This window comes from Pseudomonas rustica, assembly GCF_018336155.1.
Taxonomy (GTDB): domain Bacteria; phylum Pseudomonadota; class Gammaproteobacteria; order Pseudomonadales; family Pseudomonadaceae; genus Aquipseudomonas; species Aquipseudomonas rustica.
The window spans coordinates 1-56,325 of record NZ_JAGYHF010000012.1 but is presented as its reverse complement, the minus strand read 5'-3'; the positions used below and the strand labels follow the sequence as shown (position 1 = coordinate 56,325).

The following is a 56,325-nucleotide window of genomic DNA, read 5'->3' as shown; positions in this document are numbered from 1 at the left end:
AGGAGGCCAGGCGAACGCCATCGATGCCATGGGATTCATCCGAAGTAATCACTACCAGCGTGTCTTTCAACACGCCTTGGCGTTCGAGACCGCTGAGGAACTGCTCCAGCGCGTCATCGAGATAACCGACGGCGGCTTGTTTGGGGGTTTCATAACGCTCCAGATATTCCTCCGGGGCGGAGTAGGGCTGGTGCGTGCCAACGGTCAGTAGCGTGAGCATCCATGGCTGTTTCTGCTTCTTCAGTTCACCGACATAGTCCAGCGCACCCTCGAAGAAGGCCTTGTCATCCTTGCCCCAAGGGAATTCCAGGTAGTTACTGTTGGTGAACCATTCCAGACCATGGGTCGCATCGAAACCGATGTGCGGCATGATCTTGTCTTTGGCCATGAAGCGCAGCCCGGCGCCTTGCAGGTAATGCGTGCTGAAACCGTGCTGGCGCAGTTGCGCCGGCAGACAGGCTTGATTGCGTTCGTTAAGGGTGAGCATTTCCACGCCTTTGGGCGTGCCGTTGTTGAGCTTGTCGTAATCGCCGCAGAGCATCGCGTACAGGCCGCGAATGGTCTGGTGCGTGTGCAGCACGTAATCCGGAGTGTTCATGCCGCGCTCGGCCCAGCGGCTGAGGTTGGGCATCAGGTCTTCCTGATAATGGCTGCCGATGGCTTCGCGGTTAGCGCGGAGGTAGGCGCCGGGAATGCCTTCCAGCGCGATGATCAGTACGTTGCGCGCCTGGCCCGGCGCGGCCAGCAATTTGTGGCCATTGAGGTCGACGTCGGTGAGCCCGGCCATTGCCGGCGCGGGTTCTTCAATATCGCCGTCGAGCCATTCTTCGCCCTGAATCTGCAGATCGGCGACTTCGCTGGCGAGCAGTTGGTGCGGCAAGTTGTACAGCCGCCACGGATCAGCTTCGTTCGGCCACAGATTCTGTGCGCCCCAATGCGCGGCGAACAACACCAGTGGCACGCTCCACACCGCGCGGGGCAGGGCTGGGCGAGTGACGCCGCGCCCGAGATGCCGGGTCAGCAGCCAGACCATCAGCGCCAACAGCAAAACAGCGCCCACCGCCGGATGCGCCAAACCGCCGCCGGTAGAGTTTTCGACAAATTGCGGATCGATCAGGTAATGAATGTCGGAAGGTGTCGGCAAGCGGCCGACTGCGCTCACCAGTTCAGCAGTCGCCACCGCCAGCAGGCCCCAGAACAACAGCACCGGCAGCGCCAGCCACCAGGCGCGACGATGCAGCAAAACCACCAGCGAACTGCCAATGGCCAGATCCGACAAATACCCCAGCGGTGACGACCAGCCCAATACCGCGCGCAGGCACACCGGTACGATCAGCACCAGAATGATCAACGAGACGAGGCGGGCATGCGGATGCCGCAAACGGTGAAAAAGAGCGCTCACAAAAAAAAGACCTTAGCGTCATTAAAACGTCAAAAAAGTGTGGGCGATGATACCAAGGGTGGGCGGACTGATCGCCCTTTTAAACTATTGGGCGATCTGCTTTGGGCAGGTGCTGAATGGCTTGAAGCCCACAGCGGCTCTACAGTTGCCCAACAATCGTCGATATTTCTATCGGCGTGTTTATTGTTTCAGTCTGTTTAATAACTCCAGAACCCAATCAATTCCCCTGTGAAAGCGGGCTTGCTCGCGAAGGCGTCGGATCAGTCAATTCATACGTGGCTGATACACCGCTTTCGCGAGCAAGCCCGCTCCCACAGGTGGATTTGTATGGGAAAGGGGCAACCTTGCGCTGCCCCTTTTTTCGTTACGCTGCGACTTCTTCGCGCTTCACCACCAAGGTCAAAATGTCATAACTGGCCACCAGTTCACCAAGCTGGTTGGTGACTTCCACATCCCACGCCACCACGCCTTGCGGAATGCCTTGCGGGCTCTTCTTGCCTTGATCGATCTTGCGTTTGCAGGTCAGGCGCGCCTGAATGGTGTCGCCGATACCGACCGGGTTGATGAAACGCAAAGTGTCGAGGCCGTAGTTGGCCAGCACCGGGCCGGGCGCAGCGGAGACGAACAGGCCAGCGGCCGCGGACAGCACGAAATAGCCGTGGGCGATGCGTTTGCCGAACTGCGATTCCTTGGCGGCGATGTCGTCGAAGTGCATGTAGAAGTGGTCACCGGACAGACAGCCGAAGTTGACCAGATCCGCTTCGGTGACAGTGCGGCGGTGAGTCAGCAGCGACTCGCCGATCTGCAGATCCTGGAAGTGTCGACGGAATGGATGCACTTCGGTCTCGATGACTTTTGCGCTGCGCACGTGTTCACCGGTGACGGCAGCAAGCATGGTCGGCGAGCCCTGCACGGCGGCGCGTTGCAGGTAGTGTTTGACCGCGCGCAGGCCGCCGAGCTCTTCACCGCCACCAGCGCGACCCGGGCCGCCGTGTTTCAGTTGTGGCAGTGGCGAACCATGGCCGGTGGATTCGGCGGCGGATTCGCGATCCAGCACCAACAGACGCCCGTGCCAGGCTGCGGCGACCGGAATGGCTTTGGCGGCGATTTTCGGATCCTTGGTCACCAGGCTGGCAACCAGACTGCCCTTGCCGCGCGCGGCCAGCACCAGCGCTTCATCGAGATCGTCGTAGGCCATCAGTGTGCTGACCGGGCCGAAGGCTTCGATGTCATGCGCGCCACCTTCGGCGTGCGGATCACGGGCCAGCAACAGCGTTGGAGCGAAGAATGCGCCTTGGCTGACGTTTGCGCCGCGCGGTTCGAAACCGTCCTCAGCGCCGAACAGCTGATCGCAGCTTTGCAGCAAGCTTTGCAAGCGTTCGCCGACGTCCTTCTGCTGATCATGGGAAGCCAATGCACCCATGCGCACGCCTTCCACGGATGGATCGCCGACGACGACTTTCGCCAAACGATCGCGCAGACGTGTGGCGACGGCGTCGATATGTTGTTTGGGCACGATGGCGCGGCGAATCGCGGTGCATTTCTGCCCGGCCTTGGTGGTCATCTCGCGGGCGACTTCTTTGATGAACAGCTCGAACTCTTCGTCGTCCGGGGTTACGTCAGGGGCGAGGATCGCGCAGTTCAGTGAGTCGGCCTCGGCGTTGAACGGCACCGAGTTGCGGATCAGGTTCGGGTTGACGCGCAGCTTGGCGGCGGTGTCGGCGGAACCGGTGAACGTCACCACGTCCTGGCCTTGCATGCGGTCGAGCAGGTCGCCGGTGCTGCCGATTACCAATTGCAGGCTGCCGGTCGGCAACAGGCCCGAGGCATCCATCATGCGTACCACGGCTTCGGTCAGATAACTGGTGGCGCTGGCCGGTTTGACAATGCACGGCATGCCCGCGAGGAAGCACGGCGCGAATTTTTCCAGCATGCCCCAGATCGGGAAGTTGAACGCGTTGATGTGCACCGCGACGCCGCCGCGCGGCACCAGAATATGTGTGCCGGCAAAGGTGCCGAGTTTGCCCAAGGGCAGCGCCGGGCCTTCGTGGACGATGTTGCCCGACGGCAACTCACGCGCGCCGAGGCCGGCGTAGGTGAACAGCGTGCCGTTGCCGCCCTCGATGTCGATCCAGCTGTCGGCGCGGGCGGCGCCGCTGTGGTGCGAGAGCGCGTAAAGCTCTTCCTTGCGTTCGCTGAGGTACAGCGCCAGGGTTTTGAGGCGTTGCGCGCGTTGCTGGAAGTCGAGCTTCATCAGTTCGGTGACGCCTTGGCGGCGACCGAAGTCGATAGCTTCGGCGAAGTCCGGGCGCTCTTCATGCGTGCGCGCCAGTTCGTGGCCGTCGATGGCGCTGCGCAGGATTTGCGCGCCGTGCTGGCCAATCCAGCGGCCGGCGAGGAAGCTTTGCAGGGTAGGGGCGTGGGACATGAAATAAGCTCCTGTGCTTGAAATTAGTGTTGGCTGGCGCCGGACGCGCCGATGCCGGTCATCGAACGGATGAACTGAGCAAGCCCGCTCCCACATTGTTTTGTGTTGTTGCTTGGCTCTGTGAGCACCACCGTTCCCCTGTGGGAGCGAGCTTGCTCGCGAAAGCGGTGTGTCAGGCGAAATCAATGTTGAATCTGATGACGCCTTCGCGAGCAAGCCCGCTCCCACATTGTTTTGTGCTGATGCCTGGCTCTGTGAGCACCGCCATTCCCCTGTGGGAGTGAGCCTGCTCGCGAAAGCGGTGTGTCAGGCGACATCAATGGTGAATCTGATGACGCCTTCGCGAGCAAGCTCGCTCCCACATTGTTTTGTGTTGTTGCTTGGCGCTGTGAGAACCACCATTCCCTTGTGGGAGTGAGCCTGCTCGCGAAAGCGGTGTGTCAGGCGACATCGATGTTGAATCTGATGACGCCTTCGCGAGCAGGCTCACTCCTACAGGGGATAGGTGTGAATCCTTTAGAACTGGTCGAAATCGAGGACGACTTTGTCGCTCACCGGGTACGCTTGGCACGACAGCACATAGCCCGCCGCGACTTCGTAATCTTCCAGCGCATGGTTGCTGTCCATGTCGACTTCGCCTTCGATGACTTTGCACTTGCAGGTCGAGCACACGCCGGCCTTGCACGAGTACGGCAGCTCCAGGCCTTGCGCATTGCCGGCATCGAGCAGGCTCTGGCTGTTGCGCGGCAGTTCGAACGCCACAGCGCGGCCGTCGCTGATCACGGTGATCTGGCTGACCCCGGCGTCGAGCATCTGCGCGGCCTCGCGGGCTTCGCGTTTGTGCTGGCTGCCGGCCGCGGCGAACAGTTCGAAGTGGATGCGCTCGGCGCCCATGCCTTTGGCCTTGAGGCTGTCGCGCACGGTTTCGGTCATCTCTTGCGGGCCGCAAATGAACGCTGCGTCGAGGGCTTTGACGTCGAGCCAGCGGCTGAACAGTTGCTCGCATTTCTGCGCGTCGATGCGACCGTTGTAGAGGTCAACATCCTGTTGCTCACGGCTGAACACGAAGATCAGATTGAGACGTTGCAGGTAACGGTTTTTCAGATCCTCCAGCTGTTCACGGAACAATGCACCGGAGCTGGAACGGTTGCCGTACAGCAACGTGACGCGGCTGTGCGGTTCGTTCTCCAGCGTGGTTTTGATGATCGACAGAATCGGCGTGATACCCGAACCTGCTGCCACGGCGAGATAATTACCGTGCCGCGCCGGATCCAGATCAACATGGAAATGCCCGGCCGGCGGCATCACTTCCAGCGTGTGCCCGGGGTGCAATTGCTCATTGGCAAACGCCGAAAACCGCCCGCCGGCCACGCGTTTGATCGCAATGCGCAGTTCGCCGTCATTGACCCCGGTGCAGATCGAGTACGAGCGGCGCACTTCTTCACCGTCCATCTGCGTGCGCATCACCAGGTGCTGGCCTTGGGTGAACTGAAAACTGTCCTGCAGGTGCTGCGGAATGTCGAAGGCGATGGACACGGCGTCACGGGTTTCGCTGCGCACGTCCTTGATGGTCAGGCTGTGAAATTTGCTCATTATTATTCTCCCGACACGGCGCTGTGCCGTTCAGATGCACTTGAAATAGTCGAAGGGCTCGCGGCAATCGCAGCAGCGGTACAAGGCTTTACACGCGGTCGAACCGAACTCGCTGAGCACTTCGGTGTGGGCGCTGCCGCACTGCGGGCAGAGCACCGTCGGACTCTCGCCGAGCAGCGTGCGTTTGCTCGCGCTGCCATCGGGCGGGGCGATGCCGTAGGCGCGCAGGCGTTCGCGACCATCGGCGGTGATCCAGTCGGTCGACCACGCCGGGGTCAATTTGCGCTCCAGTTTCGGCGCATTGAATCCGGCCTGTTCCAACGCGGTGCGGATGTCATCCTCGATCACTTCGGTGGCCGGGCAACCGGAGTAGGTCGGCGTGACCACCACGTGCAGATGCCCGGCCTGCCAGTCGAGATCGCGGACGATACCCAGATCGACCACGCTGACCACCGGCACTTCCGGATCCATGACTTCGGCGAGGGTCGCCCAGGCCTTGTCCAGATCACCGAGCAGCGCCGGCCGGGCGCCGCGATCGCTGGTGATCAGCTCACCAGGTTGCATCGGGGTACGCTCGGGGCAGGAACTGCATTTCTGCGAGCAAAATGCCCAAGTGTTCGCTGTGCAGACCGCGACGGGCATTCAGATAGAAGTAACTCGGCGCCGCCGGGACGGGCAGGGTGGCGCGAGTGAACACGTCGTTGACCGTGGTTTGCCATTGCGCAGCGACGCTGGCGATGTCCGGCGAAATACCGGCCGCGCACAGACGTTGTTCGCTGTCGTCAGCGGCGATCAGTTCGACGGTAAAACGCCAGACTTCCGGAATCGCCGCGAGCATGCGCCGATGGCTTTCTTCGGTGCCGTCGCCCATGCGTTCGATCCACTCGCCGGAGCGGCGCAGGTGATAGGTGACTTCCTTGACCGCTTTGGCGGCGATCCCGGCAATGCGTTCGTCGCTCGACTGGCTCAGGCCCTGCAACACCGGCAGGTGCCAGGCGTCGTAGAGGAATTGCTTGAGCATGGTCACGGCGTAATCGCCATTCGGTTGCTCGACCAGCAGCAGATTGCGGTAGGCGCGCTCGTCGCGGCGGAAGGCCAGATCATCGGCATCGCGGCCGTCATCCAGCAACTCGGCAGCGTATTCCAGCCAGTGCCGCGCCTGCCCAACGAGGTCGAGGCCGACGTTCATCAGCGCCAGTTCTTCTTCCAGCGCTGGCGCCTTGCCGCACCATTGGCACAGACGCTGGCCCTGAATCAGGGCGCTGTCACCGAGGCGCAGCAGGTATTCGATCAGATCGGTTTTATCGTTCATGGTCGACCTCACATGTGCCCGACTTCGGCCGGCAGTTCGTAGAAACTGGCGTGGCGATAAACCTTGTCGTCAGCCGGGTCGAACAGTGGGTCTTTTTCATCTGGGGACGAGGCGGTGATCAGCGCCGAAGGCACCACCCACAGGCTCACACCCTCGCTGCGACGGGTGTAGAGCTCGCGGGCGTTTTCGATGGCCATGGTGGTGTCGGCGGCATGCACACTGCCGACGTGCTTGTGATTGAGGCCGTGCTTGCTGCGCACGAAAACTTCGAAAAGGGTCCACTGGGACATGTCATTCACTCCACATCAGTTCGGTTAGTGCGGCTGACAATCGATCGTTCCCACGCTCCTGCGTGGGAATGCAGACGGTGACGCTCCGCGTCACTGGACGCAGAGCGTCCCTTGAGGCGTTCCCACGCAGAGCGTGGGAACGATCAGCAGTCGTGCCTTGTGTCAGGCGGCGTTTTTGTTGTGTTTTTTACGGGCGTGGGCGACGGCGGCTTCGCGTACCCAGGCGCCGTCTTCAATGGCTTTGCGGCGGGTGGCGACGCGTTCCTGATTGCACGGGCCGTTGCCCTTGAGCACTTCGTAGAATTCGTTCCACTGGATTTCACCGAAGTCGTAGTGGCCGCGCTCGGCGTTCCACTTCAAGTCAGGATCGGGGCAGGTGCAGCCGAGCAGTTCGAGCTGCGGGATGGTCTGGTCGATAAAGCGCTGGCGCAGTTCGTCGTTGCTCTGGCGTTTGATCTTCCAGGCCATCGATTGCGCGCTGTTCGGCGAGTGCTCATCGCTCGGGCCGAACATCATCAGCGACGGCCACCACAGGCGATTGATCGCGTCCTGCACCATGTCTTTTTGCGCCTGAGTGCCGTGACGCATCATGGTCAGGAGGATTTCGTAGCCCTGGCGCTGGTGGAAACTCTCTTCCTTGCAGATGCGCACCATGGCCCGCGAGTAGGGGCCGTACGACGTACGCTGCAACACCACCTGATTGACGATCGCGGCGCCGTCGACCAGCCAGCCCACCGCGCCCATGTCGGCCCAGTTCAGCGTCGGGTAATTGAAGATGCTCGAATACTTGGCTTTGCCGCTGTGCAGCTTGGCGATCTCTTCATCGCGGTCGGCACCGAGGGTTTCCATCGCGCTGTAGAGGTACAGACCGTGGCCAGCCTCATCCTGAATCTTCGCCATCAATTGCAGTTTGCGTTTGAGTGAAGGTGCGCGAGTCACCCAGTTGCCTTCCGGGAGCATGCCGACGATTTCGGAGTGGGCGTGCTGGGAAATCTGCCGGATCAGCGTCTGGCGATACGCATCGGGCATCCAGTTCTTCGCTTCGATCTTGATTTCTGAATCGATTTTTTCCTGGAAGGCGCGTTCCTCTTCGGACATCTCCGAAAGGTCTTTGATGCGCTTGACGCCGGTTTCTACAAGCTGTGCGTACATTATTGTTCTCCTGCCTCAGGTTTTTCGAAGGCATGTTCGAGGGCATGGAGAACTTTATAAGTGATACGGAAATTAATATCAAACACAAAATAACGTGTCGTATGATTTTCTGTATCGCTTCAGATGAATGGTGAGCGTTGCCGCGCATTTGCAAAGCGGAAAAACGCGCACGGCGATGCTCGGCAGAGCATCGCCGTGGTTTTGCAGGGGGAGGGAGGGATTGCAGCGAGCAGCGAAGGCCTTGCACCTTCGCCGCTGTTATTGCTTTTAAGCTTTCACGCGTTTATCGATCACATGGCAGGCCTTGCCTTCCGAGCGCTTGATCGAGAATGGAGGCTGCAGCAGCACCCGCGAACTGATACCGATGTAGGTCTTGATGTGCTTGCTCAGCTCGCCGCACAAGGCCTTCTGCTGTTCATCACTCAAGCCTTGATGCTCGGCCTTGAGCTCGACGTGGACATCGACGCTGTCGAGATTGCCGTTGCGATACAGGTGAATCTCGTATGACTCCGACAGCTGTTTGACTTTCAGCACCTGCTCTTCGACCTGGGTCGGGAACACGTTGACGCCACGGATGATCAGCATGTCGTCGCTGCGGCCGGTGATCTTGTCGATACGGCGCATCGGGCGTGCGGTGCCCGGCAGCAGGCGAGTGAGGTCGCGGGTGCGGTAGCGGATCATCGGCAGGGCTTCTTTGCTCAGCGAAGTGAACACCAGTTCGCCCATCTGTCCGTCCGGCAGCACTTCGCCGGTGATCGGGTCGATGATTTCCGGGTAGAAATGGTCTTCCCAGATCGTTGGGCCATCGCGGCTTTCCGCGCATTCCATGGCCACGCCCGGGCCCATGATTTCCGATAAGCCATAGATGTCCAGAGCAGTGATGCCCAAGCGTGCCTCGATGGCGCTGCGCAGTTCGGCAGTCCACGGCTCGGCGCCGAAGATGCCCAGGCGCAGGGCCAGTTTGTGCGGGTCGATGCCCTGACGTTCGATCTCGTCAGCGATGTTGAGCATGTACGACGGCGTGACCATGATGATGTCGGGCTGGAAATCTTTGATCAATTGCACTTGTTTTTCGGTCTGGCCGCCGGACATCGGAATCACCGTGCAACCCAAGCGTTCAGCACCGTAATGCGCGCCGAGGCCGCCGGTGAACAGGCCGTAACCGTAAGAGATGTGCACCTTGTCACCGCGGCGGCCGCCGCCGGCACGAATCGAACGGGCAACGATGTTGGCCCAGGTGTCGATGTCGTTCTGCGTGTAACCGACCACGGTCGGTTTGCCGGTGGTGCCGCTGGACGCGTGCAGGCGCACGACGTCATGCATCGGTACGGCAAACATGCCGTAGGGGTAGTTGTCGCGCAGGTCGGATTTGGTGGTGAACGGAAACTTCGCCAGATCGTCCAGCGAGCGAATGTCGTCCGGGTGCACGCCCAGCGCATCGAAGCGTTGGCGGTACAGCGGCACATTGTTGTAGGCGTGGTTGAGGCTCCAGCGCAGGCGCTCGAGTTGATGCTGACGCAACTGGTCGACGCTGGCGGTTTCCAGCGGATCCAGTTCAGGGTTGAGCACGGCTTGGGCAATTGGCATGTTCATGACTTCACTCGAATTATTTTTGTGTTTCCGCCCCGGTGGCGCGGGGCTCTGAGTGCATGCCCCAAGGATACCTGTCGGCACCTCGGGAATCGCGGTTCTTTAGTCGGATAAACGCTCGATCACCAGCGCGATGCCTTGACCGACACCGATGCACATGGTGCACAGCGCATAGCGGCCCTGACGCTCTTCCAATTCCTGCAGCGCGGTGGTGACCAGTCGCGCGCCGCTCATCCCCAGCGGGTGGCCGAGGGCAATGGCGCCTCCGTTCGGGTTGACGCGTGGGTCGTCATCGCCCAGACCGAGTTCACGCAGCACCGCCAGGCCTTGCGCGGCGAACGCTTCGTTGAGTTCGATGACGTCCATGTCGGCGAGGCTGAGGTTGGACAGTTCCAGCACCTTGCGCGTCGCCGGCACCGGGCCGATGCCCATGATCCGTGGCTCGACGCCGGCAGTGGCCATCGCCACGACCCGGCCGCGAGCCTTCAAACCGTAACGCTGTGCGGTTTGCGCATTGGCCAGCAGCAAGGCGCAGGCGCCGTCATTCACGCCCGAAGCATTGCCGGCGGTGATGCTGCCGCCCTCGCGGAAGGGTGTGCCGAGTTTCTGCAGTTGCTCCAGCGTGGTGTCGGCGCGCGGGTGTTCGTCGTGCTCGACGACTTTGGCCGGGCCTTTGCGCTGGGGGATTTCCACGGCAACGATTTCTTTCGCCAAGCGTCCGCTGGCCTGCGCGGCCGAGGCGCGTTGCTGGCTGCGCAGGGCGAAGGCGTCCTGGTCGGCGCGGGAAATGTTGAACTGTGCGGCGACGTTTTCTGCGGTCTCCGGCATCGAATCAATGCCGAAGATTTTCTTCATCAGCGGATTGACGAAACGCCAGCCGATGGTGGTGTCGTACATCTCCGCCGAACGGGAAAACGCCGTCTCGGCCTTGCCCATCACCAGCGGCGCACGCGACATCGATTCGACGCCGCCGACCAGCATCAGCCCGGCCTCACCGCTGCGAATCGCCCGTGCGGCAGTGCCGATCGCATCCAGCCCTGAACCGCACAAACGGTTGAGCGTAGTGCCTGGCACGCTGACCGGCAGCCCGGCCAACAGCGCCGACATGCGCGCAACGTTGCGGTTGTCTTCGCCGGCCTGATTGGCGCAGCCGTAGATCACGTCGTCGACCTGGCTCCAGTCGACTTGCGGGTGGCGGCGCAGCAGTTCACGCAGCGGCACGGCGCCGAGGTCGTCGGCGCGCACGCTGCTCAAGCTGCCAGCGTAGCGACCAATCGGGGTGCGCACGGCGTCGATGATCAGAGCGTCATTCATGGGGAGTCTCCGGCGTCAGCACGGTGCCGCGCACTTTGTAGGATTTGCCGTGGAACAGGGCGATCAACTGGCCCTGCTGGTTTTCAATGCGCACGTCGTAATTGCCGGTGCGGCCCGAGCGTGATTGCTCGGTGCAGCGTGCGGTGAGCGTGTCGCCCAACTGCGCGGGCGCGATGTAATCGATGCTGTAACCGATCGCCACGGTGGCGTCGTTGTAACTATTGCAGGCGAAGGCGAACGCCGAGTCGGCGAGGGCGAAGAGGAAACCGCCGTGGCAGGTGCCGTGGCCTTGGATCATGTCGGCGCGCACGCCCATGCCCAAGGTGCAGCTGCCGGGCGCGGCGCTGATCAGGCGGATGCCCAAACCTTGGGTGGCGGCATCGCGGTCGAACATGGTTTGTGCGCAACGGCTGGCGAGGCTCATGGCTTCAAGGCTGGTCATGGAATGTGCTCCCTTCGGCGACTTTGCGGCGTAACAGCAGCGATGGCCGATAGCGCTCTTCGCCGTAACTGGCTTGCAGGTGATCGAGGACTTGGGTGATTGGCGCCAGGCCGATGCGCTCGGCCCAGGCCAATGGGCCTTGCGGGTAATTCACTCCAGCGCGCATGGCCAGATCAATGTCTGCTGCCGAGGCAACGTCGTGCAGCACGGTGTCGGCGGCTACGTTGGCGAGCATGGCGACGGTGCGCAGCACGGCGAGGCCCGGTGTGTCGCTGAGCAGACTGACCTGCAGGCCGGCGCTTTGCAGCAGGGCGATGCCTTGTTCGCGGGCGTCAGTGCTGATATCCGCCGAGCAACTGATGGCGATGCGTTTGGCGCTGGCGTAATCGAAAGCCAGGTCGATCAGGATCAGATTGCGTAGGCCATCTTCTTTGGCGCGTTGGCTGGCCATGCGCCCGTCGCTCAGGGCCAATACCGCGTCGCCGACCCTTAACAGGCCTTTGCCATCGCGCGTGATCACGCTGGTTTTCAGGCGTGGCAGCAAATCGTTAAGGACGCCGAGATCGCCTTCGACCACGCAGCTATCGACGCTCGCATCGCTGCTGATTTGTTGCGGCTGCGGACGTTGCGCGCCTTCGCTGTAATCGTAAAAACCACGACCGCTTTTGCGGCCGAAGCGTCCGGCGTCGACCAGTTCTTTCTGGATCAGCGACGGCTGAAAACGAGTGTCGCCGTAATAGGCGTCGAACACCGAACAGGTCACCGCGTAATTCACATCGTGGCCGATCAGATCAGTGAGTTCGAAGGCGCCCATAGCGAAGCCGCCAGCCTCACGCATCAGCGCGTCGAGCGTCGCGCAATCGGCTGCGCCTTCTTGTAGCAGGCGCAGGCTTTCGGCGTAGAACGGCCGGGCCACGCGATTGACGATGAAACCCGGCGTCGAACGGGTGTGCACCGGTTGCTTGCCCCAGGCTCTGGCGGTGTCGAACAAGGTCTGAGCGAGGGCGGGATCGCTGGCCAATCCGGAGACAATTTCCACCAATGGCATCACCGGCGCCGGGTTGAAGAAGTGCAGCCCGAGCAGACGTTCCGGGCGTTGCAGGCCTGCAGCAATGCTGGTGATCGACAGTGAAGAAGTGTTGCTGGCAAGAATGCAGTCGTCGCCGCAAAGACCTTCCAACTGTTTGAACAACCCGCGTTTGACTTCAAGGTTTTCGACAATCGCTTCGATGATCAACGTGCAGTCGGCCAGCGTTTCGATGGCTTCTACCGCGTGCAGGCGAGCGACGATGGCGCCGCGCTCATCCGCCGCGAGTTTGCCTTTCTCCACGCGTTTGCCGAGCTGGCGGTCGATGCCGTCGATGGCTTGCGCGGCGGCGCCGGGACGATTATCCAGCAGCAACACCGGATGTCCGGCTTGCGCCGCGACTTGCGCAATGCCGGCGCCCATGGCGCCGGCACCGATCACGGCGATTTTTGCGTTGCGGTCGAGTGCGCTCATGTTCAGCGACCTTTGAACGCTGGGGTGCGTTTGTCCATGAAGGCGCTGACGCCTTCGCGGTAATCCTCGCTGCGCCCGGCCAGCCGTTGCAGGTCGCGCTCCAGCTCAAGCTGTTCATCGAAGGTGTTGCTGAGGCTGGCGTTGAGGCTGCGTTTGATCAGCGCCAGACCATAAGTCGGTTGTGTGGCCAAGTGGCGGGCGAGGGTCAGCGCTTCGTCGCGCAATTGCGCGTCATCGACGCAGCGATAGATCAGCCCCCATTGCTCGGCCTGTTCGGCGCTCAAACGGTTGCCGAGCAAGGCCAGGGCTTTGGCGCGGGCCATGCCGACCAGTCGCGGCAACGTCCAGGTGCCGCCGGAATCCGGGATCAGGCCGATTTTGCAGAACGCTTGAATGAAGCTCGCCGAACGCGCCGCCAGCACCAGATCGCAGGCCAGCGGAATGTTCGCCCCGGCCCCGGCTGCAACGCCGTTGACCGCACAAATCACCGGCATCGGCAGATCGCGCAACTGGCGGATCAGCGGGTTGTAGAAGGTTTCGATCGACACGCCGAGATCAGGCGCTTCAGTGCCTGGCGCGACGTTGCGGTCGCTGAGGTCTTGCCCGGCGCAGAAACCACGACCTTCACCGGTCAGCAGCAGCACGCGCACTTCCGGGTTCTGCCGCACCTGCTTCAGCGCTTCCTTGACCTCCAGGTGCATGGAGGTGTTGAAGCTGTTCAGTTGCTCGGGCCGGTTGAGGCTGAGCAGGGCGACGCCGGCCTCAATGGAAAACAGGATGTGTTCGAAGTTCATGGGCAAGGCTCTCCGGGAGATCGTTCGATTCGATTACTGGCCGCGAAACTGCGGCGCACGCTTGTCTTGAAAGGCGCGGATGCCTTCGTCGCGGTCGGCGGTGCCGGCCAGCAAGGTGAAGGCGTGGCGCTCGAAGCGCAGGCCGCTGGCCAGGTCGGTGTCCATCGCCTTGAGCAGCGCTTCCTTGGCCAGACGCACGGCCAATGGCGCTTTCGCGGCGATGGCGTGGGCGATCTGCAGGGCGCGTTCGACGGTGAATTCCGGCTGGGTGATTTCGCTGACCAGGCCGGCGCGGAGCGCATGGCGGGCGTCGATGGCTTCGCCGGTGAGCACCATTTGCATCGCCAGGGATTTACCCACGGCACGCAGCAATCGCTGGGTGCCACCGGCGCCGGGCATGATCCCGAGGTTGATTTCCGGCTGACCGAAACGCGCGTCTTCACCGGCAATCAGGATGTCGGCGTGCATCGCCAATTCGCAGCCGCCGCCGAGGGCGAAGCCGTTGACGGCGGCGATCAGCGGCTTGCTGAAGCGGGTGATGGTTTGCCACGAGGCTTGGCGCGGGTCATTGAGGATGCCGACCAGATCGCGCTCGGCCATTTCCTTGATGTCGGCGCCGGCAGCGAAGGCTTTGCGGCTGCCGGTCAGCACCACGGCGCGGGTCTCGGGGTCGGCTTCGGCGGCGCTCAGTGCAGCGGCGAGTTCGCCGAGCAGTTCGGTGTTGAGGGCATTCAAGGCCTGCGGACGTTGCAGGGTGATCAGGCGCACAGCTTGCAGCTGTTCAACGGCCAGGGTTTGAGGCATGGCAAAGGCCCTCACGGAGCACGCTCGGCTAATGCCGGCTTGTTGTTGGTTCGACGTCAGGCGTCGGTTTTGCCGGAGTATAGGCTTAACGTGATACGTAAATGCAAGATTGAAATGTGATTAATGTGTCTCAAATGGAAGGTTGTGGAATTTGCTACAGCTCGTTGGTTCTTGGTTGGAGTTGAGTAACTAATTGAAAACAAACGAATGTTGTTTGGTTTTGTGAGGCCGAGATTGCCGATGAACGGTGTTCGACAAAAGCGATACGCTTTTCTCTCTTCACTGCATCGGAATGATGTGATACAAATCAAGCCTGTTTACGCATCGCTTTGCGTATCTCACCGCACAACGTCCACCAAAGGAGCCTGCGATGACCTGTTACAGCCTTGATGGACTGACCCCGGTGGTTGACCCTTCGGCTTATGTGCATCCGTCAGCGGTATTGATCGGCGACGTGATCATCGGCCCGCATTGTTATGTTGGGCCGCTGGCCAGTTTGCGCGGCGACTTCGGCCGCATCGTGCTGGAAGAGGGCGCTAACTTGCAGGACACCTGCGTGATGCACGGCTTTCCCGACAGCGACACGGTGGTCGAGCGCAACGGCCATATTGGCCACGGCGCGGTGCTGCACGGTTGCCGGATCGGCGCTGATGCGCTGGTCGGGATGAATGCGGTAGTGATGGACAACGCACGAATTGGCGCACGCTCGTTTGTCTCGGCGGCGGCGTTCGTCAAAGCGGGTTTTGAATGCCCGGAACAGTCATTGGTGATGGGCGCACCGGCGAGTATCAAGCGCGTATTGAGTGATCAGGAAGTGGCGTGGAAACAGGCCGGTACTCGCGAGTATCAGGCGCTGGCCCAGCGCTGCCTGACGCAGATGCAGGTGTGCGAACCGCTGAGCGAACCTGAAGCGGATCGCCCACGGATCAGTGACAGCGGCTTGCGCCCAAAAGCATCTCAATCCCAGTGAGATCAGGTCTTTGTGTGGTTGCAGGACTTTGTGGTGAGGGGATTTATCCCCGACGGGCTGCGAAGCGGCCCCAAAAGCCGGGACTGCTGCGCAGTCCATCGGGGATAAATCCCCTCGCCACAGGGTTCACTCATAAAGGTTTTGATTCGGTATATTCCTTCCTTTTTCATTGTCCGGTACGCCCATGTCATCGCTGACACCTTTGAACCACCTCATCACCCGTTTCCAGGAGCAGACGCCGATCCGCGCCAGTTCCTTGATCATCACGCTGTACGGGGATGCCATCGAGCCCCACGGCGGCACGGTGTGGCTGGGCAGTCTGATCCAGTTGCTCGAACCGATCGGCATCAACGAACGGCTGATCCGTACTTCGATTTTTCGCCTGACCAAAGAAGGCTGGCTGACCGCCGAAAAAGTCGGCCGCCGCAGCTACTACAGCCTCACCGGCACCGGGCGCCGGCGCTTCGATAAGGCCTTCAAGCGCGTGTACAGCTCAACCGTGCCGGCGTGGGATGGTTCGTGGTGCCTGGCGATGCTCACGCAATTGGGCCAGGACAAGCGCAAGCAAGTGCGCGAAGAACTCGAGTGGCAAGGTTTTGGTGCGATTTCTCCAGCCGTGCTGGCGTGCCCGCGCAGTGATCGCGCCGACGTCAACGCGACCCTGCAAGACCTCGGCGCGCTAGAGGACACCATCGTTTTCGAAACCACCGCGCAAGACGTGCTGGCCTCCAAAGCCCTGCGTGCACAGGTGCGCGAGAGCTGGAACATCGAGGAACTGGCGGCGCATTACAGCGAGTTCATCCAATTGTTCCGACCGCTCTGGCAAGCACTGCGCGAGCAGGAAAACCTGCTGCCGGCCGACTGCTTCATGGCACGTCTTCTGCTTATTCATGAATACCGCAAACTGCTGCTGCGCGACCCGCAACTGCCTGACGAATTGCTCCCCGGCGATTGGGAAGGCCGTGCCGCCCGCCAGCTTTGCCGCAACATTTACCGATTGATCTACGCCAAGGCCGAAGAGTGGCTGAACACTGCGCTGGAAACCGCGGACGGGCCGTTGCCGGATGTCGGCGAGAGTTTCTATCGACGTTTTGGCGGCTTGAAATAAGCGCCACAACGAGGGAGCCGCACTGTTCAGGAAGAACGCTTGGATTGACGTAGATAATAAAAACAAGCCTGCGTGAGGCCAGACATGATTTCTTCAACTGCACAACGCCGTGACGGCTTCGATCAATGGATCCACCAGATCAACCAGATCTGTGGCGCCTTCAACGCGCAAACCCTCGGCACCGATTTCTCCGGGCGCATTCGCGAGTACCAAAGCGGTGCGCTCAAACTGAGTTTTGTCGACGCCTGCCAGGCGCGGCTGTATCGCACGCCGACGGAAATCGCTGCCGGCGAGGGCGGTAAATATTTTGCCGTGTTCCAGCTCGAAGGCTCGGCGGGCATGGCTCAGGGCGACAACAAAGCGCTGCTCTCGGCGGGCGACATCACCCTGATCGACGCCTCGCGCCCGAGCGATTTCACTTACCACGAAAACTCGCGGCAGTTGTCGCTGATCCTGCCGACGCACCTGGTCGAGAAGACCCTGCGCTTCAATCAGGTCAAGTGCGGCCACCGCATTCCGGCGAGTTCGCCGATGGCCATGCTCTCGCACCATTTGATTCTCGACGCGACGCGGCAGAAGAACCTCAGCCTCAGCGAAAGCGAAGCGACGCTGGAGGCGATTGTCAGCCTGCTGCGCCCGGCGATCAGCCACAGCGAAGATTGCAGCGATCTGCATGAACGGATCTTTCAGAAGACCCTGGCGTGCATCGACGAGCACATTCGCTGCGAGGAACTCTGTCCGGAGTGGCTGGCGCGGGAAGTCGGCATGTCGGTGCGCGGGCTGTACCGGATCTTTGCAAAAAAGGGTTTGGTGGTGGCGCGCTACATCAAGAATCGGCGGCTGGATTTGTGTGCCGAATCGCTGCGTCAATCCGGGGCTGAGCAGAAGCTCTCGGTGCTCGGTTATTCCTGGGGCTTTTCCGATTCGAGCCATTTTTCCACGGCATTCAAATCACGTTTCGGCATTGCGCCGGGTGAGTACCGCAGGCAGCACGCCTGAGGCTCAGTAGTGCATGCCGTCATCAATCGCGATGCCTTGCGCGCGCATGGCTTTGATCAGCTCCGCGCGGGTGCCGGGCAGGTTGAGCATGGTTTCGTGGCGCAACTGCGCAATCTCGTCAGCGCTGTACGGCTGATAGTGCGCAGGCGTGCTTTTACCGGCCATGCCATCCTCGCGAATCAGCCAGTTGAGCAGGTCGGCCAGTTGCGCGTTGTTCAGCGCTGATTGCGACATGCCCGGCACGCGCACCAGAAACTCCCGGCCACCGGGCACCTTCAGAAAGTTACCGACGAAACCGGTCAGACGCGGCGTGTCGTTGGCGGCTGAGCCTGTGCCGTCGGGCAAATGGCAACCTGCGCATTGCAATTGGTAGTTCACGCCGACGCTGTAACCCGCCTGAGCGATGGGCGTTTGCGGCGATTCGTTACCCGGCGCATGCCGCTGATTGGGCTTGGGAATGGCCCGGGCGTAAACCGCAGGCGCGGCCAACACCAAAGCTAGACCCATCACGAACAAATGACGCATAACAACATCCTCAAAAATTACACAAAACCCCGTAGGAGCTGCCGAAGGCTGCGATCTTTTGATCTTGATCTTGAAAAACAAAGTCAAAAGATCGCAGCCTGCGGCAGCTCCTACAGGGGGTTTTTGGTGATCAGGTCAGACGGCGACGCCGCGAATAATCGAAACCGTGCAGTGGTAGATGTGCGATTTCGCCGCCAGGCACCAGTTCACGTCGTTGTTGTTGAACGGTCGATACGCCGGTTCTTCGCTGTCGTTGCGCGTACAGGCGCACTGCGCGCAGCTCTGCTTACCGCAGCAATCGTTGTACGAAATGATGTAATCCTTGCCGTCCGCCGGGTTGCGGCAGGTGCCGATCCACGTCACTTGCGAGGCTTCGGTGCCGGGTGGGCACGAGGTCACCGAACCGCCGCAGCAACTGCACAGAAAGCCGTCGATCGAGCAGTAGCGCCAGTAGTCGCAGCTGTTCGGATCACCGGGATCGCCGGCCTTGGGATTGTCCGCCGCCAGCGCCTTGCTGGTGCGATCCAGTGGCAACAACAGCGGCAGTGCGGCGCCGGCGACCATCAGCGAGCCCATGCGCGCCAGCAATTTGCGTCGCGATGTGGTGTCGGCCACGCGGCGGGTCGAGCGCTCAAAGAGCAGATCCAGCAGTTTCATAAATGTCTCCCTGCTCAGTGGCTGTGGCTATGGCCGTGACTGTGGTCATGCGGCTGCGGCTGGCTGTTGAGGTATTCCTGCAGCGTGGCGCTGTGCAGGTGTTCGACCTCGAACAGGCTGTCGAGATGCTCACGGGAATTGACCAGACCTTTGGCACGCAAGGTGCCGGATTTGTCGATCAGCGCGGCGTACGGCAGCTTGCCGATCTGGTAGGTCATGCCGACTTCCGGGCCGACCACGTAGGTCATGTCATCGAGTTTGTGTTCGCGGATCAGCGCTTGTTGGGCATCCATGTCGCCGTCGCTGATAAACACCACGTCGAGGCGATCAGCTTGTTGCTTGGCGATGGATTTGATCGCCGGCAGCAGCGATTTGCAGATCGGGCAGGTCGGCGAGAGGAAGAACAGCAACTGGTTCTTTTCCCCGGCATAACCAAAATTGACCGGACGACCATGACGATCAGCAGCGGTCACTTGCGGCGCCGCTTCGTTGACCGCCACACCCTTATCGACCATCAGCGCACCGGCCGGAGCAATGCGCCCGTGCAGCACGCCGATCTGCCGCACCAGGCCCATCACCGCGAACGCCAGCGCAATCAGCAGCACCCACAACAGCACGTTGGAAATCATCAGACCTTGCATAAATCACCTACCAATCAATTTGAGCAGAAGAGGGGAGTTGGCCAGCAAGCCGTCGGCGGCCGCGTAGATCAGCAGCGCAACAGCACTGGCGGCGACGGTGACAAAACCGTCGAACAAACCAAGGTCGCGAACGATCGGTGTGGTGCTCGCCAGTAACGCCAAAGCCACTAACACCGCGTTGCGCGTCAGCAGAATCGGGCGCAGTGGCTGTGCTTGATCCGGCCCGGCACAGCCGCAGTCGATGTCGCGGCGACCGCGCCACAGGTTGATGCCGATGGCGGAGGCGTACAGCGCGATCAACGCAGCTGCGCAGACCGCTGCAATGGCGCGGCTGAACGGCACCAGCAGGGCAAAAGCGATGAGCAACTCCAGCAGCGGAATCACTCGGCCAATCGGCCGCACCAACGCTTCAGGCAGCAACTGATAGTCCGCCAGTTGCCGGGCAAACCGGCCCGGTGCGCGCAGCTTGTGCGTCGCCGCGCTGGCCAGCAGCACGGCGACGGCCAGCGCACTGGCGATGATGAAAATCGGGTCAAGGGTCATGACTGAACCTCCTCAGTAGCTCATGACTTGCGCCGCGGTTTTCGCGACTTTCGGCATGCTCGATTGAAGCTTGTTGGTGCTCAGATCGAAGACCTGCAAACCGCCCTCGACGTCAGCGCCGAGCAGCAACGGTTTGTCGTCGCCGGTGGCTTGCAGGCTCCAGACCGGTGTTGGTGCTTCGAGGGTCGCAACCTTCTTGCCGGTCTTGATATCGAAGGCCCAGATCAGCGTGCTCGGGTCTTCCCACTTCATCGCGTCGTGGGCGTCGTGCATCAACACGTACAAACGATCGAGCTTCGGTGCGACCGCCATCAACTGCCAGCCGCCGGGGGCCCAACCGGTTTTCTTTTCGGCGTCGTTGACCAGCGACCACGACGGCAGAATCTTCGGCGCGTCGCCGGCGAAATCGACCGGGCGCACAGTGCCGGTGGTGGTGACGAAGTAGTAGGTGTCGCCGACGTTGACCGCGCGCTCGTTGAGCTTCTCGGCGTTCGGGTCGAAGAACGGCGTGCGGCTGCGCGCGGTTTCCTGGCCCTGATCATTGAGGGTGACCACTTGCAGGCTGCCGTCGCCGCACAACGAGGCGAAGCGGCGGTTGCCGACCGGGTAATTGAGCACGCAACCGGGGATGGCGATTTCGCTGCTGACCGCGTGGGACTGGGTGTCGACCACGGTCACCGAAGTCGATGGGGTGAAGTTGTAGACGTACACGAAGCGGTCATCGCCACTCGGTTTCAGGCCGTAGCGCTGGGTCAGGGATTCGGCGCGTTTGCTTGGAATCACCACTTCCCACGAGGGCGACAGCGTCGAGGTGTCCCACGCGGTGAGCACGTCGGTGCGGGTGCCGCGAGTGCCGCGTGAGTAGAACAGGTCGGCGCTGTACAGGGTTTTGCGGTCGTGGCTCAGGGCCGATGGCGCGGCAAAACCGGTCGGCACCATGCCGAGGATTTTCTTCTTGTCGGGATCGACCACGGTGACGCGGCCCATCACGAAACTTTCGAATTCGACGTCGACCACGTAAGCGCGGTGCGCTTCGGGCGGGAACGCCAGCGTGGTCTGGCCGATGGTGTCGGGTGGCAGATCGGCATGGGCGCTGTTCAAGCCGAGCATCAGCAGGCTCAAGCCCAGCGCTGACGGTACGGTGATCCGGTTGGTTCGCATTGAAGGGGGACTCCCTGACTGGTGCCCTGAAAAGTGGGTGCCAGTGGATTCTGCCTCTGCGGCGAAACCGGGGAATTGCTGTGTCTGCCAAGTGCTTGTGTGTCTGTGCCAGTCGCAATTGGCAGCCTTGCCAACACGACTGGCAGGCAGGGCAAAACCTGCTTTGGCGGCAGGCCAGACAATCCCCATCAGCTCCCGTCGCCACCAATCCCTGTAGGAGCTGAGCTTGCTCGCGAAAGCGGTGGGTCAGGCAACCCCTGTTCTGAATGTGCTGACGTCTTCGCGAGCAAGCTCGGCTCCTACAGGGATTGGTGTGTATTCACTGATTTTTTGGATGTGTCTTCTATGTCCCTGCTCAAATTCGCCTGTGCTTCGTTGTTTTCTCTGACGCTCGCCCAAGCCGCCGTCGCCGCCGATTGTGCGGCGGATTCATCCCACGGCGCACAAATTTTCAACACCGAATGCGGCGTCTGCCACGCGGTTAAAAAAGACGTCACCGGCATGATGGGCCCCAACCTTAACGGCGTGATCGGGCGCAAATCCGGCTCACTGGCAGGCTTCAGCTATTCCCAGGCGATGCGCAGCAAAGACGTCACCTGGCAGGCCGAGACCATCGCCGAACTGATCACCCAACCCCAGGCCTACGTGCCCGGCACCTACATGCCCTACATGGGCCTGGCCTCGAAAGATGATCGTGAGGCCGTGGTGTGTTTCCTCAAATCCAAGGAGGCTTTATGAGCAACGTTGCAATGCTGCCGCAAGTCGCGGCGTTCATTGATCGTCGACATGGCTGCTTTATCGATGGCCAGTGGCAATTCGCTGAAGGGCCGACGATTGCCGTGGTCGATCCGGCCACCGGCCAGACCTTGTGCGAAACCCTCGATGCGCCGGCCGAATTGGTCGAGCGCGCGGTGCAGTCTTCGCATGCCGCGTTCAAGTCTGGCGTGTGGTCGGGCCTGCGCCCGGCCGATCGCGAGCGCATCCTGCTGAATTTCACCCGCCTGGTCGAGGAACACGGCGAAGAGCTGGCGCAACTGGAAACCCTCAGCCAGGGCAAGTCGATCAATATGGCCCGCGCGCTGGACGTCAACGCCACGGTGGAATTCATGCGCTACATGTCGGGCTGGGCAACCAAGATCGAAGGGCAGACCTTCGACGTGTCGATTCCGCTGCCGCCGGGAACAAAATTCACCACGTTCACCAAACGCGAACCGGTGGGTGTGGTGGTCGGCATCGTGCCGTGGAATTTTCCATTGATGATCGCCGCGTGGAAGTTGATGCCGGCGCTGGCCACCGGTTGCACGGTGGTGATCAAACCGGCGATGGAAACTCCGCTGACGGCCATGCGTCTGGCTGAACTGGCGTTAGAGGCGGGCATTCCGGCAGGCGTGTTCAACGTGGTCACGGGCGGCGGGGCTTCGGTCGGCGGCGCGCTGACGGCGCATCCACTGGTGAGCAAGGTGTCGTTCACCGGTTCGACGGCGGTGGGCAAAACCGTTGGTGTCGCGTGTATGGCCAACATGACCCGTTTTGCGCTGGAACTGGGCGGCAAGAATCCGATGATTCTGCTGGCAGATGCCGATGTTGAAAAAGCCATTCAAGGCGCGATTCTCGGTGGTTTGCTGAACAACGGTCAGGTGTGCGCGGCGGCGTCGCGCTTCTATGTGCATCGTTCGATTCACGACCAGTTTGTCGAAGGTCTCGCGGCAGTGGTTTCGGCCATGCCGATTGGCGCGGGGATGAACTGCGAGGCAGCGATCAATCCGCTGGTGTCACGCAAGCAGCAACAGAGCGTGCTCAAGCACATCGAACTGGCCAAGCGTGAAGGCGCTCGAGTGGTGTGTGGCGGTGAGCTGCTGGAGGGCGAGGGTTTCTACGTGCAGCCGACGGTGTTGGCGGATGTCGATCACAGCATGGCCGTGGCCCGTGAAGAAGTGTTCGGCCCGGTGTTGGCGGTGATTGCGTTTGATGATGAAGACGCGATGATCGAGTTGGCCAATGACAATCCGTATGGTTTGGCCGCGAGTTTGTGGACGAACGATTTAAGCAAGGCAATGAACCTGGTGCCGCGTATTGAAGCGGGCACAGTGTGGGTGAATGCGCATGTGCTGCTGGATCCGGCAATGCCGTTTGGCGGGGTCAAGCAATCGGGGATGGGGCGAGAGTTTGGCAGGACGGTGATTGAGGCCTACACCGAACTAAAATCCGTGTGCATCGCCCATTGAGCCCCCGTCGCACCTTTTACATTTGAAATGCATTCCCCCTGTGGGAGCGGGCTTGCTCGCGAAGGCGGTGTATCAGTTAAACAAATGTCGACTGACACGACGCCTTCGCGAGCAAGCCCGCTCCCACAGGGGGCCGGTGTTAATTCTCTTTGTCGTCGAAGATGTCTTCAATGGGCATTTCGAATGCGCGGGCAATCTGGAATGCCAGTGGCAAACTCGGGTCGTAGCGTTCGTTTTCGATCGCATTGATGGTCTGCCGCGATACGTTCAAGCGTTCTGCCAGATCAACCTGCGACCACTTGCGCTCGGCGCGCAGTGCCTTCAGACGGTTTTTCATTGGTAGCGGCGTCGCGCAATCTGCAGCCCAACAATCCACATCAGACCCATCACCGGCCACACGCATGTCCACGGAATGTGCGGCGCGCCGACGTTTTCCAGAAACCCGTAACTGAAGGTCAGCAGTGCCGAGGCGGCGAAGGCAAAACCGAGGGCTTCGAACTGGATGCGCAGATGCATTTCATCCATGCGCCGCATGTTGCGCATGATCGCCCAGCACATTAGACCTGCCGGAATAATCGGGGTCAGGGCCACCACGGATCGCAGAAAAATGTTGGCGTCCAGCAGGGATTGGCTGGCGATCAGGGAAAGGCTCAACACCAGCACGTAGAGAACCGATGCGGCGCCCATTTCGAGGTAGTAGCGGTTCATTCTTCACTTCCTATGTAAAAGACCCTTTACATCCTCGCCGAAGAATTTGCCGATGTAAAGCACGCTTTCCATTGGCTCAAAAAAACGGGGCGGCATGATCGTTGATCAGGCCGCCCCGCAGGTGTTTCAGTCAGTCAGATCAGTGCATTTTGCTGTGATCGTGACCTTCCATGTTGGTCAGCGAGCGAACCGGCGCTTTGACCTCGAGGGTTTCTTTCTCGCCCTTGGCGTTCTCGACGGTCAGGGTCAGCGGCACGGTTTCGCCTTCTTTCAACTGCGCGCTCAGGCCCATCAGCATCACGTGGTAGCCGTTCGGATCGAGCTTTACGGCTTTGCCCGCCGGCAGCTCGACGAACTTCACCGGGCCCATGCTCATGACGTCATTCTTCATGGTCATTTCGTGGATCTGCACGTCTTTGGCGATCGGTGTGGCAACGCTGAGCAGCTTGCTGTCGCTGTCGGCCGTGACGGTCATGAATGCGCCGCTGGCGGTCTGGGTCGGCACGGTGGCGCGAACCCAGGCGTCGTCGACTTTGGTCTGCGCGGAGGCCTGAAACGCCAGGCCCATCAGCGACAGGGCAATCGCAGCACGTTTGATGTTGTTCAGAACAGGGTGCATCAGCAAACCTCCATAACGGTAAGCAAGTCTTCCGTGCATTCTTCTGCCGAAAGCGAGGTGGACAGGCCCAGGCGCAGGCCGCCACGGGAGTCGTAGACGTAACTGGTCGACGTGTGCGAGATGGTGTAGGTGTCGCCGGCCGGGACTTTCTCGTAGAACACGTCGAATTCCTTGGCGGTGGCCTTGGTTTCTTCAACGGTGCCGTACAGCGCGACGAAGCTCGGGTCGAAGGCTTTCATGTAGGCGTCGAGGATTTCTGGCGTGTCACGTTCGGGGTCGAGGGTGATGAAAATCACCTGCAAACGATCGCCGTCCTTGCCCATCAGTTTCTTGATTTTCGCCGCGCGGGCGAGGGTGGTGGGGCAGACAGCCGGGCATTGAGTGAAGCCGAAGAAGATCATCGGCATCATGCCGCGAAAGCTCGACAGCGACATGGTTTCGCCGTCGGTGTTCTTCAGCTTGAAAGTGCGTCCCAGGATCTTGTCGCTCAGATCTTTGCCGTACTTGTACGACAGTTCGCCGCGGGTGTCGCAGCCGGCGAGCAGGCCGAGCCCGAGTACGCCCATTCCCGCAAGCACCTTGCGGCGAGTCAACAAAGCCGTCATCTAATACCGCCTTTTGCAGCCCGCCCGTCGACAGGACGGGCGGTGGTTAACCGTAAAAGCGGCGCATGATACCAAACTGACGGCAACGACCGGCTCCGGATCGCCGTACGGCGTAGGATCTGGCGACAAAAGGTGTAAGAAAAAGTGACGACACAAGCTGCCAAGACGCTTGTGTGGCGAGGGAGCAAGCTCTCTCGCCACAGGTGTTGGCATCAAAACTCAGGCGTGTACTTCACGCTGAACATCACGTTGCGCGGGTCGCCGAAGTTGTTGTTGCCGTTGAGCTGGTTATACGCGGAGGTGTAGTAGCGTTTGTCGAACAGGTTGTTGGCGTTCACTGCCAAGCCGATTTCCTTGCTCAACTGGTAGCCGAGGCGTGCGCTCCACACGGTGTAACCCGCCACGTCGTAGGTGTGTTCGTAACCCAGCGTATGGCTTTGCGTGGTGAAACCGAGGCCGGTGCTGACGCGTTCCCAGTCGCCGCTGAACTGGTAATCGCCCCACACGCGCAGCATGTGTTTCGGTGTCCAGGTGCTGAAGACTTTGCCTTCGTTGTCCGGGTCATCGAGGTACTTGGTGGTGTTGTAGGTGTAGCCGGCGAACAGTTGCAGGTTGGTCAGCACTTCGCCGCTGATCTCGGCTTCGATGCCCTGGCTGCGGACTTTGCCGGCGGCGTTGGAGCAATACCAACCGTCGCAGATCATGCCCGACGCGAGGTCGTTGACGGCACGGTTTTCCTGGTCGTAGCGGAATACCGCCAGCGAGGTGTTGACCCGGCCGTCCATCAATTCGCCCTTGAGGCCGACTTCGTAGTTGCTGCCGACCACTGGTTTCAGCGTTGAACCGCTGGCGTCGCGATTGGTTTGCGGTTCGAACACGTCGGTATAGCTGGCGTAGACCGCCCATTCGCGGCTCAGGTCATAGACGATGCCGGCGTACGGGGTGACTTCGCCGGTTTCGTTCGCGGTGCTTTCCGGTTGTTGGATTGCCGCACCGAAGGCTCTCTGTGTCGCGTACTTGTAGCTGTAGTCGTACCAACTGACGCGCGAGCCGAGCACCAGGGTCAGCGAGTCGATCGGTTTGACGCGCCAGCTGCCATACAAACCCTTCTGGCGAACGTCGTACTTGCTCGGTGTGGCTTGGCCGCCCGGTGTATTGAGGATGCCTTCGTAGCTGATGTCCGGGCGGTTGTGATCGATGTCGAAGATCGTGTCGGTGGTGTTGTTGTTAAAGGTTCGGGCGAATTTATCGTCGGAGGTGTATTTGGAATAGTTGCCGCCGAGCATCACTTCGTGGGCCATGGACAAGGCGTCGAAGTGGCCGGTGACGTTCATGTCGAGACCGAGTTTGGTCGCGTCGAAATCGGTGGCGAAATCGGCGTACTGAATGCCGCTGCCATCGGGATTGATCCCGTCGCCGCTGGTTTGCAGACGTTGACTTTTGCCCTTGTTGGTTTCGTCCATGCGCACCGCGCCGACCTTGAACGCCCAATCGTCGTTGAAGCTGTGCTCGAGATCGGCGTACAGCGTGGTGACGTCGATGTCCAGATGGTTCCAACGCGCGCCGCCGTAGGTCGAGCGCGGCACATTCAGCGGCTTGCCGTCGGAGTAGCGGGGCAGGCCACGGATCATCGGGCGTGACTCGCCATCGGAGTTGCTGATCGCCAGACCGAGTGTGGTGTCGTCACGCAGGTCGAAGTCCAGTGCGCCGTACAGCGAGTGGGTTTTGCTCCATTCGTAATCGACGAACGATTGGCTCTGGTCTTCGTCGGCAACGAAGCGACCGCGCACGCTGCCCGTCGAATTCAACGGGCCACCGGCGTCCAGTTGCAGGCCGTAGTGATCCCACGAACCGGCCTTGCCAGTGATTGTCACGGTGGGCGAGGTTTGCCCGCGCTTGCGCACCAGATTGATCGCGCCACCCGGGCTGCCGGTGCCTTGCAGCAGGCCGGAAGCACCACGGAGGATTTCCACGCGGTCGAAGAAAATCAGATCCTGCGTCGCCCAGTTGCCCAAAGCGTAAGTGTTACGCGGGATCGGCACGCCGTCGTACTGCCAGTCATCGATCTGAAAGCCGCGCGAGGTAATGATCATGCCTTTACCCACGCCCTGAACGCCGACCAGACCGGTGGTTTTGTTGACCGCGTCTTTCAGATCAACCAGATCCTGATCATCCAGCTGCTTGCGCGTCATCACGGTGATCGACTGCGGAATTTCCTTGAGCGTGTGCGTGCCTTTGCCGATGGTCACAGCGCGCGCGGCGTAGGAGCCCGAACCTTCGGTGGTAGTAGCGTCGAGGCTGCGTTCAACGATGTTGGTGGCGTCCAGTTGCAGCGAGGCGCTGTTGTCGCTGGCCGGCTCGACACTGAAGTTGCCTTGCCCCGTGACGCGCAGCTGCAAACCGCTGCCGGCGAGTGCCTTTTGCAGCGCTTGCTCGGCCGGCATCTGCCCGATCACCGCCGGCGCGCGCTTGCCCTGCACCAGCGCGGGTTCCAGCGAAATGATCTGCCCGCTCTGGCCGGCAATCGCATTTAGCGTACTGGCGAGTGGGCCGGCCGGCAGGTTGAACGATAAGTCTTGCGCCAGCGCTGAGGTGCTCAGTGTCGCCAGAGCAACGGCTGCAGAAAGGTTACGGGGCCACGTGTTGAACACAACAATCTCCTGTTTTTGTTAAAGCGTCAGGAGATAGGTCGGATGAGAAATGAAAACCGGACACAAACAAGAATGATTTCCATAAAATATTTTTTCGCATTCATCTTTTGCTGATCATGGTCAGCCACGGGCTGTAGCGGTTGATGCGGATTGGCAGGGTTTCGGCCAAGGCGTCCAGGGTTCGATCGGGGGCGTCGAGCGGGAACACGCCTTGCACGCGCAAGCCGCGCACTTCGGGGGCGACGCGCAGGAATCCGCGATGATAAGGGCGCAGTGCGTCGATCACTTGTTCGAGGGATTCATCGAGCACGTTCAAGCGGCCGTTCAACCATTCGGCGCGACCGCGTTCATCGTCGCTGGCCAAGGTGATGTTGCGCGTGGAGAGCAGCGCTGCCTGACCTTCCTTGACCACTCGCGTGGTGCCATCGAACAACCGCGCTTCGACCGAATGCTGCAACACCACCAGGCGGCTGGCGTCCGCTTCCTGAGCGACGAGGAAGCGAGTGCCCAACGCGCGCATTTCGCCCTCGGCGGTGCGTACGATCAGTGGGCGATTCGCATCCGGCGCGACATCGATCACCAGCTCGCCCCGGCGCAGGATGACCAGGCGCTGGCGGTCATTGAAACGCAGATCCACCGCGCTCTCGGCGTTCAGGCTCAAGCGGCTGCCATCGGCCAGATTGAAGTTCTGCCGATGACCGCGAGCGGTGTGCAAATCGGCCAGCAGCGACTCGCCGAGCTGAGTTTTGCTGCCCAGCAACAGACCGCCGCCAAGCAGGCCGAGACCGGCGATTACGCGCAAGGCGTCGCGCCGCGAAGCCTGTGGCTTCAACAAGACCTGACGAGCTTCGCCGGCCTGACCGGGTAACCGTTGATCCAGCGTGCGAAACGGTTTGAACGTATCGCCGAGGCGTTCCTGCAATGTGTCCCAAGCCTGACGGTGCGCGCGATCCATCAACAACCAGGCGTTGAAACGCTCCTGCAGTCTGGCGTCGGGTGTGCCGGCGCGCAGCTTGACCATCCAGTCGATGGCCTGCTCGGTGACCGGGTCGATGCGCCGCTTGCTCATGGCGCCACCTCGCACAGATAGCACTGCAGCAACGCCTGTTTCATGTAGCGACTGACCGTGCGCTCCGACAACCCGAGTTTCTGCGCAATCGCCACATAGCTGAGGCCATCGAGTTGACTGTAAAGGAATGTTGTTTTGACGATCAGCGGCAAGCCATCAATGGCGCGGTCAATCGCGACCAGCGCTTCGATCAGTTGCAGTTGTTCTTCAGGGGAGGGCGCCAGTGCTTCGGGCAGCGTCGACAAACGCTCAAGGTAGGCCAACTCCAGCTTGCGCCGGCGATGACGATCAAACACCAGACGACGGGCAATGGTCGACAGGTAAGCGCGCGGCTGTTCGATACTGTCCGGATCAACGCGCGCCACCAGCAATTGGCAAAACGTATCGGCAACGGTGTCCTCGGCGTCCGCATGGTTGTGCACCTGGCGATTGATATGTTGCAGCAGCCAACGGTGATGATCGCTGAAGAAAAATCCCAGCTTGCTGGACGGAGGAGAGTGCACTGGTGGGCTTTTCCAGATGTTAGTGAGAATCTCTCTCAATATTACCTGTGTGGCCAGAGACTGCGCAATGCTGGAGAACTGTAGGAGCAAGGCTTGCCCGCGAAAGCGGTGTCAATCTGTACCGGCCTCTTCGCGGGCAAGCCTTGCTCCTACAAATATCTATTGTCCCATTTGAGTTGACGGTGAAACACTTTTCAGCCGATTTATCCTTTTTCAATGCGTCAGTAATCTGTACCCAACTTGAACGCAACAACAAATCCAACATTGAAAAAGGACGCACACCATGACCACTCCAACCTACAACCGCTTGAACAAAGACGACGCTATCGTGCTGCTGGTTGATCACCAGACCGGTTTGATTTCGCTGGTGCAGGACTTCTCGCCGAACGAGTTCAAGAACAACGTGCTGGCACTCGCTGACCTGGCGAAGTTCTTCAACCTGCCGACCATCCTCACCACCAGTTTCGAACAAGGCCCGAACGGCCCGTTGGTACCGGAGTTGAAAGAGATGTTCCCGGATGCGCCGTACATTGCTCGCCCAGGTCAGATCAACGCTTGGGATAACGAAGACTTTGTTAAGGCGATCAAGGCGACGGGTCGCAAGCAGATCATCATTGCCGGTGTGGTGACGGATGTGTGTGTGGCGTTCCCTACGTTGTCGGCGCTGGCGGAAGGGTTTGAGGTGTTTGTGGTGACGGATGCGTCCGGTACTTTCAATACCACCGTGCAGCAAGCGGCGTGGAGCCGCATGACGCAGGCCGGTGCGCAGTTGATGAACTGGTTCTCGGTGGCGTGTGAGCTGCACCGCGACTGGCGCAACGATATCGAAGGGTTGGGTAACTTGCTGTCGCAGCGGATTCCTAACTATCGCAACCTGATGAATGGCTACTCGGCGCTGACGGCTCAGAAAAAATAAACTGACCTGCTAAACCAAAGCCTGCCCTGAAAAGCAGGCTTTGTCGCACCGACGATTAACTTGTGGCGAGGGGATTTATCCCCGTTGGACTGCGCAGCAGGCCCGTGCTTTTTCAGTTAAGAAGCGGGGGCCGCTGCGCAGCCCAACGGGGATAAATCCCCTCGCCACAGTTACGGCATCATCCTATTCACCGGTGGTGGCCATCAGGCCACTGACGCGAGAAACCAGTGTTTCGATAGCAAACGGCTTGGTCAGCACCTGCATCCCCGGGCCGAGTTGGCCGTTGCCGATCACTGAATGTTCTGCATAACCGGTAATGAACAAGGTCTTCAACTGCGGGCGGATCTCCCGGCCGGCGTCGGCCATTTGCCGGCCGTTCATGCCGCCCGGCAAGCCGACGTCGGTAACCAGCAAATCGATCCGCGCATTGGAGCGCAGTGCCGCCAGCCCTTCAACGCTGTCGGCGGCGACGAGCACGTCATAACCGAGGTCGCACAGCACATCCGCCAGCAGCAGGCGCACCGTGGGTTCGTCGTCGACAATCAAAATCGTCTCGCCCACAGCGGTCACCGCAATCGATGTGCTTTGCGTGTCGTCGTGATTTTGCGGCGCCTGGCCGTGATAGCGGGGCAGGTAGATCGACATCGTGGTGCCTTGGCCCACTTGCGAATGGGCGCGCACCTGGCCACCCGATTGCTTGGTGAAACCGTAAATCATCGACAACCCCAGGCCCGTGCCCTGACCCAAAGGCTTGGTGGTGAAAAACGGGTCAAAGGCTTTGGCGATGATTTCGGCGGACATCCCGGTGCCGGTGTCGGCCACACTCAGGCAAAGGTATTGCCCGGCGGGCATCTCCAACGCCTGAGCAGATTCGTCATCCAATGTTCGATTGGCTGTTTGCACGGTGATGCGTCCGCCATCGGGCATCGCATCACGGGCGTTGATGCATAAATTCAACAGTGCATTTTCCAGCTGACTCCCATCGACCAACGCTGGCCAGAGGTCGCTTGCGCCTTCGGTTTTCAGCAGGATGCTCGGGCCGACGGTGCGCTGGATCAATTCAGTCATGCCGACAATCAAGGTATTAACGTCGGTTGGCCGTGGATCGAGTGTTTGCCTTCTGGAGAACGCCAGCAAGCGATGGGTCAGAGCAGCCGCACGTTTGGTGGCGCCCTGCGCCGTGACCATGTACTTGCCGACGTCCTCAAGACGACCTTGGGCGATGCGCCTTTCCATCAGCTCAAGCGCTGCCGAAATGCCCGCCAGCAGGTTATTGAAATCATGCGCCAGCCCACCAGTAAGTTGCCCGACGGCTTCCATTTTTTGCGATTGACGCAACTTCTCTTCGGCCTGCATGAGGTCAGCCGTGCGCGCCGTCACCCGTTGCTCCAAAGTGTCATTCAGCGCACGCAGTGCCGAAATCGCGCGGTCTCGGTCAGCCTCGACATTGCGCCGGTCTTCGACATCAATGAGTACGCCGGGAAAGCGCAACGGGGAACCATCATCGTCACATTCGACGCGTCCGTTAGCCTCAATCCAAGTGTATTTGCCATCCGCACCGCACACCCGATATTGGTGGGAATAGGGGCCGCCACGGGCGATGACTTCGTTGATCGCGCGGGTGAGTCCGTCCCTGTCATCGGGGTGCACGGTTTGCACCACTTGCTCCAGACTCAAACCGTCGCGCCCCAGCGCCGGATCAAGGTTGAACACCCGGGCAAAGGCTTCATCGACGGTGAAACGGTCGGTCGGCAGATGCCAGTGCCAAGTGCCGATAATCGCACCGGCGGCGAGGGCGAGTTGCACACGCTCGACGTTCTCGCGGGCAACGGCCTCGCTGACCCGCAGACGCTCCTCGGCGTCGCGACGCGCGGTCACGTCGCTGAAAAAAATTGCAATCTGTCGATCGGCAGGATCGCCAACGCGCACTGCGCGCACGTCGAACCAGCGCTCAAACGTATTCGCGTAATTCTCGAAATTCGCCGGCTCGCCGGTTTTGGCCACGTGCCCGTAAGTCTCGAACCAGAAGCTCTCCAGATTGGGCGCAAACTCGGTGACCCATTTACCCCGCAAGTTGACCCCGGCCTGCCGTTCGAACGCCGGGTTGGCCTCAACAAAGCAGTAGTCGACGGGACGGTCGTCAGCGTCGAATTTGACTTTGACGATGGCGAACGCCGCTTCAATGGTTTCCAGAATCGTGCGGAAGCGTTCTTCGCTGAGGCGCAAGGCGTTTTCGGCATGGCGTGAGCGCGTCAGGTCGAGCATGGCGCCGATCATGCGTACGGCGCGACCGTCGGCATCGCGCATCAGATACCCGCGATCGACGACCTCGGCGTAGGAGCCGTCTTCGCAGCGAAACCGGTATTCGGCGCTCCAGTCGGTAGACGTGCCATCAATGACGGCGCGGATCGACGCCTCAACGCGCGGCCGATCCTGCGGGTGAATCCGCGCAAAACACCAGTCACTGTTGGTCTCGGTGGCGGTTGCCGTGTAGCCGTAAGCCTGTTGCAGGGCTTCGTTCCAGGTGATCCGGTCAGCGGTCAGATCCCAATCCCAGACCGCATCGCTGGTCGCCTTGACGGCCAACCGATAGCGCTCCCGGGTTTCGGCAACCGCACGGCTCGCCAAATGCAATTGATCAGCCAGATCCTGCGCGGTGTCCTGCTTGGCGGCTCCGACGTTGCCCAACGCCAGACGCAGCCGCGTGACCTCGGCCTCAAGCTCCTCGCGAGTAAGATGTTCCAGGATGTCACCCTTCGTGCGTTATTGGTTTTGGGGTCTGACTGCCATTGCTCGCGCAGACGCATCACTCATTGACACGATTGACCTGCCGCACAGAGGTTAAGTTGCACCGGGAAAGAAGGGCAATCCCCGGTGCGTTGTTTGACGCTGGCCGCCGTCAGCCGTGCACGGGGTAATCGACATACCCTTCGCCATTGCCGCCATACACGGTGGCCGGGTTCAGCGCATTGAGGGGCCAGTCATTGGCGATACGCGCGGGCAGATCCGGGTTGGCCATGAACGGGCGTCCGAAGGCGACAAAATCAGCCAGTCCGGATTCGAGCAAGCGGGCCCCGGATTCAGCGTTATAGCGTCCGGCATAAATGATCGCGCCGCTGAAGGTGTCGCGTACGGCCTGACGAAACGACAATGGCATCGCCGGCGCATCGTCCCAATCGGCTTCGGCGATAGACAGGTAGGCGATGCCGACGTCTTGCAAAACTTTGATCGCTTCGATGTAAGTGGTGTGTGGATCTTCTTCGACCATGCCGAGGTAAGTCCGCGCTTCATCGGTGGTGGTGAACAACGGCGCGAAACGCACACCGACTTTTTCCTTGCCAATGCACTCGGCGACACCCGCCACCACTTCACGCAAAAAGCGCAGGCGATTGTGCAGCGAACCGCCGTACTGATCGTCGCGAAGATTGCTGTGCGCGGAGATGAACTGGTTGACCAGATAACCGTTGGCGCAATGCAGTTCGATGCCGTCAAAACCGGCGTCCATCGCATTGCGCGCGGCTTGAATGTACAGCTGAATCAGTTCCTGAACTTCATCGGTGCTCAATGCACGCGGGGCCGACGGGGCGACCAGTTCACCCACGCCCGGCGCGGTTTCGATGAACACGCTGACACGCTCGGTGGCCAGCGCCGAGGCCGATACCGGCGCTGCGCCATTCGGTTGCAGTGCAGTGTGGGAGACGCGGCCGACATGCCACAGTTGCGCGAAAATCACACCGTCCACGGCGTGCACCGCTTCCGTGACTTTGCGCCATCCAGCGATTTGCTCCGGGGTATGAATGCCGGGTGTCCAGGCGTAACCCTGGCCGCGTGGTTCGATCTGCGTGCCTTCGGTCACCAGCAGACCGGCGCCGGCCCGTTGCTGGTAATACTCGGCCATCAACTCATTGGCAATATTGCCCGGTTGCGTGCTGCGCTGGCGGGTGAGAGGCGGCAGCACGATACGGTTTTTCAGGGTGTGCAGGCCGAGCGTCGCGGGTTGGAAATAAGGGCTGTTGTGCATGGAGGTACCTTGTTCGACTGGTCTTATTAGACCAGTCGACTATTTCTAGGATAAAAATAAAACCGCGTAGCACGGTGATGAGGTTGAGCGTTGAATCAGCCGAGCATTTTCAACAGTTTCTCGGCGACAGCGGCAGAGCTGGCAGGATTCTGGCCGGTAACCAATTGGCCGTCCGCAACCACATGCACCTGCCAGTCAGCGACTTTGGAGTAACGCCCGCCGAGACGCTGAAACTCGTCTTCGATCAGGAACGGCACCACGTCGGTCAGTCCGACGGCGGCTTCTTCCGAATTGGTGAAACCGGTCACCTGGCGATGCTGAATCAGCGGTTTGCCTGCCGCATCGACGACGTGACGCAACACGCCCGGCGCATGGCAGACAAAGCCGTGGGGCTTGTTGCTGCGGGCAAAGGCTTCGATCAACGCGATCGAGTGCGAGTCTTCGGCCAGATCCCACAGCGGACCATGGCCGCCGGGATAAAACACAGCATCGAAATCCTCTGCGCTGACCTCGGCCAGACGCCCGGTGCTGGCCAGTGCCTGCTGCGCTGCCGGGTCGTTGCGAAAGCGATCGGTCTCGGCAGTCTGCGCGCCGGGCTCATCGCTTTTCGGGTCGAGCGGCGGCTGGCCACCGGCCGGCGACACCAATGTGATCTGCGCACCGGCATCCTTGAAGGCGTAGTAGGGCGCGGCAAATTCTTCGAGCCAGAAGCCGGTTTTACGGCCGGTGTTGCCGAGCTGATCGTGGGAAGTCAAAACCATCAGAATTTTCATAGAGCACCCTGGTTTGATCGGTGACGTCGTGGCGCAAAGGATTCGCGTCACGCTGATACCCGCAAATGCGGTTGACGAGGCGCAGCATAGTTTCCAATTAGACCAGTCGTCTAGTAATTTTTTCTCAACAGGTTTTTACTCGGCAGGTATGGCAAACTCGCCATCCTCTGAAATAAACGACTGGTCTATTGCCTGGTAATTTGCGCCCCATGAAACCGACCTACGACGACACCCGCCAACACTTGCTCGACACCGGCCACCGGATGATGGCCGAGAAGGGCTTCACCAGTGTCGGCCTCAACGAAATCCTGCAAACGGCTGGCGTGCCCAAGGGCTCGTTCTATCACTACTTCAAATCCAAAGAGCTTTACGGCCAGGCCTTGCTCGAGGATTACTTCGTCGGTTATCTGGCCGACATGGAGCGGCGCCTAACCCTGCCGGGGCTGACCGCCTATGAACGGCTGATGGATTACTGGCAGGGCTGGCAAGACCGCTGCACCCTCGAAGGCCACGGCGATGAGTGCCTGGTGGTAAAACTCAGCGCCGAAGTTGCCGACCTGTCCGAATCGATGCGCCTGACCCTGCGCGACGGCGCCGAGCAAGTGGTCTCGCGCATCACGCTGTGCATCGAGCAAGGCCAGGCCGAAAAGACCCTGCCGACCGGTGATGCCCGGCATCTGGCGGAAACCCTTTATCAGCTGTGGCTGGGCGCCAGTTTGCTGAACAAACTGCAGCGTACGGGGCAGTCGCTGAACACCTCGATGGCAATGACCAAAGCACTGTTGGCCCGCTAATTTGGCTTGATGGTGAGCACGTGCACCGTTCGTCCAGTACCCGGCACTTGCGCGGTGCCGTTGTCTCTCACCTTTAAGCGCGGATTTTCCGTGCGGCCGAGCGGAGAGCCAGTCATGGACATTGATGAAAATGCACCGGGCAACAAGTCGCAGCAAGACGTGACGCGCACCACGGACAATGAAACGGGACACGACCCGAAACGCGATCAACCAGAGGCTCCATTGCCTGCCGATGACGAGTCACCGCTCGACGAGGACATGACGGATGTGGACGCCGCCAACTCGGTATCGAGTGAGCATCCGCCAGCGCAGTGAGGGGATTGCCATGAGCACGTCATTCAAGGTCGGCGACGCGGTGCGCTGGAACAGTGAAGCCGGCGAGATTCGCGGCACGGTGGTCAAGGTGCATACGCGGGATGTCGAGTTCATGGGACGGCATCGACCGGCCTCGAAGGAAGAGCCGCAATACGAAGTGAAAAGTGCCAAGACCGGGCATCTGGCGATGCATCATGCGGCGGCATTGCAGGTGAATCACAGCGTGAGCCACCCAATAAAATAAACAGTGGGGAGAAGGTTTAACCCAATGCTTTGTGCTCCTGTCAGGTATTCACCTGCTGACGGGTAGCCCCCCAGCACAGCAATGACCCTACCGTCACCAGCACCGCACCCTGCCAGAACTGCGCATTCAGTGCCGCGCCCAGCCACACCGCGCCAAACGCCGATGACAGCACCGGCGCGGAATACGAGGCGGTGGCGAGTAACGTGAGGTTGCCGCGCAAAATACCCATGTTCCACAACGCATAGCCACCGGCCATGGCCGTGCTGGCGGCGATCAGCTCCAGACTGTTGCGCAGGGAGAATGCCGGCATTATCTCGCCGCTCACTGCGTATTTGCCCCACAGGACAATGGCCGTCAGCACGAAAAACAGCACCACAAGATTCTGTCCTCCGGCATAACGCCGGGTGATGTTGCAGTACAACGCGAACGTGATCGCACAGGCCAGCGCCAGACTGTAACTGAGCGGATTGGACTGAACGTTGGCGACAATGGAGTCCACCGACAAGCCCTCGCCGCTGACCACCCAGACTATGCCGAACAATGCCAGCGCCGTGCCTGGGACAATCATCCAGCGCGCCTTTTGCCCGTTCATGACAATCGCCAGCAACACGGTCAGGCACGGCCACAAGTAATTGACCACTCCCAGCTCAATCGCTTGATGACGACTGTTGGCGAACCCCAGCGCCAGCGACAGGCACACTTCGTACGCCACAAACAACGCGCTGCCGCCGATCAGATAACGCCACGATGTCGCCCGCAAACGCGGTCGCCCCAACAGGGCCACGAGCATGACGGCCCCTAGCGAGTAGATCAGTGCCGAACCCGCCAAGGGGCCGAACATCTCACTAACGCTGCGGATCAATGCGGCGGCGGTGCTCCACAAGACAATCGCCAACAAGCCACAGGCTGTGGCGCCACGTTCACTTCTGACTGACATCAACGCTCTCTGAGTTAGCGGTTCGGATAAGGGCGCTACACCTTCAGTTCAAACCGTGTCGTTGCTTCCAGTCACCCGGATAGACCACGTAGCCAAACAAGGCATGACCGCCGTAAATGAGCTCAGTGCCTTCAGGAATCCACAGCATCTGCCCGGGTTCGACCCGGTGATGCTCGCCGTTGGCCGTGAGCTCAAAGCAGCCTTCGATGACGAAGATGACTTCGTCATACAGCAAAGTCCAGCTGACTTCGGCGCCTTCCCAGCGAGCGAAGCCGACGCCCAGGTTCGGCGAGACCTCATTGCTCAGCGCCCGCGCAACCATCGCTGCGCCGGGCGGGCCGCCGCGATGGATAAAGTCGAGATCGCGATGGTCGATGCGGTGTACCGGGCCTTTGCCAGTCAAGGTTTTCACAGTTCGCTCCGGCTGTTCCACGCGGCCAGGCGGATGCGGGTACGCACGCCCAGACCGAGCAACGGTTCGGGTGGATTGCGTGACGGCATGCCGGTGACGTTGCGAATATCACTCAGCGATTGTGAGTCGGCACCCACGGCCAGATCCGCCAGCAACGTGCCGGAAATCGTGCCCCATGCCGCACCGACACCATTGTCGCAAGCGGTCGCGTAGACACCGTCTTCCAGCTCACCGAAGAAGTTGGTGAAGTTGCGCGAAATGGCGTAGACGCCACCCCAAGTGTGCGTGAATTCAACGTTAGCCAATTGCGGATATCGCGAGATCAACGCCTTGCGATGGCCAGCACGAATTTCCTGCCGAGTGCTGTCGCTGACGCTTTTGCCGTAACGCGGCACATGCTTGTACGTGTTGCGGATCATCAGGCGTCGATCCTGGGTCATGCGCACGGTGGTGCCGGCATGGTCGGCCGGCGTCAGCCCCCAATCAGCCTGCATGCCGATGGCGTCCATTTCTGCCTGAGTCAGCGGGCGCGTCCAACTGGCAAAAGTCATCACTGGCAGCAGACGACTGCGCAGGTAGCCGAACTCCTGGGTGAAAATACTCGTTCCCAGCAACAGGCGCGGCGTGCGGATTTGCCCGTCGCGACCTTGCAGCAGCCATTGTCCCTGAGCATCACGTTGCAAACCCTGAATCGGCGACTCTTCGAGCAACTCGACGTTGCCCGGCAGCGAGTCGGCCAACCCCCTCACCAACGCGGCCGGCTGCATCAGATAGCTGCCCGGCGTGTACACCGCGCGACGGTAGTGGCGGGTGCCGAGAACGTTGGCCAGTTCATCGCCCTCGACGCTGTGAAACGGCTCACCGAGTTCACGCATCAAGTGTTCGAAATGCTCCAGATACGCCAAACCCCGTGCACCGACTGCGCCCTGATATTTACCGGCGTGTGACCATTGGCAATCGATCCGGTGTTCGCCGATCAAGCGTTGCAACTGCGCGATGGCGCTGCGGTTCAACCCGAGCAGGCGCTGTTTGTGGGCCGGATCCGGATGTTCCAGAGCCATCTTGTGCGGCAAGTCGATAACGAAACCGGAGTTGCGCCCCGACGCGCCGTAACCAACACGCTGGGCATCGACCAGCACGATACGTGCGTCCGGTACATGTTCGGCCAACTGGCGGGCGGCGGCCAGCCCGGCAAAACCGGCGCCGATCACGGCGTAGTCAACCTGTTGCCGACCCGTCAGCCGACGCGGTGCAGCTGGCGCGGGCAGGGCGGCGTACCAGCCGCAGTCCTGGTCATCGTGTGGCAAGTGAATTGCGCGGTTGTTCATAGTGTTGTTCTCAGGCCACGTTGGATTGGGCGAGTTGGCAGGTTTGCAGCCAGGCGCTGCGCTGTTGTTGTGCCTGGCGCCCGAGCAAGGCGAAGGCGCGCAAGGCACCGCTGTCATCGTGGAACGCCGCACTCAAGCCGTCGGCGGTCGGTTCGATTCGCCATTGCCCCGCGCAGTCGGGCGGTGCCGGCAGCAGGCAAAGTGGCGCGGCGGGGGTTTTCACCGTTACCGGCATCAGCGGGTAACGCACGGCGGTTGGCTGCCCGAGCAGTGTGCGGGCCAAGGCATCAATGCCCTGATTGATCGGCGCCAGATACGGCATCAGTTGCCCGTTGATTTCGATGCAGTCGCCCAAGGCATAAATGCCCGGCGTCGATGTCTGCAAACGGTCGTCGACCTTGATCCCGCGTTCGCACGCGATGCCGCTGGCGGTGGCCAGATCATGGTTGGGTCGCAGCCCGATCGCCGATAGAACCAGATCAGCCTGATGCATTTCGCCGTTGGCCAGGGTCAAGTCGAAGCCGTGTTCGCCACGTTCGATGCGCTGCAGGGTGGTCTGCAGGTTCCATTGCACACCCAGTTCGCCAAGGGCGTTTTGCAGATGCTGACCCGCCGCTTGCGGCAATAGACGTTCCATCGGCCACGCGCCGAGGCCAATCACGCGAACCTCGTAGCCGCTGCTGGCCAGGTCATTGGCGAACTCACAGCCAATCAGCCCGTCGCCAAGGATCGCGATGCGCCGCACGCCCTCGAGGTGAGAGCGGAAGGCCCGATAGTCGGCGAGATTATTGACGCTGACCATGGCTTCCGAGCACCCTTCGACCGGCACGCGGATCGGCGCCGCGCCGCTGGCCAGTACCAGTTGCCCGTAACTCATTTCCCCCAGATTGGTGTGCAAACGCCCGGACGCCGCGTCAATTCGCTCGACATGGCAGTGCGGGTAAACGCGAATGCCCAAACGCTGCTCGATCGCCAACGGACTTTCACTGGCCAGCGCGGTCGCACTGCGTCCCTGAGCCAAGGCAATCGACAGGGCAGGTTTGGAATACACGTGCCCGCATTCACGCGTCAGCACGCGAATCTCTATATTCGGATCTTGCTTGCGCAGCGCCGCTGCCAGGCCGTAGCCGGCATGACCGCTACCGATGATGACCACCGCCCCGGCCACTGCGGCCATAGATTTCGCGGCGGTAACGGGTGCGATAACAGGCTTGACGCCGATGACGGCGATCGGCGCGGGGGCGGGGGCTTCGCTGATTTCGATCATCTCGAAATCGCTTTTGCCAACCTTGCATTCCGGGCACAACCAGTCATCGGGAATGTCCTCCCAGCGGGTTCCGGCGACAATACCGTCCTCGGGCCAGCCGAGGGCTTCGTCGTAGATCCAGCCACAAATAATGCACAGCCACTTTTTCATGGTTCAGTCCTCACTCGCCCTGAATGCGCACGGCCAGGTTCTTGGTACGCACATAGCTGTAGAGCGCTTCCTGACCTTTCTCGCGACCGTAGCCGGACAGACCGACGCCTCCAAACGGTGTCTCGATGCCGCCGGCATACCACTCGTTGATGAATACTTGGCCTGCGCGCAAACGCCGCCCGCAGCGCAAGGCGCGGTTCAGATCTTGGGTGAAGACACCGGCCACCAGACCGAAATCGGTACCGTTGGCCAAGGCAATCGCTTGCGCTTCAGTGTCGAACGGCATGATTGCCAGCACCGGGCCGAACACTTCGCTTGAGGCAATTTCCATGTCGGGAGTGACATCGCAGAACACTGTCGGCTGCATGTAGTTGCCGGTGGTTCCGCTAAGCGCTTCGCCACCGGCGACCACTCGCGCGCCTTGCGCTTGCGCCCGTTGGCACATCGCTTCGATGCCGCGTAACTGGCCCGAGGAAATCACTGGCGTCAGCTCGGCGTTTTCCGCGCCGGGGCCAACGCGCAAGTTGCGCGCCATTTGGGCAACCTGTTCGACCACTTCAGTGTAAATCGAGCGCTCTACCAGCAACCGCGACATGGCCGAGCAGACTTGCCCGGCATTGAAGAAAATGCCGTTGCGCACACTGCTCAGCAGTTGCTCACGATCAACATCGGCGAACACCAGTGCCGCGGATTTGCCGCCCAACTCCATCACGCTCGGCACCGCGTTTTCAGCGGCGGCGCGCAGGATGCTCTGGCCGGTCGGCACCGAACCGGTGAAGACGATCTGGTCAACCTGTTTGTGCCCGGCCAGATAAGCGCCGACTTCGCGGCCACGCCCGCAGATCAGATTGACCGCGCCCTGCGGCAGGCCCGCGCGCTCGATGGCCTGCATCAACACACACAGACCCAACGGCGAAAGCTCCGGCGACTTCACCACCACGGCATTGCCTGCGGCGAGTGCCGGTGCCAGGGAGCGGGCACAGATGGATACCGGGAAATTCCACGGCACAATCTGCAGGGACACGCCCATGGGTTCGTAAACGGTGAAATCCATATAGCCGTTGCCCAGCGGCACGGAAATACCTTCGATTTTGTCGGCCATCCCGGCGTAGTACTCGAAGTACCGCGCTGCTTCGGTGAACTCGTCGCGGGCGTCGTTCAGGGTTTTGCCGTTTTCGGCACAGAGAATCTGCGCGCCTTCTTCGGCGACCAGACGAATCTGTCGGGCAATCTCCAACAACCAGGTGACCCGCTGCGCCGGACGCACGCGCATCAGGTCGCCGCCGTCAGCGCAACGGCGCGCGGCCTGCAAGGCGCGCTCGGCATCGTCGACACTGGCCTGGGCCATGGTCGCGACCGGCTGATTGTCTGCCGGGTTGAGAATGGTCAAGTGTTGGTCGCTGTCGACCCACTGCCCGTCGATGAAGTTGAGCCAATGTGTGGTGGTCATGTTCATTCTCCCGCAGAGGCTGGCTTGACGCTGTCGAGCAGCGAACGCGCGGCCCACTTGTGGAAGTAATGGGTTGGCAAATCCATTTCCGGAGAGAATGCACCGCCGTTGTAACCCGGCGAACTGCGACCTTTTTGCATGCCTTCAACTGAAGCGATGTCCTCGGCGAACACCACACGCCACGACGCCATGACTGCATTGCGAGCGGCTTCGTAATGCGGGTCGAGCGCCTCGTCACCGACATAGAACAAGCGCAGATGCTCAACGGTTTTACCCGGAGCGATCGGCTCGAGCATCATCGCGAAAGCGTGGTCGGCCTGGATGCCGAGCAGCACGTTAGGGAAGAACGCCACGTATTCGGCGTTGCGCAGGCGATCCGCTGGCCACGACGGGAAGGTCGGCAGGTGCGTACCGGCGACGTCCGACAGGTTGTAGGCGTAGCTGCCCTGACCGGCAAATTGATCAAACAGAATGTTGTAGTGGTCTTCCAGGCGCGAGTAGGTGTTCAGGCTCGGGTGCACCCACGGCAAGTGATAGGCCTCGCAATAGTTCTCGACCGCCAGTTTCCAGTTGCAGTTGACTTCGATCGCCATGGCACCGCTGTTGCCTTCGCGACGCATCAGGCTCATGCCGTCGTCGCCAAGGAACTGCTTCCAGCGTTCGGTCAACGGGGCGAGGGCGTCTTCCAGTGCAGGGGCGTCGCCAGACAGATTGATGAAGACCATGTCCATCCAGATCGCGCTGCGCAGCGCTTTCAAACCATGTTTTTCACAGGCGAAACGTTCGTCTTTGTGCTGGTTGATACCACCCACGTGCGGGGTGCCGCGCAAGGCACCATTGAGGTCATAAGTCCAGGAATGGTAAGGGCAGCGGATCATGCCCTGGACGGTGCCGGCTTCCTGCACCAGTTTCACGCCCCGGTGGCTGCACACGTTGTGGAAGACCTGCACCTGACCTTCACGGTTGCGCATCATCAACAGCGGCAGTCCCATAAAGTCCACGGGTTTGACGTAGGCATTGGTTGGCAAGTCGGTGGCGAAACCGATGCACGCCCAGTTCTTGCCCATCACCTGATCACGGTCGAGTTCGAAGTAGTGTTGCTCGGTATAAAAATCGTTGGTCAGGCCGTGAGCGTGCTCGATAGGGGCGAGGACGTTTTCCAGACTGTGTACGGGAATGAGGTTGGCGATGCCCATTATTGTTTTCTCCAGATCGCACGGTAGGTCGGCCTTTTCGGCCTGTGGCTGGAGTGATTCTTGAGGTCGGGGCAGGGCGCGAACAAACCATTTTTCGACGCGGATTGATGAGAAAAAGTCATTTGTGAGCGGTGCAGTCATTCATGCCGAAATCTCATCAATCGATGAGATTAAATGGTTTGTTGCGTGCCGATGGCTCGCTCATTGTTGGTCGCGCAATGGGTGACAGACGTTGCCTACAAAAATCCCGTACAGCGCCTACTACAAAAACAAGGGAGATAGCTGATGCGTGCCAAAAGTGGCCTCTTCAAAGGGCTCAATCCAACCGTGACTGTCGTGTCGGTTGCCATGGTCGTTGCCTTCGTTCTGCTCTGCGCGTTGAAAGGCGATCAGGCAACGGTGGTGTTCAAGACCGCATCCGATGCCATCCTCCACAACTTCAAATGGTTTTATCTGGCCCTGGTCAGCGGCCTGCTTGGCGTGTTGCTGATGATTGCGTGCAGCCGTTACGGCGCACTCAAACTGGGTCGAGAGCATGACGTTCCGGAGTTCAGTTTCAGCGCATGGATTGCGATGCTCTTCAGTGCCGGCATGGGCATTGGCTTGATCTTCTGGTCGGTTGCCGAACCCGTTCTGCATTACGCCAATAACCCCTTCGCGCCGGGTCTGAGTGATGAAGCGGCAACGGTTGCGATGCGCCTGACGCTGTTTCACTGGGGCCTGCACCCGTGGGCGATCTTCACCATGATTGGCGTCAGCCTGGCTTATTTTGCTTATTGCAAAGGCTTGCCACTGGCGCTGCGCTCGATCCTCTATCCGCTGATTGGCAAACGTATCTATGGGCCGATCGGTCACGTGGTGGATATCCTCGGCGTGGCAATCACCGCGTTTGGTGTCTCGCAATCCCTGGGCCTTGGCGTGGTGCAAATCAATACCGGTCTGCATCAGGTATTTCAGATACCGGTGAGCATCGGTTTTCAACTGTCGATCATTGCATTTGTCAGCTTCATCGCAGCGGTGTCGCTGGTGGCGGGTTTGTCCAAAGGCATGAAACGCCTGTCGACCTTGAACATGTGGCTGTCATTCGGGCTGATGTTGGTGGTGCTGTGCCTGGGCCCGACGCGCTATATCCTCAATTTTTTCTTTGAATCGATGGGCGATTACGTCCAGCACATTGTCGGTCTGAGTTTCTGGACCGACACCCAGGCCGACACGCCGTGGCAGAACAGTTGGACAGCCTTTTACTGGCCCTGGTGGATGACGTGGGGGCCGTTCGTAGGCTTGTTCATCGCGCGGATTTCCAAGGGACGAACCATTCGCGAACTTATTCTCGGGGCGTTAGTGGTGCCGACGCTGGTGACCATTTTGTGGATGTCGGTATTCGGCGGGGCGGCATTAAAAGACGAGCAGCAGGCCCGTCATGCCCATGCACAATTGCCGGTGGCCGAGCAGGTTGAAGCGCAGCCATTTACCGGCGGCCCGGTACTGCAAGCTACCCAAAAAGAAACCACCGCCGCGATGTTCACGTTGCTGGAGCGGCTGGACGGCCCGGTCACTGGCGCTATCCTTTGTGTGATCGTTTGTTTGTTGCTGGCCGTGCATTTCGTCACGGCGGCCGATGCCGGGACGCAAGTGCTGTGCATGCTCAACTCGGTCGGCAGTATCAACCCGCCCAACTGGATTCGGGTGTTGTGGTGTGTGCTGGAGGGGGCGATTGCCGGCGGGTTATTGCTCGCTGGAGGGCTGGTGGCAATTCAGATGGCAAGCATCATTATCGGCCTGCCCATCGCCGTGTTTCTCTTGGTCACTGTCTACAGTCTGATCCGCAGCCTGCGGGCCGATACCATGAGTTCGGTCGAGGGTCTGATGGTGATGCGCGCCACCGCCAACGATTCGACAACGCAAGCGGAGAACGGCGCTTTCGCAGCGGTAATGGCGCCCCGCGAACTGGCGTGAATTGACAGTTTTTCAGAAGTAAAAAGGCACCGGCGTTTATATCGCCGGTGCCTTTTTTTCAAGCTGCGATCGTTTGCCCAAGATGGCTCATCAACCACTGCCGGAAGCGATTGACGCTTTGTCTGTTCGCTGCTCGGCCCATGGGCTCGAGCATGCAGAACTGCGCATCGGTGCGAAGATACACATCAATCGGTTTAACCAGATTGCCGTTGTGCAGATGGTCTCCCATCAGGTTCGACCAAGCCAACGCAATGCCTTGTCCGGCGAGCGCCGATTGAATCAGCATTGAATAGCTATTGATGTTGATCCGCCGTCGCGGTGTCGGCACCGGGTAGCCCAAATGATCAAACCAGTCCTTCCAGCCGATCCAGTCACTTTGCGGATCCTCCAGCCACAGCCAGGTGCATTCACCCAAGTGCTGTGGATCACTGATTTCTGGGTGCTGAGCGAGATATGCAGGGCTGCACACCGGGAAAATTTCCTCACTGAACAGCGGCGTAACCAGCATATTCTTCGGTGGTGTGCTGCAGTAATACAGCGCCAGATCACAATCAAGGCGCGAGAAATCGCTGATCTGATCCGTAGCGATAATGCGCAGGTCAATTTCTTCGTTCTGTCGCTGAAATTCCGAGACCAGCGGCAATAGCCATAGCGACGCCATCGCGGTGCTGGTCACCACCGTCACCTGCTGCGCGCCACGCCAATGGCGGACACCGGCCGTCGCGTGGGCGAGCTGTTGCAGATTCTCGCGCACGCTTTCACAGTATTTTTTGCCAGTGACGGTCAGGTTGATTTCACGCGTGGTACGCGCGAACAGCGGTGTGCCCAGATAATCCTCGAGCACACGAATCTGTCGGCTGATTGCGCCTTGCGTGACGTTGAGTTCACGGGCGGCCAAGGTAAAGCTCAAATGCCGGGCGGCGGCCTCGAATGCCACCAGACTGTTGAGCGGTGGCAGCGGTTGCAGTTTCATCAGGCGATCACTTTTTTATAGGTTTTGTGCAGCGTTCGCGGATTGTGCAGAAGGCGCCAAACCGCCGCTACTTTTTTGTGACCGATCAGTGCTGATGACGACAGAAGGCAATGCGGGAATGGCAGATTCGATGAGATTACGATGGCAGCGCCGCTACGACAGCGCTGCCACCGATTTGATGTTTAGCCGGCCAACGTCGCGTTATCGATCACAAACCGATACTTCACATCACCCTTGAGCATCCGCTCATACGAGGCATTGATCTGATCCGCGTGAATCAATTCGATATCCGAAACGATGCCGTGCTCGGCACAGAAATCCAGCATCTCCTGAGTTTCAGCAATACCGCCAATCATCGAACCCGCAATCGTGCGGCGTTTCATGATCAGATTGAACACGTTCGGCGCTGGGTGCGACGTGGCCGGCGCGCCGACGAGGGTCAAGGCACCATCACGTTTGAGCAGCACCAGAAACGCATCGAGATCATGCGGTGCCGCAACAGTGTTGAGGATCAAATCGAAACTCTTCGCGTGCGCAGCCATTTCCTCAGGATTGCGCGACACCACCACTTCATCGGCACCCAGCGCCAACGCCGCTTCGCGCTTGGATTCCGAAGTAGTGAACGCCACAACGTGCGCGCCCAAGGCGTGCGCCAGTTTGATGCCCATGTGGCCGAGGCCACCGATGCCAACCACGCCGACTTTTTTGCCAGGCCCGGCGTTCCAGTGGCGCAGCGGTGAATAAGTGGTGATGCCCGCGCACAGCAGCGGTGCGACGGCGGCCAATTGCGCTTCGGGATGGCGGATGCGCAACACGTAGCGTTCATGCACGACGATGTTTTGCGCGTAACCGCCCATCGTCCAGCCCGGCGCGTCCGGGGTCGGGAAGTTGTAAGTGCCGATCATGCCGTCGCAGTAGTTTTCCAGCCCGGACTCACAGTCATCGCAGTGTTTGCAGCTGTCGACGATGCAACCGACGCCGACCAGATCGCCCACCTTGTAATCGCTGACATGCGCGCCCACCGCCGACACCCGACCGACAATTTCATGCCCCGGCACGCAAGGGAATTGCGTGCCGGCCCATTCCGCGCGCACCTGGTGCAGGTCTGAATGGCAGATGCCGCAGAAGGCGATATCGATCTGCACGTCATGGGCCGCCGGGGCGCGGCGGTTGATCTGCATTGGCTCAAGGGGTTTGTCGCCAGCGTGGGCGCCGTAGGCTTGTACAAGCATGGGAACATCCTCAATCGGTTTGTCGTGGTGACATTCTTCGCTTTTCGGTGGGCCGGGAAGTAGTGCATTCCTGTGCGATCCTTGCCTGATCCTGTGCGCCGTTGTGACTTTGCGGTGACAGACGCTCGCGGCGTTTGCGGGTAATCTGCCGGTTCGCTGCATAAAACAAAAAACTCAAGCAGGAGTCATTGATGCAACCAATCCGTCTCGGTCTGGTGGGCTACGGCAAGATTGCTCAGGATCAACACGTCCCGGCGATCAACGCCAACCGCGCATTCCAGTTGGTGTCCGTCGCCACGCAAGGCAAACCTTGCGCCGGCGTAGAGAATTTTCAGTCGCTGAGCGAGTTGCTCGAAAATGGTCCGCCGGTGGATGCGATTGCCTTTTGCACCCCGCCGCAAGGTCGCTTCGCCCTGGTGCAGCAAGCGCTGGCGGCGGGCAAACATGTGCTGGTGGAAAAGCCGCCTTGCGCAACGTTGGGCGAGGCCATGGCCTTGGTCGATCAGGCAAAAGAGCAGGGCGTCAGTGCCTTGTTTGCCTGGCATTCACGCTATGCGCCGGGCATCGAAATCGCCCGTGACTGGCTTGCCACGCGCACTTTGCAAAGCGTGCAGATCGACTGGAAAGAAGATGTGCGCAAGTGGCACCCCGGCCAGACGTGGATCTGGCAACCCGGCGGCCTCGGCGTATTCGACCCGGGCATCAATGCCTTGTCGATCGTCACTCACCTTTTGGCGCTGCCGCTGTTTGTCGAATCCGCAGGACTGCGCGTGCCGGAAAACTGCCAATCACCGATTGCCGCTTCGATCAAAATGTCGAATGCGCAGCAGCTCGATGTGCGGGCGGAGTTTGATTTTGATCACGGACACGATGAGTTGTGGAGTATTGAGGTTCGTTGCAAGGAAGGCGTGCTGCGACTGGATAACGGTGGGGCGCTGTTGAGTATTGATGGCGTGCGTCAGGCCGTATCGGAAGAGGGCGAGTACGCGGCGGTGTATCGGCATTTTCAGCAGTTGATTGCCGAGAAGGGCAGTGATCTGGATTTGCAGCCGTTGCGGTTGGTGGCGGACAGTTTCTTTGTCGGTAGCCGGGTATCGGTCGCCCCTTTCTACGACGCCTGAATACAAAGCCGTGCACATAACCGTGTAGGAGCTGCGGCACGCTGCGATCTTTTGATCTTAAAAAATCAGGATCAAAAGATCGCAGCGTGCCGCAGCTCCTACAGGGCGGTTTTTAGAAACGGTCAAGCCTGTATGGCTCGTTTCTCGGCATCTCACGCAACGCCATCCCGACAACCATCTCCGCCGTCACCGCCGCCTGCGTCAGCCCCAAATGCTGATGACCAAACGCCAGCAACACCTTGCCCCCGCAAACCTGATCAATCACCGGCAGCGAATCCGGCAATGACGGCCGAAAGCCCATCCACGGTGTCGCCGCTTCAGCACTCAGATCCGTGCGAAACAAGCCCTGACTCAACCGATGCAACTGCCACGCGCGTTCCATGCTCGGTGGTTTCTCCAGCCCGGCGAACTCAACCGTACCCGCCAGCCGCAACCCTTCGGTCATCGGCGTCATGATGAACTTGCGTTCCAGCGAGGTGACCGGGAAGGGCAGTCGACCCTGTTCCTGCGGCAGCATCAAGTGATAACCGCGCTCGGTGTCCAGCGGGACTTTCTTGCCGGTCAGCGCAGCGGTCAGTTTCGCCGAGTGCGCGCCGCAGGCAATCAGCACGCGGCTTGCGTTCAAGCCACCATTACCGGTAATCAGCGAAACACCGTTTTCCTGAACATGGCCGCCCTGCACCTGCTGTTGCAGAAAGCTCACGCCGCAGGCTTTTGCCGCTTCAACCAATTCGCACACCACCCGGTACGGGTCAATGAAATGCCCGGTGCGCGGAAAGAACAAACCGCCCTGAATCTGCTCGCTGAGTTGCGGCGCCGTGTCCTGAATTGCCTTGGCCTGCCAATAATCGACAGGCACTTCCTGCTGTCGCAATCGAGCTTGCAACGCGCCGATGGCCTGACGTGATTCCGGGCGTTCGAACACCAGCAACGAGCCATCGACTTTGAGCAAGTCCGGCCGCTGGATGTCGACGAGCAAGCGCTGCCAGGCATCCAGACTGCTTTCATTCAGCGCGCGTAATCCGGCCACGGTTTTCTGAAACGGTTCCGCCCGCAGGTTCAAGAGCAGCCGCGTGAACCACGGCAAGGCGCGGGGCAGGTATTTCCAGTCCAGCCGCAACGGCCCCATCGGGTCGAGCAGCATGGCCGGCAGGCGTTTGAGGATCGACACATCGGCAATCGGGAACACCTGTTCGGTCGCCAGATGACCGGCGTTGCCGAAAGAAGCGCCGTGGCCCGGTAGCTGTTGATCGATGACGACCACGCGCAAACCCTGACGCGCAAAGCGCAAGGCGCAGGCGACGCCGATGATGCCGGCGCCGACCACAGCGATGTCGTGGGAGACGTTATTCGTCATTGGTCAGTGCTTCCCTGTGCCCATCGAGCAGGCGACTCAGGTGCAACGGATTTGCGTGTTTCAGTGCTGTCGGCAACAAGCTGTCGGGGAAATCCTGATAACAGACCGGGCGCAGAAAACGCAGGATCGCCGCCGTGCCCACCGACGTTGTGCGCGAGTCTGACGTCGCCGGGAAAGGCCCGCCGTGCACCATTGCATCGCAGACTTCGACGCCGGTCGGCCAGCCATTCACCAGCAAGCGTCCGGCCTTGCGCTCCAGTGTCGGCAGCAGCGCGCGGGCGTGATCAAGGTCTTCATCATCCAGGTGCAGCGTCGCGGTCAACTGACCTTCCAGACGCTCGGTGACTTGGCGCATTTCATCCACGCTGGCGCATTGCACGATCAACGATGCGGCGCCAAAGGCTTCTCCCTGCAGATTGTGATCAGCGAGGAAGTCAGCGGCGTCGCTGACAAACACCTGCGCCTGACCCTGATTCGGGCCGCTGCCGATCTGGCCGACGGCGGCGACATTTGCCCGAGTGTTGTCGGCCAGCGCATTCACCGCCGATTCATAGGCGTTGAAGATCGCCGGGGTGAGCATCGTCTGCGCCGGACTGTTTTTAATCCGTTCGGCCGTAGCGGCGATAAAACTGTCTAGCGCTGTACTTTTCAGCGCAATCACCAATCCCGGGTTGGTACAAAACTGTCCGGCGCCCAATGTCAGCGAAGCCACAAACCCATCGGCCAATGCCTGAGTGCGCTTCTGTAATGCCGCCGGAAACAGCAGCACCGGGTTGATCGAACTCATTTCCGCATACACCGGAATCGGCTCGGGCCGCGCCTGTGCCGCTTGAATCAGCGCCAGACCACCGCTGCGCGAACCGGTAAAACCCACAGCTTTGATGCGTGGATCGCGGACCAACGCAATGCCCACTTCGCGCCCGGACCCGCACAACAGCGAAAACACGCCGTCCGGCAAACCACAGGTTTTCACCGCCTGTGCCACCGCGCGGCCAACCAGTTCGCTGGTGCCGGGGTGCGCGCTGTGCGCCTTGACGATCACCGGGCAACCGGCCGCCAGCGCCGAAGCGGTGTCACCACCCGCGACCGAAAACGCCAAGGGAAAATTACTCGCGCCGAACACCGCCACCGGCCCCAGCGCAATCTGCCGTTGACGCAGATCCGAGCGCGGCATCGGTTGACGATTCGGCTGCGCGTTATCGACGCGCACATCCAGCCATTCGCCCGCGCGCACGGTGCGCGCGAACATTCGCAATTGTTGGCAAGTGCGCCCGCGTTCACCCAGCAGGCGAGGGCGCGGCAGGCCTGTTTCAGCCATGGCGCGCTCGATCAATTCATCGCCGAGGGCTTCGATTTCTTCGGCGATGCTTTCCAGAAATTCAGCGCGGACATTCAGGGGTGTCTCGCGATAAGCGTCGAACGCCGCCCAGGCCAGCGCGCAAGCCTGCTCGACATGTTCCGCCGAACCGCCGGCATACGCCGGTTCCAGCGTGGCGTTCGTGGCCGGGTTGATGCCCCGAATGGCTTCGCGGTTGCCCGCGACAATGTGCTGCCCGATCAGCATGTGGCCCGTCAGCGTCATGGTGTTTTCCCGATAAAAAAGTGATGCCTGCCGTGAGCTAAAAACTTCACGGCAGGCGAAAGCAAGGATCAGGCGAAGTTCTGTTCCGCCGACCAGTTCTCGTACCAGTGACGGAACAGCGCGTACTGCTTCTCGGCATAACGCCGCTGCGAGTCGCTCAACGCATCGGTTTCGTTGAAGTGCAGGGTGTATTCCTTGTCGCCGTTGAGCACCATCAGATGCTTGTAATACAGCACCAGATCGCAGCCTTCATCGAACGACGACAGCACCGCCAATGCCGATTCCAGCTCCCGCGCCTGACGCCGCGCCTTCGCATCACCTTGGGCCGCCTTCTTGCTCAGCGCGACCAATTGCAGCACCTCGCGGGGCAGGGCGTTGCCGATTCCGGTGATCGCGCCGGTGGCGTTGCAGTTGACGAAACCGTGCACCAATTGCGTGTCGACGCCGACCATCAGGGTCACGTTTTCATCTTTGGAGGTGATGTTTTCAGCGGCGTAGCGCAGGTCGGCGCCGCCGCCAAATTCCTTGAAGCCGATCAGGTTCGGGAACTCGCGGCGCAGTTCGAAGAACAGGTCGGCGCGGGTGGCGAAGCCGTAGTAAGGGCTGTTGTAGATCACCGCCGGCAGGTTCGGCGCCGCTTGCAGAATGGCTGCGAAGTGGGCCTTTTGCGCAGTCGCCGAAGCGCCACGGGACAGTACGCGGGGAATCACCATTAAACCTTGCGCGCCGACTTTTGCCGCATGCGCCGCGTGGGCGACTGCTTCACGGGAATTCACCGCGCCGGTGCCGACAATCGTTGGAATACCCGCCGCCACCAGACGCGCCACGCCTTCCTGCCGCTCGGCCTCGGTGAGCAGCGGCCAGTCACCCATCGAGCCGCAATACACCACGGCGCTCATGCCGATATCGATCAGTTCGCGACCCTTGGCCACCAGCGCGTCGAAGTCCGGTTGGCGCTGGGCGGTGCACGGGGTCATCAGGGCCGGCATGCAACCGGTGAAGATGTTATCGCTCATTGTTTTAACTCCTTGGCACATCGTTCAAATTGAGGTGAAAAGTCTGCGTGGCGGTTTAAATGCCCCACGCGAACGGGTCTGTTTCGTCGATCAGCAAGGTGCTGTCGGCGGTCATGTAAGCGCGTCCGGTGATGTACGGGCGAATGCGCTCGCCCTCCCATTCGAAGCGGCCTTCGAATTGGCTGCCGGTGATGCTCGCCTGCACCCAGATCGCGCCGGGTTGCAGCTTGTCGTCGGCGGCGAGGCAGGCGAGTTTGGCGCTGGTTCCGGTGCCGCACGGGGAGCGGTCGTAGGCTTTGCCGGGGCACATGACGAAGTTGCGGCTGTCGGCGTTGGCGTCATCGGCGAACAGTTCGATGTGGTCGATCACCGCACCGTCTTCGCCGTAAATACCTTGGTCTTCGAGGGCCTTGAGCATCGCCCAGGTGTAGGCGGTGAGGTGTTCGACGTTGTCCATCGTCAGCGTCTGGCCGTGTTCGGAAACGAGAAAGAACCAGTTGCCGCCATAGGCGATGTCGCCGAAGACGCGGCCGAACCCCGGCACGTCCACCGGCACTTGTTTGCGATGACGGTAAGCAGGGACGTTGCCCAGCGTGACCGAGCCGTCGTCATGCAACGTGGCGCTGACCGGGCCGACCGGTGTGTCGATCTTGTGCACGCCGGGCTGGATTCTTCCCAGGTACTGCAACGAGTTGATCAGGCCGATGGTGCCGTGGCCGCACATGCCGAGGTAACCGGCGTTGTTGAAAAAAATCACTCCGCATGTGGCGTCCGGCGACACCGGTTGGCAATACAGCGCGCCGACCAGCACATCGTTACCGCGCGGTTCCAGCAGGCAGGCACGGCGCCAGGCATCGTGCTGATTGCGCAGGGCATCGCGCTTTTCCACCATCGTGGTGCCGGCCAGATCGGGGAAACCGCTCATCACCAGACGCGTGGGTTCACCGCCGGTGTGGGAATCAATGACGTGTACTTCTTTCATGAATAGATCCCGTTGGATGATTTCAGTAGGCGCCGGCAGGGTGCGCGGTCACGGTCGAGGCAGGGGCGGCGACTTCGCTTTCTTCATCGTCTTCTTCCAGACGCAGCAGGTGCGCCGGTACGCCCGTCGCGGCGCCCCAGTAATAAATACCGGTGGCGCAAACGGCGACGACAATGGTGTCGAACGGATGAGCGAGGATGCCGAGGCCACCGAAGGTGCCGAGTTTCGACAGGACGATGGTTACTGCGTAGAAGGCGATCAACCACGCCGAAGAGCGCACCTGGCTGGCAAGACTTAGGTGCGCGGTCGGCACGAAACGGCCGCACAGCAGGTACACAACGAACATCAGAATTTGCAGGCCAAGCAGCCACGACACGGTGTTCCAGCCCGACCAGTAGACGATCAGCGCGGCGATGATGAACGACACCGGCCCGAGCACGCCCATGCACTTGACCCGGAACGGACGCGGCATGTTTGGCGCATTACGGCGCAACGCTGCCACCGTCACGGGCGCCACGGCGTAGCTCAGCACCAGCGCGGCGGAGACCACGTTGATCAGCGCTTCCCACGACGGAAATGGCAGCGTCCAGAACACCGACAGGGCAAAGGTCAGCCACAGCGCTGGGCGCGGAATGCCAGACTTCTCGTCGATGTGGGTGAAGACTTTGAAGAAGGTGCCGGTCTGCGCCCAACCGTAGATCACGCGCGGCGTGGCGTTCATGTAGATGTTGCCGCAACCGCTTGGCGAGATCACCGCGTCGGCGACCACCAGATAGGCCAGCCAACCCACGCCAAGCGCCAGAGCGATGTCGCGATACGGCAGGGAAAATTCCTTGCTGATACCGGCCCAGCCATTGGCGAGCATTTCTGTCGGGATGCTGCCGAGAAAGGCCATTTGCAGCAGCACATAAATCAGCGTCGACAGCAACACCGAGAGAATCAACGCAATAGGAATGGTGCGCTGCGGATTCTTCACTTCACTGGCCACCGAGATGATCGGCGTCAGCCCCAGATAGGCGAAAATCACGCCGCCCGCCGACACTGCCATTTCGATACCGGACAAGCCGAACGGCGCAAAACCTTGCACCTGGAAGTTGGCCGGTTTGAAGAAGGTGAAGAGCACGCCGATCACCAGCAGCGGCACGATGAACTTGAACACGCTGACCAGATTATTGGCCTTGGCGAAGGTCTTCACGCTGCGGTAGTTGAGCAGGAAAAACACGCAGAGCAGGCCGAACTGCACCATCCAGCCGAGGATCGTCGGGTTGCCGCTGCCCGTCTGGGTCAGCTCGGGAAACCATGCCGCCGCGTATTGGCGCGAGGCAACCACTTCGATCGCTACCAGACTGGAAAACGCGATCAGGGTGATGAAGCCCATCAGGTAGCCGAGCAGCGGCCCGTGGGAGTAAACCGGGTAACGCACCACGCCGCCGGCACGCGGTAAGGCCGCGCCCAGTTCGCAGTAAACGATGCCCAGCAACAACACGGCAAAACCGCCCAGCAACCAGGAGAAAATCCCCGCCGGCCCGGCAATCGCCGACACGTGACTGGCCGCGAACAACCAGCCGGAACCGAAGATCGCTCCGAGCCCGATAAATGTGAGGTCGATCAGTGAAAGCTGTTTTTTGAACTTGCCTTGGCCTGACATGGCATCGCCTTCTTGTGAGTTATTGGATAGGCAGTTGTGTCACTGGGACGGCCAGACTTTGAACTCATCGACGGCATGGCGATTGATGTTTTGCGGCGGGTTGGATGACGAAATCAGCACAATGGCGCAGATTAATCGCGGCCCTCGACAGGCCTGCATTGATCCTGCAATCTGCACGCGAACGCCGCAGGGCGGGCACTTGGCCGATCCGCGTTTGAAGAGGAATCCGTAATGCAGCAAGCGTTTTCGATCCTGTCCCAAGGCATCGGCGGCCATCGTCCGCAGACCCTGGAGGAGTTACTGGCCGGTGCGGCGCTGCTGTTGCCGATGCTCGACGTGATCCCCAATGCGGCGATTTTCATCAAGGACACGCAGGCGCGTTACGTGCTCGCCAACCGCACCTTGGTGCAACGTTGTGGCTTGAAGGATTTGCGTCCGTTGCTCGGTAAAACCAGTGCGCAGGTGTTCCCGGCGCAACTAGGCCCGGGCTATACCGAGCAGGATCGCAAAGTGCTGGAGGAGGGCTTTGTGCTGGAGGATCAGCTTGAGCTACACCTGTACGGCAGTCGCGAACCGGGCTGGTGCCTGACGCACAAACAGCCGCTGTATAACCGTGACGGGGTGATTATTGGGCTGGCGGGGATTTCGGTGGATCTGCAATCGGCCAGTGAAACGCATCCGGCGTTTGAGCGATTGGCGGCTGTCGATGAGCACATTCGGGCGAATTTCAATCGTCGGGTGACTTTGGTGGAATTGACCCGGATTGCTGGTATTTCCGTTGCGCAACTGGAGCGTTACTGTAAGCGCGTGTTCCATTTGACGCCTCGGCAGATGATCCAGAAGGTGCGGCTGGAGCATGCGCATCGCTTGTTGCATAGCGATTTGCCGATCACTGACGTTGCGCTGCAATGCGGGTACACCGATCACAGTGCGTTCACTCGCCAGTTCAAGGCCTCTACAGGCTTTACCCCTCGCCAGTACCGACAGGCCACTTCTCAGTGAATGACTGTAATTCTCTGTGGGAGCTAGCCTGCTGGCGATGGCGTCCT

At 60.4% G+C, this 56,325-nt stretch carries 53 protein-coding genes and 1 pseudogene (1 of these 54 only partly in view); 12 read left to right on the top strand and 42 right to left on the bottom strand.

Annotated elements, in window-relative coordinates:
• The 13 genes from KFS80_RS21850 to paaF all read right to left on the bottom strand — a co-directional run.
• On the bottom strand, window positions 1-1,402 hold the 5' portion of the coding sequence (locus KFS80_RS21850; protein ID WP_212545878.1) for an LTA synthase family protein. 809 nt of this gene lie to the left of the window's left edge; the window shows 1,402 of its 2,211 coding nt (coding positions 1-1,402); the start codon lies at window positions 1,400-1,402; its stop codon lies off the left edge, out of view.
• A gap of 364 nt (window positions 1,403-1,766) precedes the next feature.
• A complete protein-coding gene (paaZ, locus tag KFS80_RS21845; RefSeq protein ID WP_212545877.1) occupies window positions 1,767-3,830 on the bottom strand; it encodes a phenylacetic acid degradation bifunctional protein PaaZ in 2,064 nt (687 codons plus the stop codon).
• Between the two features lie 516 nt (window positions 3,831-4,346).
• Complete coding sequence (gene paaE / locus KFS80_RS21840) at window positions 4,347-5,423, bottom strand: 1,2-phenylacetyl-CoA epoxidase subunit PaaE (RefSeq protein ID WP_212545876.1); 1,077 nt, start codon at window positions 5,421-5,423, stop codon at window positions 4,347-4,349.
• Between the two features lie 30 nt (window positions 5,424-5,453).
• Window positions 5,454-5,987 carry a 1,2-phenylacetyl-CoA epoxidase subunit PaaD gene (paaD, locus tag KFS80_RS21835; protein WP_159815308.1) on the bottom strand — a complete coding sequence of 178 codons (534 nt, stop codon included), beginning with the start codon at window positions 5,985-5,987 and terminating at the stop codon, window positions 5,454-5,456.
• Complete coding sequence (paaC, locus tag KFS80_RS21830; protein WP_212545875.1) at window positions 5,974-6,735, bottom strand: 1,2-phenylacetyl-CoA epoxidase subunit PaaC; 762 nt, start codon at window positions 6,733-6,735, stop codon at window positions 5,974-5,976. The genes paaD and paaC overlap by 14 nt, the downstream gene beginning before the upstream one ends.
• Before the next feature lie 8 nt (window positions 6,736-6,743).
• Window positions 6,744-7,025, bottom strand: coding sequence for a 1,2-phenylacetyl-CoA epoxidase subunit PaaB (paaB, locus tag KFS80_RS21825; RefSeq protein ID WP_008079627.1), 282 nt, complete (start codon window positions 7,023-7,025; stop codon window positions 6,744-6,746).
• A 162-nt stretch (window positions 7,026-7,187) separates the two neighbouring features.
• On the bottom strand, window positions 7,188-8,177 hold the full coding sequence (gene paaA / locus KFS80_RS21820; RefSeq protein ID WP_212545874.1) for a 1,2-phenylacetyl-CoA epoxidase subunit PaaA: 990 nt from the start codon (window positions 8,175-8,177) through the stop codon (window positions 7,188-7,190).
• A 267-nt stretch (window positions 8,178-8,444) separates the two neighbouring features.
• A complete protein-coding gene (gene paaK, locus KFS80_RS21815) occupies window positions 8,445-9,770 on the bottom strand; it encodes a phenylacetate--CoA ligase PaaK (protein ID WP_053119429.1) in 1,326 nt (441 codons plus the stop codon).
• 99 nt (window positions 9,771-9,869) lie between these two features.
• Window positions 9,870-11,081: a 3-oxoadipyl-CoA thiolase gene (pcaF, locus tag KFS80_RS21810; RefSeq protein ID WP_212545873.1), complete on the bottom strand. Its 1,212-nt coding sequence runs from the start codon at window positions 11,079-11,081 to the stop codon at window positions 9,870-9,872.
• On the bottom strand, window positions 11,074-11,523 hold the full coding sequence (gene paaI / locus KFS80_RS21805) for a hydroxyphenylacetyl-CoA thioesterase PaaI (RefSeq protein WP_212545872.1): 450 nt from the start codon (window positions 11,521-11,523) through the stop codon (window positions 11,074-11,076). Before paaI ends, pcaF begins: the two co-directional genes overlap by 8 nt.
• Window positions 11,510-13,024: a 3-hydroxyacyl-CoA dehydrogenase PaaH gene (gene paaH, locus KFS80_RS21800; RefSeq protein ID WP_212545871.1), complete on the bottom strand. Its 1,515-nt coding sequence runs from the start codon at window positions 13,022-13,024 to the stop codon at window positions 11,510-11,512. The genes paaI and paaH overlap by 14 nt, the downstream gene beginning before the upstream one ends.
• Before the next feature lie 2 nt (window positions 13,025-13,026).
• Window positions 13,027-13,818, bottom strand: coding sequence for a 2-(1,2-epoxy-1,2-dihydrophenyl)acetyl-CoA isomerase PaaG (gene paaG / locus KFS80_RS21795; protein WP_212545870.1), 792 nt, complete (start codon window positions 13,816-13,818; stop codon window positions 13,027-13,029).
• Window positions 13,819-13,851: 33 nt separating this feature from the next.
• Entirely contained in the window at window positions 13,852-14,622 is a 771-nt protein-coding gene (gene paaF, locus KFS80_RS21790) for a 2,3-dehydroadipyl-CoA hydratase PaaF (protein WP_159815303.1), read from the bottom strand.
• 370 nt (window positions 14,623-14,992) lie between these two features.
• Between paaF and paaY the strand changes: the two genes are divergently transcribed.
• From paaY to feaR, 3 genes are all read left to right on the top strand, one after another.
• On the top strand, window positions 14,993-15,592 hold the full coding sequence (gene paaY, locus KFS80_RS21785) for a phenylacetic acid degradation protein PaaY (RefSeq protein ID WP_212545869.1): 600 nt from the start codon (window positions 14,993-14,995) through the stop codon (window positions 15,590-15,592).
• A gap of 184 nt (window positions 15,593-15,776) precedes the next feature.
• Window positions 15,777-16,700 (top strand): phenylacetic acid degradation operon negative regulatory protein PaaX, encoded by a 924-nt coding sequence (gene paaX / locus KFS80_RS21780; protein WP_212545868.1) that lies wholly within the window; start codon window positions 15,777-15,779, stop codon window positions 16,698-16,700.
• 84 nt (window positions 16,701-16,784) lie between these two features.
• On the top strand, window positions 16,785-17,699 hold the full coding sequence (feaR, locus tag KFS80_RS21775; protein WP_212545867.1) for a transcriptional regulator FeaR: 915 nt from the start codon (window positions 16,785-16,787) through the stop codon (window positions 17,697-17,699).
• Between the two features lie 3 nt (window positions 17,700-17,702).
• On the opposite strand, the gene KFS80_RS21770 is transcribed toward feaR, so the two are convergent.
• The 5 genes from KFS80_RS21770 to KFS80_RS21750 all read right to left on the bottom strand — a co-directional run bounded on the left by KFS80_RS21770 (window position 17,703) and on the right by KFS80_RS21750 (window position 21,226).
• Window positions 17,703-18,224, bottom strand: coding sequence for a c-type cytochrome (locus KFS80_RS21770; protein WP_212545866.1), 522 nt, complete (start codon window positions 18,222-18,224; stop codon window positions 17,703-17,705).
• A gap of 135 nt (window positions 18,225-18,359) precedes the next feature.
• Window positions 18,360-18,881, bottom strand: coding sequence for a methylamine dehydrogenase light chain (locus KFS80_RS21765; protein ID WP_008079640.1), 522 nt, complete (start codon window positions 18,879-18,881; stop codon window positions 18,360-18,362).
• A gap of 14 nt (window positions 18,882-18,895) precedes the next feature.
• Entirely contained in the window at window positions 18,896-19,522 is a 627-nt protein-coding gene (gene mauD / locus KFS80_RS21760; protein ID WP_008079641.1) for a methylamine dehydrogenase accessory protein MauD, read from the bottom strand.
• A gap of 3 nt (window positions 19,523-19,525) precedes the next feature.
• Window positions 19,526-20,065, bottom strand: a complete 540-nt coding sequence (locus KFS80_RS21755) for a MauE/DoxX family redox-associated membrane protein (RefSeq protein WP_212545865.1) — start codon at window positions 20,063-20,065, stop codon at window positions 19,526-19,528.
• Between the two features lie 12 nt (window positions 20,066-20,077).
• On the bottom strand, window positions 20,078-21,226 hold the full coding sequence (locus KFS80_RS21750; protein ID WP_212545864.1) for an amine dehydrogenase large subunit: 1,149 nt from the start codon (window positions 21,224-21,226) through the stop codon (window positions 20,078-20,080).
• Between the two features lie 345 nt (window positions 21,227-21,571).
• On the opposite strand from KFS80_RS21750, the gene KFS80_RS21745 reads away from it, so the two are divergent.
• Together KFS80_RS21745 and KFS80_RS21740 are read left to right on the top strand one after the other, a co-directional pair.
• A complete protein-coding gene (locus KFS80_RS21745) occupies window positions 21,572-21,964 on the top strand; it encodes a c-type cytochrome (protein WP_053119459.1) in 393 nt (130 codons plus the stop codon).
• Window positions 21,961-23,451, top strand: coding sequence for an aldehyde dehydrogenase family protein (locus KFS80_RS21740; RefSeq protein ID WP_212545863.1), 1,491 nt, complete (start codon window positions 21,961-21,963; stop codon window positions 23,449-23,451). Before KFS80_RS21745 ends, KFS80_RS21740 begins: the two co-directional genes overlap by 4 nt.
• A 139-nt stretch (window positions 23,452-23,590) precedes the next feature.
• On the opposite strand, the gene KFS80_RS21735 is transcribed toward KFS80_RS21740, so the two are convergent.
• From KFS80_RS21735 to KFS80_RS21705, 7 genes are all read right to left on the bottom strand, one after another.
• On the bottom strand, window positions 23,591-23,788 hold the full coding sequence (locus tag KFS80_RS21735; protein ID WP_212545862.1) for a helix-turn-helix transcriptional regulator: 198 nt from the start codon (window positions 23,786-23,788) through the stop codon (window positions 23,591-23,593).
• Window positions 23,785-24,159: a hypothetical protein gene (locus KFS80_RS21730; protein ID WP_212545861.1), complete on the bottom strand. Its 375-nt coding sequence runs from the start codon at window positions 24,157-24,159 to the stop codon at window positions 23,785-23,787. Before KFS80_RS21730 ends, KFS80_RS21735 begins: the two co-directional genes overlap by 4 nt.
• Before the next feature lie 139 nt (window positions 24,160-24,298).
• Window positions 24,299-24,778 (bottom strand): copper chaperone PCu(A)C, encoded by a 480-nt coding sequence (locus tag KFS80_RS21725; RefSeq protein WP_159814508.1) that lies wholly within the window; start codon window positions 24,776-24,778, stop codon window positions 24,299-24,301.
• Window positions 24,778-25,383, bottom strand: a complete 606-nt coding sequence (locus tag KFS80_RS21720) for an SCO family protein (RefSeq protein WP_053119469.1) — start codon at window positions 25,381-25,383, stop codon at window positions 24,778-24,780. The genes KFS80_RS21725 and KFS80_RS21720 overlap by 1 nt, the downstream gene beginning before the upstream one ends.
• A 212-nt stretch (window positions 25,384-25,595) precedes the next feature.
• The gene (locus KFS80_RS21715; RefSeq protein ID WP_212545860.1) at window positions 25,596-28,034 is read right to left on the bottom strand and encodes a TonB-dependent siderophore receptor; all 2,439 of its coding nucleotides are present in this window, start codon (window positions 28,032-28,034) and stop codon (window positions 25,596-25,598) included.
• A gap of 100 nt (window positions 28,035-28,134) precedes the next feature.
• Window positions 28,135-29,103, bottom strand: a complete 969-nt coding sequence (locus KFS80_RS21710) for a FecR domain-containing protein (RefSeq protein ID WP_212545859.1) — start codon at window positions 29,101-29,103, stop codon at window positions 28,135-28,137.
• A complete protein-coding gene (locus KFS80_RS21705) occupies window positions 29,100-29,606 on the bottom strand; it encodes a sigma-70 family RNA polymerase sigma factor (protein ID WP_212545858.1) in 507 nt (168 codons plus the stop codon). Before KFS80_RS21705 ends, KFS80_RS21710 begins: the two co-directional genes overlap by 4 nt.
• 283 nt (window positions 29,607-29,889) lie before the next feature.
• On the opposite strand from KFS80_RS21705, the gene ycaC reads away from it, so the two are divergent.
• Entirely contained in the window at window positions 29,890-30,522 is a 633-nt protein-coding gene (ycaC, locus tag KFS80_RS21700; RefSeq protein WP_053119500.1) for an isochorismate family cysteine hydrolase YcaC, read from the top strand.
• A 183-nt stretch (window positions 30,523-30,705) separates the two neighbouring features.
• Here ycaC and KFS80_RS21695 read toward each other — a convergent pair whose 3' ends face one another.
• From KFS80_RS21695 to KFS80_RS21685, 3 genes are all read right to left on the bottom strand, one after another.
• Complete coding sequence (locus KFS80_RS21695) at window positions 30,706-33,216, bottom strand: PAS domain-containing protein (RefSeq protein WP_420851065.1); 2,511 nt, start codon at window positions 33,214-33,216, stop codon at window positions 30,706-30,708.
• Window positions 33,217-33,421: 205 nt separating this feature from the next.
• Window positions 33,422-34,543: an alkene reductase gene (locus KFS80_RS21690; protein WP_212545857.1), complete on the bottom strand. Its 1,122-nt coding sequence runs from the start codon at window positions 34,541-34,543 to the stop codon at window positions 33,422-33,424.
• Window positions 34,544-34,638: 95 nt separating this feature from the next.
• A complete protein-coding gene (locus tag KFS80_RS21685; protein ID WP_212545856.1) occupies window positions 34,639-35,316 on the bottom strand; it encodes a type 1 glutamine amidotransferase domain-containing protein in 678 nt (225 codons plus the stop codon).
• Window positions 35,317-35,525: 209 nt separating this feature from the next.
• Between KFS80_RS21685 and KFS80_RS21680 the strand changes: the two genes are divergently transcribed.
• From KFS80_RS21680 to KFS80_RS21670, 3 genes are all read left to right on the top strand, one after another.
• Window positions 35,526-36,110, top strand: coding sequence for a TetR/AcrR family transcriptional regulator (locus KFS80_RS21680; RefSeq protein WP_212545855.1), 585 nt, complete (start codon window positions 35,526-35,528; stop codon window positions 36,108-36,110).
• A 114-nt stretch (window positions 36,111-36,224) separates the two neighbouring features.
• On the top strand, window positions 36,225-36,425 hold the full coding sequence (locus KFS80_RS21675) for a hypothetical protein (protein WP_212545854.1): 201 nt from the start codon (window positions 36,225-36,227) through the stop codon (window positions 36,423-36,425).
• A gap of 10 nt (window positions 36,426-36,435) precedes the next feature.
• Entirely contained in the window at window positions 36,436-36,669 is a 234-nt protein-coding gene (locus tag KFS80_RS21670) for a hypervirulence associated TUDOR domain-containing protein (RefSeq protein ID WP_212545853.1), read from the top strand.
• A 40-nt stretch (window positions 36,670-36,709) separates the two neighbouring features.
• Here the strand turns inward: KFS80_RS21670 and yddG are convergent, their stop codons facing one another.
• From yddG to KFS80_RS21640, 7 genes and pseudogenes are all read right to left on the bottom strand, one after another.
• Window positions 36,710-37,606: an aromatic amino acid DMT transporter YddG gene (yddG, locus tag KFS80_RS21665; protein ID WP_212545852.1), complete on the bottom strand. Its 897-nt coding sequence runs from the start codon at window positions 37,604-37,606 to the stop codon at window positions 36,710-36,712.
• Window positions 37,607-37,649: 43 nt separating this feature from the next.
• Window positions 37,650-38,018 (bottom strand): ethanolamine utilization protein EutQ, encoded by a 369-nt coding sequence (locus tag KFS80_RS21660; protein WP_212545851.1) that lies wholly within the window; start codon window positions 38,016-38,018, stop codon window positions 37,650-37,652.
• Window positions 38,015-39,346 (bottom strand): NAD(P)/FAD-dependent oxidoreductase, encoded by a 1,332-nt coding sequence (locus KFS80_RS21655; RefSeq protein ID WP_212545850.1) that lies wholly within the window; start codon window positions 39,344-39,346, stop codon window positions 38,015-38,017. Before KFS80_RS21655 ends, KFS80_RS21660 begins: the two co-directional genes overlap by 4 nt.
• Window positions 39,347-39,356: 10 nt before the next feature.
• The gene (locus KFS80_RS21650; RefSeq protein ID WP_246541981.1) at window positions 39,357-40,523 is read right to left on the bottom strand and encodes an FAD-dependent oxidoreductase; all 1,167 of its coding nucleotides are present in this window, start codon (window positions 40,521-40,523) and stop codon (window positions 39,357-39,359) included.
• A 78-nt stretch (window positions 40,524-40,601) separates the two neighbouring features.
• Window positions 40,602-40,763: pseudogene (locus KFS80_RS27025) on the bottom strand (rubredoxin); the annotation flags it as partial.
• Between the two features lie 10 nt (window positions 40,764-40,773).
• Window positions 40,774-42,213 carry an aldehyde dehydrogenase family protein gene (locus KFS80_RS21645; RefSeq protein WP_246541972.1) on the bottom strand — a complete coding sequence of 480 codons (1,440 nt, stop codon included), beginning with the start codon at window positions 42,211-42,213 and terminating at the stop codon, window positions 40,774-40,776.
• Between the two features lie 2 nt (window positions 42,214-42,215).
• Window positions 42,216-43,409 carry an aromatic ring-hydroxylating oxygenase subunit alpha gene (locus KFS80_RS21640; RefSeq protein ID WP_212545847.1) on the bottom strand — a complete coding sequence of 398 codons (1,194 nt, stop codon included), beginning with the start codon at window positions 43,407-43,409 and terminating at the stop codon, window positions 42,216-42,218.
• Window positions 43,410-43,694: 285 nt separating this feature from the next.
• Here KFS80_RS21640 and KFS80_RS21635 point away from each other — a divergent pair, with 285 nt between their 5' ends.
• Window positions 43,695-45,365: a BCCT family transporter gene (locus KFS80_RS21635; protein ID WP_212545846.1), complete on the top strand. Its 1,671-nt coding sequence runs from the start codon at window positions 43,695-43,697 to the stop codon at window positions 45,363-45,365.
• A 58-nt stretch (window positions 45,366-45,423) separates the two neighbouring features.
• Here KFS80_RS21635 and KFS80_RS21630 read toward each other — a convergent pair whose 3' ends face one another.
• Window positions 45,424-46,338 (bottom strand): LysR substrate-binding domain-containing protein, encoded by a 915-nt coding sequence (locus KFS80_RS21630; RefSeq protein ID WP_159814561.1) that lies wholly within the window; start codon window positions 46,336-46,338, stop codon window positions 45,424-45,426.
• A gap of 182 nt (window positions 46,339-46,520) precedes the next feature.
• On the bottom strand, window positions 46,521-47,570 hold the full coding sequence (locus KFS80_RS21625; protein WP_212545845.1) for an NAD(P)-dependent alcohol dehydrogenase: 1,050 nt from the start codon (window positions 47,568-47,570) through the stop codon (window positions 46,521-46,523).
• Between the two features lie 191 nt (window positions 47,571-47,761).
• Between KFS80_RS21625 and KFS80_RS21620 the strand changes: the two genes are divergently transcribed.
• A complete protein-coding gene (locus KFS80_RS21620; protein ID WP_212545844.1) occupies window positions 47,762-48,691 on the top strand; it encodes a Gfo/Idh/MocA family protein in 930 nt (309 codons plus the stop codon).
• 112 nt (window positions 48,692-48,803) lie between these two features.
• Here the strand turns inward: KFS80_RS21620 and KFS80_RS21615 are convergent, their stop codons facing one another.
• From KFS80_RS21615 to KFS80_RS21595, 5 genes are all read right to left on the bottom strand, one after another.
• Window positions 48,804-50,048 (bottom strand): NAD(P)/FAD-dependent oxidoreductase, encoded by a 1,245-nt coding sequence (locus KFS80_RS21615; RefSeq protein ID WP_212545843.1) that lies wholly within the window; start codon window positions 50,046-50,048, stop codon window positions 48,804-48,806.
• Window positions 50,038-51,630 carry an aldehyde dehydrogenase (NADP(+)) gene (locus tag KFS80_RS21610; protein WP_212545842.1) on the bottom strand — a complete coding sequence of 531 codons (1,593 nt, stop codon included), beginning with the start codon at window positions 51,628-51,630 and terminating at the stop codon, window positions 50,038-50,040. The genes KFS80_RS21615 and KFS80_RS21610 overlap by 11 nt, the downstream gene beginning before the upstream one ends.
• A 68-nt stretch (window positions 51,631-51,698) precedes the next feature.
• Window positions 51,699-52,646: a dihydrodipicolinate synthase family protein gene (locus KFS80_RS21605; protein ID WP_212545841.1), complete on the bottom strand. Its 948-nt coding sequence runs from the start codon at window positions 52,644-52,646 to the stop codon at window positions 51,699-51,701.
• A 55-nt stretch (window positions 52,647-52,701) separates the two neighbouring features.
• Window positions 52,702-53,628 carry a 4-hydroxyproline epimerase gene (locus tag KFS80_RS21600; RefSeq protein WP_212545840.1) on the bottom strand — a complete coding sequence of 309 codons (927 nt, stop codon included), beginning with the start codon at window positions 53,626-53,628 and terminating at the stop codon, window positions 52,702-52,704.
• 22 nt (window positions 53,629-53,650) lie between these two features.
• Entirely contained in the window at window positions 53,651-55,276 is a 1,626-nt protein-coding gene (locus tag KFS80_RS21595) for an APC family permease (RefSeq protein ID WP_212545839.1), read from the bottom strand.
• Window positions 55,277-55,507: 231 nt separating this feature from the next.
• Between KFS80_RS21595 and KFS80_RS21590 the strand changes: the two genes are divergently transcribed.
• On the top strand, window positions 55,508-56,278 hold the full coding sequence (locus KFS80_RS21590; RefSeq protein ID WP_053119530.1) for an AraC family transcriptional regulator: 771 nt from the start codon (window positions 55,508-55,510) through the stop codon (window positions 56,276-56,278).
• Window positions 56,279-56,325 lie beyond the last annotated feature (47 nt).

Excerpts from the sequence above, each read along its gene's own strand:
- paaZ (WP_212545877.1), bottom strand. The coding sequence starts at position 3,830 with ATGTCCCACGCCCCTACCCTGCAAAGCTTCCTCGCCGGCCGCTGGATT.
- paaE (WP_212545876.1), bottom strand. The coding sequence starts at position 5,423 with ATGAGCAAATTTCACAGCCTGACCATCAAGGACGTGCGCAGCGAAACC.
- paaD (WP_159815308.1), bottom strand. The coding sequence starts at position 5,987 with ATGCAACCTGGTGAGCTGATCACCAGCGATCGCGGCGCCCGGCCGGCG.
- paaC (WP_212545875.1), bottom strand. The coding sequence starts at position 6,735 with ATGAACGATAAAACCGATCTGATCGAATACCTGCTGCGCCTCGGTGAC.
- paaB (WP_008079627.1), bottom strand. The coding sequence starts at position 7,025 with ATGTCCCAGTGGACCCTTTTCGAAGTTTTCGTGCGCAGCAAGCACGGC.
- paaA (WP_212545874.1), bottom strand. The coding sequence starts at position 8,177 with ATGTACGCACAGCTTGTAGAAACCGGCGTCAAGCGCATCAAAGACCTT.
- paaK (WP_053119429.1), bottom strand. The coding sequence starts at position 9,770 with ATGAACATGCCAATTGCCCAAGCCGTGCTCAACCCTGAACTGGATCCG.
- pcaF (WP_212545873.1), bottom strand. The coding sequence starts at position 11,081 with ATGAATGACGCTCTGATCATCGACGCCGTGCGCACCCCGATTGGTCGC.
- paaI (WP_212545872.1), bottom strand. The coding sequence starts at position 11,523 with ATGACCAGCCTTGAAGCCATGAGCCTCGCCAGCCGTTGCGCACAAACC.
- paaH (WP_212545871.1), bottom strand. The coding sequence starts at position 13,024 with ATGAGCGCACTCGACCGCAACGCAAAAATCGCCGTGATCGGTGCCGGC.
- paaG (WP_212545870.1), bottom strand. The coding sequence starts at position 13,818 with ATGAACTTCGAACACATCCTGTTTTCCATTGAGGCCGGCGTCGCCCTG.
- paaF (WP_159815303.1), bottom strand. The coding sequence starts at position 14,622 with ATGCCTCAAACCCTGGCCGTTGAACAGCTGCAAGCTGTGCGCCTGATC.
- paaY (WP_212545869.1), top strand. The coding sequence starts at position 14,993 with ATGACCTGTTACAGCCTTGATGGACTGACCCCGGTGGTTGACCCTTCG.
- paaX (WP_212545868.1), top strand. The coding sequence starts at position 15,777 with ATGTCATCGCTGACACCTTTGAACCACCTCATCACCCGTTTCCAGGAG.
- feaR (WP_212545867.1), top strand. The coding sequence starts at position 16,785 with ATGATTTCTTCAACTGCACAACGCCGTGACGGCTTCGATCAATGGATC.
- KFS80_RS21770 (WP_212545866.1), bottom strand. The coding sequence starts at position 18,224 with ATGCGTCATTTGTTCGTGATGGGTCTAGCTTTGGTGTTGGCCGCGCCT.
- KFS80_RS21765 (WP_008079640.1), bottom strand. The coding sequence starts at position 18,881 with ATGAAACTGCTGGATCTGCTCTTTGAGCGCTCGACCCGCCGCGTGGCC.
- mauD (WP_008079641.1), bottom strand. The coding sequence starts at position 19,522 with ATGCAAGGTCTGATGATTTCCAACGTGCTGTTGTGGGTGCTGCTGATT.
- KFS80_RS21755 (WP_212545865.1), bottom strand. The coding sequence starts at position 20,065 with ATGACCCTTGACCCGATTTTCATCATCGCCAGTGCGCTGGCCGTCGCC.
- KFS80_RS21750 (WP_212545864.1), bottom strand. The coding sequence starts at position 21,226 with ATGCGAACCAACCGGATCACCGTACCGTCAGCGCTGGGCTTGAGCCTG.
- KFS80_RS21745 (WP_053119459.1), top strand. The coding sequence starts at position 21,572 with ATGTCCCTGCTCAAATTCGCCTGTGCTTCGTTGTTTTCTCTGACGCTC.
- KFS80_RS21740 (WP_212545863.1), top strand. The coding sequence starts at position 21,961 with ATGAGCAACGTTGCAATGCTGCCGCAAGTCGCGGCGTTCATTGATCGT.
- KFS80_RS21735 (WP_212545862.1), bottom strand. The coding sequence starts at position 23,788 with ATGAAAAACCGTCTGAAGGCACTGCGCGCCGAGCGCAAGTGGTCGCAG.
- KFS80_RS21730 (WP_212545861.1), bottom strand. The coding sequence starts at position 24,159 with ATGAACCGCTACTACCTCGAAATGGGCGCCGCATCGGTTCTCTACGTG.
- KFS80_RS21725 (WP_159814508.1), bottom strand. The coding sequence starts at position 24,778 with ATGCACCCTGTTCTGAACAACATCAAACGTGCTGCGATTGCCCTGTCG.
- KFS80_RS21720 (WP_053119469.1), bottom strand. The coding sequence starts at position 25,383 with ATGACGGCTTTGTTGACTCGCCGCAAGGTGCTTGCGGGAATGGGCGTA.
- KFS80_RS21710 (WP_212545859.1), bottom strand. The coding sequence starts at position 29,103 with ATGAGCAAGCGGCGCATCGACCCGGTCACCGAGCAGGCCATCGACTGG.
- ycaC (WP_053119500.1), top strand. The coding sequence starts at position 29,890 with ATGACCACTCCAACCTACAACCGCTTGAACAAAGACGACGCTATCGTG.
- KFS80_RS21690 (WP_212545857.1), bottom strand. The coding sequence starts at position 34,543 with ATGCACAACAGCCCTTATTTCCAACCCGCGACGCTCGGCCTGCACACC.
- KFS80_RS21685 (WP_212545856.1), bottom strand. The coding sequence starts at position 35,316 with ATGAAAATTCTGATGGTTTTGACTTCCCACGATCAGCTCGGCAACACC.
- KFS80_RS21680 (WP_212545855.1), top strand. The coding sequence starts at position 35,526 with ATGAAACCGACCTACGACGACACCCGCCAACACTTGCTCGACACCGGC.
- KFS80_RS21675 (WP_212545854.1), top strand. The coding sequence starts at position 36,225 with ATGGACATTGATGAAAATGCACCGGGCAACAAGTCGCAGCAAGACGTG.
- KFS80_RS21670 (WP_212545853.1), top strand. The coding sequence starts at position 36,436 with ATGAGCACGTCATTCAAGGTCGGCGACGCGGTGCGCTGGAACAGTGAA.
- yddG (WP_212545852.1), bottom strand. The coding sequence starts at position 37,606 with ATGTCAGTCAGAAGTGAACGTGGCGCCACAGCCTGTGGCTTGTTGGCG.
- KFS80_RS21655 (WP_212545850.1), bottom strand. The coding sequence starts at position 39,346 with ATGAACAACCGCGCAATTCACTTGCCACACGATGACCAGGACTGCGGC.
- KFS80_RS21650 (WP_246541981.1), bottom strand. The coding sequence starts at position 40,523 with ATGGCCGCAGTGGCCGGGGCGGTGGTCATCATCGGTAGCGGTCATGCC.
- KFS80_RS21645 (WP_246541972.1), bottom strand. The coding sequence starts at position 42,213 with ATGACCACCACACATTGGCTCAACTTCATCGACGGGCAGTGGGTCGAC.
- KFS80_RS21640 (WP_212545847.1), bottom strand. The coding sequence starts at position 43,409 with ATGGGCATCGCCAACCTCATTCCCGTACACAGTCTGGAAAACGTCCTC.
- KFS80_RS21635 (WP_212545846.1), top strand. The coding sequence starts at position 43,695 with ATGCGTGCCAAAAGTGGCCTCTTCAAAGGGCTCAATCCAACCGTGACT.
- KFS80_RS21630 (WP_159814561.1), bottom strand. The coding sequence starts at position 46,338 with ATGAAACTGCAACCGCTGCCACCGCTCAACAGTCTGGTGGCATTCGAG.
- KFS80_RS21625 (WP_212545845.1), bottom strand. The coding sequence starts at position 47,570 with ATGCTTGTACAAGCCTACGGCGCCCACGCTGGCGACAAACCCCTTGAG.
- KFS80_RS21620 (WP_212545844.1), top strand. The coding sequence starts at position 47,762 with ATGCAACCAATCCGTCTCGGTCTGGTGGGCTACGGCAAGATTGCTCAG.
- KFS80_RS21615 (WP_212545843.1), bottom strand. The coding sequence starts at position 50,048 with ATGACGAATAACGTCTCCCACGACATCGCTGTGGTCGGCGCCGGCATC.
- KFS80_RS21610 (WP_212545842.1), bottom strand. The coding sequence starts at position 51,630 with ATGACGCTGACGGGCCACATGCTGATCGGGCAGCACATTGTCGCGGGC.
- KFS80_RS21605 (WP_212545841.1), bottom strand. The coding sequence starts at position 52,646 with ATGAGCGATAACATCTTCACCGGTTGCATGCCGGCCCTGATGACCCCG.
- KFS80_RS21600 (WP_212545840.1), bottom strand. The coding sequence starts at position 53,628 with ATGAAAGAAGTACACGTCATTGATTCCCACACCGGCGGTGAACCCACG.
- KFS80_RS21595 (WP_212545839.1), bottom strand. The coding sequence starts at position 55,276 with ATGTCAGGCCAAGGCAAGTTCAAAAAACAGCTTTCACTGATCGACCTC.
- KFS80_RS21590 (WP_053119530.1), top strand. The coding sequence starts at position 55,508 with ATGCAGCAAGCGTTTTCGATCCTGTCCCAAGGCATCGGCGGCCATCGT.